Consider the following 56307-nt stretch of genomic DNA (forward strand, 5'->3'; position numbering starts at 1 on the left):
CGACCAGCAAGCGACCCAGGCGTGCCTGGGCACGCGGCGAGGTGTCGGCAGCCGCGCGGTAGGTGGCTTCGGCCCTTTTGACTTGCTCCGGATCGCGGGTGCCTACCTGGATATCGGCCAGGCCTACTTGGGCCTCGCTGTAACCCAGGTCTGCCAGTTGCTGGTAATTCTGCTGGGCGGTGACGGTGTCGCCACGCTTGAGGGCTTCGTTGGCCAAGCGCTGGTCGGGCAGACCGGCGCAACCGGTCAGGGCAATGGCCAGCGCCAATGGAACCGGCAGGGATCGAAGGGCGCTCATGATTAAAGACCCGAAGCCATGGCTTTATCGATCAGCCAGTTCAGGGATGGGCCACGGTCGCTGGTCACTTCCACCGGGCGACCGGCGTAGGTGCTGTCCAGCGGCGTATCCGGCTTGATCTGCACGCGGATATCGGAGGACAGGTCGGCGCTGTTCAGGCTGGTGCTGCTGACGATGGTGCCGGTGCGGATCTGCTCTTCGTCAGCCACCTGGAAGTTCACCGCAGTGCCTGGGCGAACATCAGCGAACTGGCGATAGGTGAAGCGCGCTTCAACATTGGCCAGGCTGGTGCGTGGCACCAGTTGGAAGATTACGTCGCCCTTGCTGGCGTACTGACCGTCGGCGACCAATTGCTGCGCCACGACGCAATCGCAAGGCGAGGTCAGGGTGCCGGTCATTTGCTTGCCGAACAGCTCTTCAACCTTGGCCGGTTGCAGTTGTTCTTCGTCCAGATGGCCCTTGAGCACATCGAGCATGCTGGTGCTGAACGTCGCCAGTGGTGCACCTTTGGCGGCAACCGCATCCCCTTTGATCAGGCTTTGCACAGTGCCGTCGCGCGGCATGGTGACGTTCATGCCGGGTACGCTGACCAGGCCGGCCTGGGCGTGACTGACGAAGTACATACCGTAGAGCGACTTGAAGATGAAACCGAAGGCGGTGAGGCCCACCAGGAAGATCGCCAGGCTGAAGGTCACGGCGCGCAGGCGACCGAATGCGCTCATGCCGCTGCCGCTGTCTTTGACCTTGCGCGCCTTGGTGAAGTTATCCCGTTGCAGGGTGGCGAGCACGTCGCCCATGGTCACGATGTCACCTGACAAGTGCGAAGTGATCAGGTGGCGCAGGGTGGAAATGTCCTGGGCGTCGAGGTTCTGGAACTGGCAACCGGTGCGGCCGCTCTGGCGGTCGTAGGAGCGAATCTGCAACTCCACGTCCATCGCCAGACCGAGGTTATCGATCACAAATTGCAGGCGGCCTTTGTGCACTTCACCGACGGTCAACGGCTGGGTGGCGGTGAACGCCAGGCCACCGGCGGACAGGTCGATCACCCGTGCTTCGGTCTGGGTGCGGTCGGTGTTGAAGAAGCGCAGCTTGGCCGGGATTTTGACTCGGGCGTGTTGGCGCTGGGCTTCGGATTCGTGGACAACATTGGCGTTTACTGGGCTGTTCATCAGGGCATTTCCTAGAGTTAATTCAGGCTTGGCAGGGTCAGACCATCATCAGCAGCACGGCGACGAAAATGCTGCCGGCGGAGAAGGTCATGGTCCGAGACGACCAGGTGTTGAACCAACGTTGAAAGCTGGCCAAATCGCGGGTCAGTTTGGTGTCCTGGCGGGTCCAGGACTGTTGATCAAGGCGGAAGAACACGTAGATCTTCACCAGCGCGCCCATGATCTGGTTGTAATAGAGAATCACCGGGTAAGCCGGGCCGATCCGGTGGCCGGAGCACGACAGCAACAGGGTCAGGATCAAGCGCGTGATGCCGATCCACAGCAAGTACGCGAGGATGAACGCGCCGCCGTATTTGAAGGTGGCGATGAAGGCCACGGTCAGGCCGAGCAGGGAGGTCCACATCGACACGCGTTGGTCGAACAGCACCACGCTGGTGAACAAACCGAGCCGGCTCACACCCAGACCGAGGGCACGGGAGTTCTGGCGCAGGTTGTTGCCGTACCAGCGGAACATCAGCTTGCGACTGGCCTTGATAAAGCTCTTTTCCGGAGGGTGTTCCACGGTGTTGATCGCGGCGTCCGGCACGTAGAAGGTGTCGTAACCGAGGCGCATCAGGCTGAACCAGCTGGACTTGTCGTCACCGGTGAGGAACTTGAAGCGGCCCAGGCGCCAGTGTTGCAGCGAGTCGCTTTCCACGTCGGCGATAAAGCCCGGGTCGGTGACCACGCTGGCACGGAATACCGACATGCGTCCGGTCATGGTCAGCACACGTTTGGACAGGGCCATGGAGCACATGTTGATGTGGCGTTGGGCGAAGCGCAGCTTGTGCCATTCGCTCATGATGTAGCCGCCGCGCACTTCGCAGAACTCGTTGGTGGTCAGGCCGCCGACATTGCCGAACAGCTGGAACCACGGCACGGTCTTGCGCACTACACCTTCGGCAAGCACGGTGTCGCCGTCGATCACTGCAACCACCGCGCGCTCATCCGGCAGGTGGCGGGAGATGGCGCGAAAACCGAAGGCTAGGCCGTCACGCTTGCCGGTGCCTGCAATGCGCACGAAGTCGAGCTTCACGTGCTCCGGCGGGTTCATGCGTTCCCACAGGCTTTTCACCAGCAGCTCATCGGACATTTCCACCAACGAGCAGACCACGGTCGTGGGGAAGCCGCATTCGATGGCTTCGCGAATCACCGAGCTGTAGACCTGCGCGGTGGTCAGCGCATCGATCCGAAAGCTTGTGACCATCAGGAATACATGGGACGGGTCCGCTGACTTACCCAGCTTGCGCACTTTGCGCCGCAGGTGGGGGTAGACCACGTACAGGAACAGCATGCCGCGAAAGAAATGCGTAGCCCCCATCGAGTAACGCCAGATACCGACGGCGCCAATCAGGAAAATAAAATTCTTCGACTCGGAGTCGAATGTACTCGCCGGTAACAGCAGGGCGAGTCCCATCAGCAGGCTCAAAAACAACAGCCAGCCGGCCGATTGTAGAAGTAGGTGTTTTAGCTTGGACATAAGTGTCATCCGAAGGTGAAAAAGGCTCCGGGCTGCAAGCGCTGGGGAAGTACGCCTGCAGCCGGAAACTTGCCGTTGCTGTTACCAGCAAATGCCTTCGGTACGGCCAGTGACGCTGGTGGCCTTGGACATGAAGCCCACCAGGTCGATCACTTGCTTGCCGTGCGGTGCGCTGTGCGCCAGGGCGCGGAACTTCTCATCACGGTTGCCGAGGATGATCACGTCGGAGTTGTTGATCACATCATCGAAGTCCGAGTTGAGCAGGGACGACACGTGGGGGATCTTGCCTTCGATGTAGTCCTTGTTCGCACCGTGGACGCGGGCGTACTCGACGTTGCTGTCGTAGATGCTCAGGTCGTAGCCCTTGCCGATCAGCATTTCCGCCAGCTCAACCAACGGGCTTTCGCGCAGGTCATCGGTACCGGCCTTGAAGCTCAGGCCCAACAGGGCGACTTTGCGTTTGTCGTGGCTTTCGACGATGTCGAAGGCGTTCTGCACCTGGGACTCGTTGCTGCGCATCAGCGAGTTGAGCAGCGGCGCTTCCACGTCCAGGGAGCTGGCGCGGTAGGTCAGGGCGCGCACGTCTTTTGGCAGGCAAGAGCCGCCGAATGCGAAGCCTGGGCGCATGTAGTACTGGGACAGGTTGAGGGTCTTGTCCTGGCACACGACTTCCATCACTTCACGGCCGTCGACACCGACGGCCTTGGCGATGTTGCCGATCTCGTTGGCGAAGGTGACTTTGGTGGCATGCCATACGTTGCAGGTGTACTTGATCATTTCGGCAACGGCGATGTCCTTGCGGATGATCGGTGCGTCGAGTTCTTCGTACAGCGATTGCAGGACATCGCCGGAAGCTTTGTCGAACTCGCCGATGACGGTCATCGGTGGCAGGTCATAGTCGGCGATGGCGGTGGACTCGCGCAGGAATTCCGGGTTGACCGCGACGCCGAAGTCGACGCCGGCTTTTTTGCCGGAGCAATCTTCGAGGATCGGGATCACCACGTTGGCCACGGTGCCCGGCAACACGGTACTGCGCACCACGATGGTGTGGCGGGTGGTTTTGTCACGCAGGACAAAACCGATCTCGCGGCATACCGATTCGATGTAGTTGAGTTCCAGGTCGCCGTTTTTCTTGCTCGGCGTGCCGACGCAAATCATCGACAGGTCGGTGTCACGGATGGCGTCGGCGAAGTTGGTGGTGCCGCGCAGTCGACCGGTTTCGATGCCCTGGCTCAACAGCTCGCCCAGGCCCGGTTCAACGATTGGCGATTTGCCTGCATTGATCAGGTCGATCTTATCCTTGGAGATGTCTACGCCGACCACTTCGTGGCCACGGGCAGACAGGCAACCGGCACAGACTGCGCCTACGTAACCCAAACCAAATATGCTGATGCGCATCGCAGTTACCTCTTTGTCATTGAAGACGATTTTAATCGCGCCATTAGATGGCTGGAGTTCATGTTTGCAAACGTCACTGATGCCGCGAAAGTTGTGCGAGTAGACGCAGACTTATCACGTGCTGGCATGTTGAATAACGAGTGACGAATGAGTGCACTCAAGTTGTGCGTAACGTGGCCTTGTTGTTGGGGCTTGCCCTTAAATGCAGCCTGGCTTCCTGAAAGGCGAGCCTGACGCCAGTGTCGAAGAGGCGTGATACAGGCGTTTAGCCTTTGAGTATCAATGCCTTGGGTGTTTTCGCTGACACATTTAGGTAAGCGTTGCCTTGGCCTTTAGGGGATAGCAACTAATCCTTATCGCCGCCCTCAACTCAATCAGTTGATGATGTAACCCAGCCTTATAAGTTTTTGTGGAAACTTAATTGCTAATTAGGTTTGCTATGTAAGCCATCTCCTACAGGAACATAGAATTTCGCTACCGGTGGTATGAGCGGTGCTTCAGGACGAAGTTCCTGCCCGCTCATCTTGTTTGCCGACATTTCTTGAAATATTAGAAAAGATGGCACTGGTACTATATTGATAGCACTTGCTATTTAGGCCAGTCGTTATAGGGAGTTGGCGCGCGGGGATAGTTTTATGCCACCACTGGTTGAAAAAAATGGTGCCACTACGAAAAAATTTCAGAAATGTCGAGTGAAATATTCGTTATGAATGCGTCAAGGTAATTTTACGACAAATAGATGACTGGTCCGTGATTGGAATACGGACAAAAATGTGGGAGCAGGCAAGCCCACTCCCACATTTGATTTTTAGCGTCCGGGCGTGCGGAGTACGGCCTTATTCCGGCGCGTGATCGCGCAAGAACACCAGGTTGTCCGGCTTGGACTGCTCCGCATTGAAGCGATAACCCTGCACGTCAAACTGCTTGAGCTTGGCTGGGTCGTTGATGCGTTCTTCGATCACAAAGCGGCTCATCATGCCTCGGGCTTTTTTCGCGTAGAAACTGATGATTTTGTATTGGCCGTTCTTCAGGTCTTTGAACTCGGTGTTGATGATTCGCGCGTTCAGCGCCGTGCGCTTGACCGCCGAGAAGTACTCGTTGGACGCCAGGTTGAGCAGCACGTCGTCGCCTTGTTCGGCCAGCGCTTCGTTTAGCCATTCACTGATGCGCGTGCCCCAGAACGCATAGAGGTCTTTGCCGCGGGCGTTGGCCAGTTTGGTGCCCATTTCCAGGCGATACGGCATCATCAGGTCCAGGGGGCGCAGCAGGCCGTAGAGACCAGAGAGCATGCGCAGGTGGTCCTGGGCGTAGCTGAAGTCGGCATCGCTGAAGGTTTCGGCGTTCAGGCCGGTGTAGACGTCGCCCTTGAAGGCCAGCAGCGCCTGTTTGGCGTTGGCCTGGGTGAAGGCTGGGGTCCAACTGCCGAAACGTGCGGCGTTGAGTCCGCCGATTTTGTCGGAGACGTGCATCAACTCGCTGATTTGCGCTGGGCTCAGTTCGCGCAATTGTTCGATCAGCTCTTGGGAGTGGTCGAGGTATTGCGGCTGGGTGAAGCGCGGGGTTGCCGGCTGGGTCTCGAAATCGAGGGTTTTGGCGGGGGAAATCACCATCAGCATGAAGTTGGCTCCTGTAATCGTGGGGGGATTCTAGGGGCTCAGGCGATTTGACTCCACCTATGATGGCGATAGGTACGATCCGCTATGATGGGCGGTGACTCTGGAGAGGGAGACCCTAGGTGCGAATTGCGCTTTTATTATCAGCTTGTCTGTTATGTCTGAACGCTAACGCAGCGCCAGTGGATGTAGCCAGCCTGGACCGTGGCACCTGGCCCGAAAAACTCAGCAGCCCCGCGCTGTTCGATGTCGCCTCGCGCGCAGAAATCCTGATGTTCGCCCACAGCCTGCTGAACAGCGAGGCCCAGGATGACACGGCGCTCAAACAGCGTCTGGGCCTGAAGATTATCAACCTGGCCTCCATCGACGACCTGCGCCGCCAGCTCTGGCAACGCTTGCTGGAAAACTACACTTTCGCCCAACAAAGCTGCGAGGAAGATGCCTCCTTCTGCTACCTGGTGGAAAACATGGACGACCTGCGCGAGCAAGCCGGCAAATTCCAGGTCGGCGACAACTCCTTCTATATAGGCTGGGCCGGCCCCAGCCATAACTTTCATGAGCGCTACCTGGACGAGCTGCTGCGCAAAGCCGCGCTGTTCCCACAGATCAGCAGCGAAATCGCGCGTTTTGGCGACCACGAGCGCAATGGCGATGAATTCAAAGACCGGATGTTCCTGCTGACCTTCGACGGTGGCCCGGCGCCGGTCAGCGGCAATACCGACTGGCTTACCGACTATTTGCGTAAGCAGAAGATGAACGCCACGTTCTTCGTCCTTGGCAGCAGCCTGAAAGCCCGCGTGGAGCGCAGTTCCGCTGCTGATGTGCAGGCGTTGTACCAAGGCCAGTGCGTGGGTATCCAGGGCTGGCAGTATCGCTCTCACAGTCATTGGGTCGACTGGCAAAGCTCCATCACCCGTACGGCATCGCTGGCACAGAACCTGATGCCGGAAAATTACGTGCCGCTGTTTCGCCCGCCGTACGGCCAGCGCCGTGCAGACAGCCAGGGCTTTTTCCAGTCCCAGGGCTTGCAGGTGGCGTTGTGGGACATCGATTCCCAGGACGAGCCGGGCAAACTCAAGGCCGATGAGTCGGCACAGCGGTTGTTGACGCTGATGTTGCTGTGGCGCAAAGGCGTGATTGTGTTTCACGACACCCAGGACAAAGCGCGGGTGGCATTGCCTCTGTTGATGCAGGCAACGGGGCAAAGCGGGCTGGGTTGGGAGGACTGTCGGGAGGCGTTTCGCTGAAAAGCGCAAATGCCCGGCCCTGTTGGGGATGAGGCGTTTTGGGGGTGATTTTGTGTGACATTTCGATGCAGGCGGACTTCCGACTTTAACGAGGTCCATGGCACTCGGCTAGTGCTATTCGTCATCCTGAAAAATAAACTTCAAAAAAACGTCAAAGTGCTTTTTCCTGTCATGGTTTTTGCGGTATTACGAAGTCAGATCGCCGAAACCTGCAACACAGGTGGCGTCTTCCAAGACTCCTCATGTGGGCATGCACTTGACGTCCCTCAGGTGCATTCGGTGGTCGAATCGAGGCGCAGCACCGCCCAGGTATTGCGTCGACTGGCTCCCACAAAGGTGACCGAGTATGGATGATCATGGACGTAACCCTTCTTCCAACCAGCCAATCCTTTATGTGCTTGATACCAACGTATTGATCCACGATCCAAACGCGCTGCTTAACTTTGAAGAACACCACGTCGCCATCCCGATGATCGTGCTTGAGGAGCTCGACAAACTCAAAAGCGGGCACCACAGCGTTGCCGCTGAATGTCGCCAGGCCATCCGCCTGATCGACAAAACCCTGGGCGAAGCCTCGCCTGAGGACGTTGAAGTCGGCGTGCCGATCCAGCGTGGCAAAAGCGGGCCCAAGGGCTTGCTGTCGATTCTGATGAGCAAGGGCGGTGAGCCCAACAGCCTGCTGCCGGAAAATCTGAACGACAACAAAATCATCAACCAATTGATCGACCTGCATGCGCGCGACAAGGATCTGCGCCTGGTGCTGGTGACCAAAGACATCAATATGCGCCTCAAGGCACGAGCGTGTGGGATCGCTGCCGAGGACTACAGCACGGATCAACTGGTCGACGACGTGTCGATGTTGTCCCGTGGGTATCACACTGTGACCGGTTCGTTCTGGGACCTCGTCAGCAAGGTCGAAACCCGTCAGGACCATGGCCGCACCTGGCACCAGGTGCAGCTGATCGACAACCTGCCGGCCGTGCACATCAATGAATTCATCATCGACGAACAGGGTTTTGTGGGCTGGATCAAAGAGATCCAGGTCGACAAGCTGCTGATCCTCGACCTGCATCAGGAACCCCTGTTGCACCAGGAAGCCTGGGGCCTGAAACCGCGTGATATCTACCAGAGCCTGGCGCTGTATGCGCTGCTCGATCCGGACATCCACCTGGTCAACCTGACCGGCGCCGCAGGCTCGGGGAAAACCATCCTCGCCCTGGCCGCCGCCATCGAGCAGACCATGGTGACCAAGCGCTATCGCCGCATCATCGCCACCCGCAGCGTGCAGGGCCTGGACCAGGAAATCGGTTTCCTGCCCGGCACCGAAGCGGAAAAAATGGAGCCGTGGCTGGGGGCGATCACCGACAACCTCGAAGCCTTGCACATGGATGACGAAAACACCCATGGCAGCGTCGACTACATCCTCAGCAAAGTGCCGTTGCAGTTCAAATCCCTCAACTACATCCGAGGTCGCAGCTTCCAGCAAAGCCTGATTTTGATCGATGAATGCCAGAACCTCACCCCGCACCAGATGAAAACCATCATCACCCGTGCCGGCGCCGGTTCCAAAGTGGTGTGCCTGGGCAACCTGGCACAGATCGACACCCCTTACCTGTCCGCGACCAGCTCCGGGCTGACTTACTTGACGGAACGCTTCAAGGACTTCCCGAACGGCGTGCATATTGCGCTGCAAGGGGTACCTCGTTCGATCTTGGCTGAATACGCCGAGTCCCATCTGTAATGCCACACCGGGCGACTACGGTCGCCCGGTTTTATTCCTTCGTGCGCAAATCTGACCCACAGGTTTACAATCCCTGCTCCTGATCAGGAGTATCCCTGTGCTGACTCATCTCGATTCCCAAGGTCGCGCCCATATGGTCGACGTCACCGACAAAGCCGTGACGTTCCGTGAGGCCGTGGCCGAAGCGCGGGTGCGCATGCTGCCCGAGACCCTGAAAATGATTGTCGACGGCGCCCATCCCAAAGGCGACGTGTTTGCCGTGGCCCGCATTGCCGGGATCCAGGCTGCGAAAAAAACCAGCGATTTGATCCCCTTGTGCCACCCGCTGATGCTCACCGGCGTCAAGGTCGAGCTGAGCGCCGAGGGTGTGGACGTCGTGCATATCCTGGCGCGCTGCAAACTCTCCGGCCAGACCGGCGTTGAGATGGAAGCACTGACCGCCGCCAGCGTCGCGGCGCTGACGATCTACGACATGTGCAAGGCGGTGGATCGCGGCATGACCATCGAAAGTATTCGCCTGCTGGAAAAGCTTGGCGGTAAAAGCGGGCATTTCAAGGCAGACCAGGCATGAGCATCAACGTATTGTTTTTTGCGCGTTACAGCGAAGCGGTGGGCTGGGATTCACTGGAGGTTGAAGGCGATTTCTCTACGGTCGAAGCCCTGCGCCAGACCCTGGCAGCCGACCAGGGCTTTGAGGTGCTTAACGAAACCAGCCTGATGTGCGCTCGCAACCAGGAACTGTGCAGCCTCGACGAACCGCTGCAAGCAGGTGATGAAGTCGCGTTTTTCCCACCTGTTACCGGAGGCTGACCATGGCTATCCGTGTGCAGGTCGATGCTTTTGACCCTGGCGCCGAAGTTAATGCGATGCACGCGGCCAATGTCGGCGTGGGCGCCGTGGTGAGTTTTGTCGGCTATGTGCGCGACTTCAATGATGGCCTCGAAGTGGCGGGGATGTTTCTTGAGCATTATCCCGGCATGACCGAGAAAGCCCTGGCCAAGATCGCCGTGGAAGCCGAGCAGCGCTGGCCGTTGCTCAAGTTGGAAGTGCTGCACCGTATCGGCGCGCTTGAACCGGGCGAGCCGATTGTGTTTGTTGCCGCCGCCAGTGCCCATCGCCAGGCTGCGTTTGATGCCTGTGCGTTTGTGATGGACTACTTGAAGACGCGGGCGCCGTTCTGGAAGAAAGAAAGTACCAGTGAGGGGCCGCGCTGGGTGGAAGGGCGCAGCAGCGATCACGCGGCGGCGGATCGCTGGAAGTAGCTGGCTAAACACAGAAGCAAATGTGGGAGCTGGCTTGCCTGCGATGCAGACACCTCGGTTCTTCAGATGCCCCGAGGTGATGCTATCGCAGGCAAGCCAGCTCCCACATTTTTTACCGCTTTGCAGCTTAAGGGCGTTTGCGCTCAACAGCCCGCAACAAGTGCGTCGCAGGTGTCTCGCAGCTGATCTTGCGACCCAGCAGCGCCTCGATCGACGGCAGCTGATACGAGTCATCTTCACCGGCAAAACTGATCGACACACCCGCAGCGCCGGCACGACCGGTACGGCCAATGCGGTGCACGTAGTCGTCCGGCACTTCCGGCAGGGTGAAGTTGATCACGTGGCTGATGCCGTCAATGTGAATCCCGCGCCCGGCCACGTCGGTGGCCACCAGCACGCGAATCTTGCCTTCGCGGAAACCTTCCAGGGTCTTGATGCGCTTGTGTTGCGGCACATCGCCCGACAGTTGCGCGGCGTTGACGCCATCGCGCACCAGGCGTTCTTCGATGCGGCGCACTTCGTCCTTGCGGTTGGCGAACACCATCACACGCTCCCAACCGTTGTCGTTGACCAGGTTGTAGAGCAGCTTGTACTTGTCGGCACCGGCCACAGCGTAGATGTGCTGTTCGACGTTTTCGCTGGCGACGTTTTCCGCTTCGATTTCGACGATGGACGGATCAGTGGTCCACTGCTTGGCGAGGTTCATCACGTCTTCGGTGAAGGTCGCGGAGAACAGCAGAGTCTGGCGCTCGTTTTTCGGCGGGGTCTGGCGAATGATCTGGCGTACTTGCGGGATGAAACCCATGTCGAGCATGCGGTCGGCTTCGTCCAGCACCATCACTTCGACCATATCCAGATGCACGTCACCACGCTGGTTGAAGTCGAGCAGGCGGCCGGGGGTGGCAACCAGGATGTCACAATGGCGGGCTTCGAGGTGCTTGAGCTGCTTGTCGAAATCCATGCCGCCCACGAACGTCATGACGTTAAGGCCGGTGTACTTGGTCAGGTCGGCGGCGTCTTTGGCGATCTGCACCACCAGCTCACGGGTGGGGGCGATGATCAGTGCGCGCGGCTCACCCATGTAGCGTTCTTTCGGCGGCGGCGTTTGCAGCAGTTGAGTGATGATCGAGATCAGGAACGCGGCGGTCTTGCCGGTACCGGTCTGGGCGCGGCCGATGGCGTCTTTGCCCGCCAGGGTGAAGCCCAACACCTGCGCCTGGATCGGCGTGCAGTACGGGAAGCCCAGGTCCTGGATGGCGTGCATCAGTTCCGGGGCCAGTTTGAAATCGTGGAAGCGGGTTTTGCCTTCCTGGGGTTCGACGACGAAGTCTTCGAGTTTCCACGGGATCACGGGCGGTTTGGGTGCACGTTCGCGACGTGGTGCTTTGGGCTGAGGCGCTGGGGCGGCCTCAGCAGGTTTTGCCTGTTCAGGCGGTGTCACCGGCGGCTTCTTCGGCTGGGCGTCAGGTGCGGTCCGGCCTGGCTGTTTACCGTCATTGCGGCTGCCGGGCGTTGGGACAGGAGCAGTGGGAACAGGCGCGAGCGGCTCAGCCTCGCTTTTGCCGAACATCTTCTTGAGTGCTTTGAGCACGGTGATCTCATTAATTGGTTAAGGAATGTACGCCGGCCAGTGTAATGCAAGAATCGGGCGCGGCGTAGTGCGTCTGTCATACGGCTACATAATGTGTGGCGTTCAGCTCAGGCGAGCGGTCAACCAGGCACCGATAGCGTGTATCTCCTCGGGTAACACTTCGTGGCCCATTGGGTATTCCTGCCATGTCACGGTGACACCACGGCTCTTCAAATGCTCATAGGCGCTACGGCCCATGGCGTTCTGTACCACGTCGTCGTATTGGCCGTGCAAGCAAAGGGCGGGAATACGCTGCTGGCTGGCAGATAGTTCCAGCTCGTCACCAAAGGTGGGTGCATACGTGGAGAGGGCAATCACGCCACCCAAGGGGCCTTCCCAATTAAGGAAGGCAGTGTGGAACACCACGGCGCCACCCTGGGAAAAACCCGCGAGGAAAATTCGCGAAGCGTCTATTCCGGTTCTCTTCTGTGCTTCGATCAGATCCGTGACCATTTTGGCCGACACTTCCAGCTCTTCCAGGCTGATCGAGCGGGCCGGGCTCATGGCCTTGATGTCGTACCAACTGGGCATTTCATAGCCGCCGTTGATCGTCACCGGGCGGGACGGTGCCTGGGGCAACACGAAGCGGGTGGTCAGCAAGCTTTCCTGCAGCGCTTCGGCCACCGGGAGGAAGTCGTAGCGATCGGCACCCAGGCCATGCAACCAGATTACGCAGGCGTCTGCGGGCTTGGCGGGCTGAAGAATCAAGGGTTCGGTCATGTCTGCTCCATATATGTGCGTGCGCTCCGATTGGGTGCGTCGGAACGGTGCGCGACGGGTTGATCTGTTAAGAGAATGTCGCAAGGTTGAATCTTTTTCTATTGACCAAGGGCTGAAACGACTCAGCCAGCACTCTGGTACGCGCCTTGCTATGTGTATGTCGATGTCAGAACTATCCCAGGACGGTAACACTATCAGTGACAGCCGCTCATGGGATAGCAGCTGGAATTACTGCGACAACTTCATGCCGCTTGACCTAAAAAAAGCCAACACAGGTCGATATCGCCTCATAAGGGTGCGCTGAGGTTTGAGCTCCGACACAACAAGAGCAACTGGAGGTTTGAATGAAGGTATTGAAATCCACCCTGGCCATCGTAACCGCGGCCGCTGTATTGGGTGTCAGTGGTTTTGCCCAAGCTGGCGCCACCCTGGACGCCGTGCAGAAGAAAGGCTTTGTGCAATGTGGCGTGAGTGACGGTCTGCCGGGTTTCTCGGTGCCGGATGCCAGCGGCAAGATCCTCGGGATCGACGCTGACGTTTGCCGCGCTGTGGCCGCCGCCGTGTTCGGTGACGCAACCAAAGTCAAATTCAGCCAGTTGAATGCCAAGGAGCGTTTCACCGCGCTTCAATCCGGCGAAGTCGACATTCTGTCCCGCAACACCACCATGACCAGCTCTCGCGATGCGGGCATGGGCCTGAAATTCCCGGGTTTCATCACCTACTACGACGGTGTTGGCTTCCTGGTAAACAACAAGCTGGGTGTGAAAAGTGCCAAGGAACTGGACGGTGCAACCATCTGCATCCAGGCCGGTACCACCACCGAGCTGAACGTTTCCGATTACTTCCGCGCCAACAACCTCAAATACACCCCGATCACCTTCGACACCTCGGACGAAAGCGCCAAGTCGCTGGAATCCGGTCGTTGCGACGTGCTGACCTCCGACAAGTCCCAACTGTTCGCCCAGCGCAGCAAGCTGGCCTCGCCGAAAGACTTCGTGGTTTTGCCGGAAACCATCTCCAAGGAGCCACTGGGCCCAGTCGTACGTAATGGCGACGACGAGTGGTTGGCCATCGTGCGCTGGGTTGGCTACGCCATGCTCAACGCTGAAGAAGCCGGCATCACCTCGAAGAACGTCGAAGCTGAAGCCAAGTCCACCAAGAACCCTGACGTAGCTCGTCTGCTGGGTGCTGATGGCGAATACGGCAAAGACCTGAAAGTGAAGAAAGATTGGGTCGTACAGATCGTCAAGCAAGTCGGTAACTACGGCGAAGTGTTCGAGCGCAACCTCGGCAAGAGCACCCCGCTGGAAATCGACCGTGGCCTGAACGCGCTGTGGAACAACGGCGGCATTCAATACGCACCACCTGTGCGCTGATCGCTGATGGTTCTGTCACCCGGTGGGCCAACCGCCGGGTGATGTTCTGTTCCATTATTTCCGGGGCACTTCATGCAAAATCAAATCGGCGCACCAAAGCAGAAGCTCAGCTTCAGCGATCCCAAAGTGCGTGCGTGGCTCTTCCAGATCATCACGATTGTGGCGGTGGTCTCGCTGGGCTGGTACCTCTTCAACAATACGCAAACCAACCTTCAGCACCGGGGCATTACCTCGGGTTTCGACTTTCTTGAGCGCAGTGCCGGCTTCGGCATCGCTCAGCACCTGATCGACTACACCGAATCGGACACCTACGCCCGCGTCTTTGTGATCGGTCTGCTCAACACCTTGCTGGTGACGGTGATCGGTGTGGTCCTGGCGACCCTGCTCGGTTTCATCATCGGCGTGGCACGCTTGTCGCCGAACTGGATGATCAACAAGCTGGCGACCGTGTATGTGGAAGTGTTCCGCAACATTCCGCCGCTGCTGCAAATCCTGTTCTGGTACTTCGCGGTGTTCCTGACCATGCCGGGGCCGCGCAACAGCCACAACTTTGGCGATACCTTCTTTGTCAGCAGCCGTGGCCTGAACATGCCGGCGGCACTTGCTGCTGACGGGTTCTGGCCATTTTTGGTCAGTGTGGTCGTGGCAATCATCGCGATTGTGCTGATGACGCGCTGGGCCAATAAACGCTTCGAAGCGACCGGTGTACCGTTCCACAAGTTCTGGGTGGGGCTTGCGCTGCTCGTGGTGATCCCGGCGTTGTGCGCCCTGATTTTCGGCGCGCCGTTGCACTGGGAAATGCCCAAGCTGCAAGGTTTCAACTTTGTCGGCGGCTGGGTTCTGATCCCTGAACTGTTGGCGTTGACCCTGGCGCTGACCGTTTACACGGCAGCGTTTATCGCCGAAATCGTGCGTTCGGGCATCAAGTCCGTCAGCCACGGCCAGACCGAAGCCGCGCGTTCCCTGGGCCTGCGCCCCGGGCCGACGCTGCGCAAGGTCATCATCCCGCAAGCCCTGCGGGTGATCATTCCGCCGCTGACCAGCCAATACCTGAACCTGGCGAAGAACTCCTCGCTGGCCGCCGGTATCGGTTACCCGGAAATGGTTTCGCTGTTTGCCGGCACGGTGCTCAACCAGACCGGCCAGGCCATCGAAGTCATTGCCATCACCATGAGCGTGTACCTGGCGATCAGCATCAGCATTTCCCTGCTGATGAACTGGTACAACAAGCGCATTGCGCTGATCGAGCGGTGAGGAAACACGCATGAGTACGCATACTTTTAAACCTGATATGCCGCCGCCGGGCAAAGTGTTCGGGCCGGTGGCATGGATGCGCGCCAACCTGTTTTCCAGCTGGCTCAATACCCTGCTGACCTTGCTGGCGATCTACCTGGTGTACCTGGTGGTACCGCCGATCCTGCATTGGGCCATTCTTGATGCCAATTGGGTCGGTACCACTCGCGCTGACTGCACTAAAGAGGGCGCCTGCTGGGTGTTTATCCAACAGCGCTTCGGGCAGTTCATGTACGGCTACTATCCCGCCGACCTGCGCTGGCGCGTGGACCTGACCGTGTGGCTGGCCATTGTTGGCGTGGCGCCGTTGTTCATCTCGCGTTTTCAACGCAAGGCGATCTACGGCCTGAGCTTTCTGGTGTTGTACCCGATCATTGCCTACTTCCTGCTGCATGGCGGCCTCTTTGGCCTGAGCAACGTGGCGACCAGCCAATGGGGCGGCCTGATGCTGACCCTGGTGATCGCCACCGTCGGCATCGCCGGTGCATTGCCGCTGGGCATTGTACTGGCACTCGGGCGGCGCTCGAACATGCCGGCAATTCGTGTGGTCTGTGTGACCTTCATCGAGTTCTGGCGCGGCGTGCCGTTGATCACGGTGTTGTTCATGTCCTCGGTGATGCTGCCGTTGTTCCTGCCCGAAGGCATGAACTTCGACAAACTGCTGCGGGCGCTGATCGGTGTGATCCTGTTCCAGTCGGCCTACGTGGCCGAAGTGGTGCGCGGTGGCCTGCAAGCGATCCCTAAAGGTCAGTACGAAGCGGCCGCAGCGATGGGCCTGGGTTACTGGCGCAGCATGGGCCTGGTGATTCTGCCGCAAGCCCTGAAGCTGGTGATCCCGGGCATCGTCAACACGTTTATTGCGCTGTTCAAGGACACCAGCCTGGTGATCATCATCGGCCTGTTCGACCTGCTTAACAGTGTCAAGCAAGCTGCCGCCGACCCGAAATGGCTGGGCATGGCCACCGAAGGCTATGTGTTCGCCGCCCTGGTGTTCTGGATTTTCTGTTTTGGTATGTCCCGCTACTCCATGCATTTGGAACGTAAGCTGGACACTGGCCACAAGCGTTAGGAGTTTTGTCATGAGTGAAGCGATCAAACAGCCTGTGAGCCCTGAAGGCATTATCCAGATGCAGGGCGTGAACAAGTGGTACGGCCAGTTCCATGTGTTGAAAGACATCAACCTCAACGTCAAGCAGGGCGAGCGTATCGTGCTGTGCGGCCCGTCGGGTTCGGGCAAGTCCACCACCATTCGCTGTCTCAACCGTCTGGAAGAGCACCAGCAGGGCCGCATCGTGGTCGATGGCGTGGAACTGACCAACGACCTCAAGCAGATCGAAGCGATCCGCCGTGAAGTCGGCATGGTGTTTCAGCACTTCAACCTGTTCCCACACCTGACCATCCTGCAGAACTGCACGCTGGCGCCGATGTGGGTGCGCAAGATGCCCAAGCGCAAGGCCGAGGAGATCGCCATGCATTATCTGGAGCGCGTACGCATTCCGGAGCAGGCTCACAAGTTTCCGGGGCAGCTGTCCGGTGGGCAGCAACAGCGTGTGGCGATTGCCCGTGCGCTGTGCATGAAGCCGAAAATCATGTTGTTCGATGAGCCGACTTCGGCACTCGATCCGGAAATGGTGAAGGAGGTACTCGATACCATGATCGGCCTGGCCGAAGACGGCATGACCATGTTGTGCGTGACCCACGAAATGGGCTTTGCGCGCACTGTGGCCAACCGCGTGATCTTCATGGACAAGGGCGAAATCGTGGAACAGGCTGCGCCGAATGACTTCTTCGACAATCCGCAGAATGATCGGACCAAGTTGTTCTTGAGCCAGATTTTGCATTGATCGAGGTTTGAATAAATAAACCCGGCCTGGTGCCGGGTTTATTTTTTGGTGCTAGGACGCTTTGAGTGCTTCAGTGTCGTTGTTCACGGTGTAGGTGAAGGCGCCACGCATGTCAGCGCCTTCGGCTAAGACTTCTGCATCCGCCAGCAAATGCGGGTGACGATCCAATAACCGCATCAGTAATACCAGCGGCTTGGGGGGAAGAAGCTCGCCACGTTCGTAGCGAGAGAAGGCGTTGTGGCCGCCACCGGACAGCAATTTCACCGCCTCTTTTTGGGTAAGGTGCAATTTGCGGCGGATACGTTTCATCTCCGCGCCAATCATCTTTTGGGCAGCTATGACGAGTTCATCGCCTGCTTCTCCATAACGATCCGCACTATCGGTTTCTGGGTCCCAAAAGCCGTCGCCGCATACGTGACATTCCCAGCCGGAAAGATTGTCTACCCGGCGCTCCATACCTTTGACCCTGATGGTTTCACTGCGGCCCTCAAAATAATGCAATGCTTCGGGGGCGCCACAGATGTAGCAATTTTTTACCTTCATAGGTTCTTCTCCTTGAAGGAGATCACCGGAGGGTCACCGTCCGGGGAGTAAGTGACCTTGATGTAAATCTCCCTATCTTTTGAGTGCGTGTGATACACGTCCTGCCAAATTCGATGGTCCCTATGAGTGGTCATCGACTTGTACAGCATCCAGTTTTGTAACTCATAGATGGCATGCTGCATCTCCTTGATACTGAAGTGGAGTTCCCTGCCGCACCGTTGTGCTGTCTGGGTAAACGCTCTCCTGCCAAGCCGCCTCACATCCGCCTTTATCACCGCCAAATCGTAATGAGGTGTGTACTTTTCCATAAGACACCTGAGTCCAATAATTACCCTCTAAGGGTAATTTTACCAATCGAAAATTCAGTTCCTTTTGTTGCTTAAAAACCCTAGTGCGTTGCTCTTGTAGGTAACTCCGAATAGGCTGTAGGAAAATTCATCCTATGATTGGACGAAAGCGCAAATCCCATGACAGACATCGCCCCATTGATCAAACGCTCTCTGGTCGATCAGGCCCTTGAGCAACTGCGCCTGCGCATCAGCCAAGGCGTGTGGGCCATCGGCGAGCGCCTGCCTACCGAGCCTGAGCTGTCCGCCGAGCTGGGCATCAGCCGCAATACGGTGCGTGAGGCCATGCGTGTATTAGCGTTTTCGGGTTTGATTGAAATCCGCCAGGGTGACGGCAGTTATTTGCGTTCGATGACCGACCCGCTGGGCGCAATGCGGGCGCTGTCTCATTGCACCTTGGAGCAGGCGCAGGAGACGCGGCAGATTCTGGAAGTGGAGGCCATCGGCCTCGCAGCGTTACGCCGTACCGAGCAAGACCTGATGACGTTGCGCGAGGCACTCAACGTCAGCGCCGAGTTGTATCACGGAGAGCTGGAGGCCTACATCAGTGCCGACTTGGTGTTCCACAAGCGACTGGTAGACGCCGCCCACAATCCGGCCTTGAGCGAGCTGTACCAGTATTTTTCCAGCATCGTTGGCGCCCAATTGCGCCAGACCCTGAACATTTCTCCGCGTCGTCAGGCAGTCTTTGACCTGCATACAGCCCTGCTCGAAGCCGTGGAACAGCAAGATCCCGAGCACGCCAAATCCCTCTGCCGGCAGTTGATCAATGAACCTTGAAGCCCAAAGCACACAACGTACGACCGAGTTGGAAGAACTGTTGATCGACGCCGAAGCCGATGACGATGTCGTCCAGCACAGCCACCCCGTGGTGAGCCGCCCGTGGCTATTGCTGCTGGGCCTGATCCTGGTGGCGCTGAACTTGCGCCCGGCGTTGTCGAGCATGTCGCCACTGCTCAGCGAGGTTTCCAACAGCTTGGGGTTGTCGGCGGCCAAGGCTGGTTTGCTGACCACCTTGCCGGTGTTGTGCCTGGGCTTGTTTGCCCCCACCGCTCCGATCCTTGCTCGACGTTTTGGCGCCGAGCGTGTGGTGCTGGGGATTCTGTTGGTCTTGGCGGCCGGGATCATCTTGCGCAGCTCGTTTGGCGAAGTCGGGCTGTTCGCCGGCAGCCTTGTCGCCGGTGCGAGCATCGGCATTATCGGTGTGTTGTTGCCGGGCATCGTCAAACGCGATTTCGCCAAACAGGCAGGCACTATGACCGGTGTCTACACCATGGCCCTGTGCCTGGGCGCGGCGCTGGCGGCAGGTTCAACGGTGCCGTTGAGTCAGTATTTTGGTGACAGTTGGAACATCGGCCTGGGCTTCTGGATTTTGCCGGCGCTGGTGGCGGCGCTGTTCTGGCTTCCGCAAGTGGGGCAAAAACATGGCGCGCATCAGGTCTCCTATCGGGTCAAAGGTTTGCTGCGCGATCCGCTGGCCTGGCAGGTGACCTTGTACATGGGCCTGCAGTCGTCGCTGGCGTACATCGTGTTTGGTTGGTTGCCCTCGATCCTGATCGGCCGCGGTCTCACCGCAACCCAGGCGGGGCTGGTGTTGTCCGGCTCGGTGATTGTGCAACTGGCCAGCTCCCTCGCAGCACCGTGGTTGGCCACGCGCGGCAAGGACCAGCGCTTGGCGATTGTGGTGGTGATGGTGCTGACCCTCGGGGGCCTGTTCGGTTGCTTGTATGCGCCGATTGACGGTTTGTGGGGTTGGGCGATTTTGCTCGGGCTGGGGCAGGGCGGTACGTTTAGCCTTGCTTTGACCTTGATCGTGTTGCGTTCGCGCGATTCCCATGTGGCGGCCAACCTGTCGAGCATGGCCCAGGGCATCGGTTACACCCTGGCGTCGATGGGGCCGTTGGCCGTGGGCCTGGTGCATGACTGGACCGGCGGTTGGGCCGCCGTCGGCTGGATCTTCGCGGTGCTTGGCCTCGGCGCCATCGTTGCCGGCCTGGGGGCAGGCCGGGCGATGTTCGTGGGCGTGCGCAGCGAGAAGGTTTGAGGGTTAGAGATAAACCACTTCCAGCGTAGCCGACCCATCCATGGGGGTGTCGGTGCTCAAGTCCAGGTTCTGTTTGGCGTTGATCACCGCCTCCAGCTTCAAGGTGCTGCTCAGGTTCTGGACGGCTGACGGGCCTGCGGTGCTGCCGACCACATCGGTAAAGCCCAGCAAACTGCGTGAGCCGATGTCGATGGGGTTGGTGTTGGAGGTGCGCCACGCCAAGCCGCCGGTGGTGGATTCGGTGCCGTAGATCTGCGGCAAATCATCGACGACGGTCTGCTTGGGATCGAAGCTCACTGAATACACGCCGAGCTTGTTGCCGCTGTGGTCCAGCCCCAACCCGTAGTAAATCTCGCTGTTGACGTGGGCCGTGCCGTCGCGGTTATCGCGCATGCGCAGGGCGTAGCGACCAGGGGCGTTACAGCTCACTGTCAGCGTCAGGTACTTGAGGGGCAGCCGGGTGCCGGTGGCCTGGTTGAGGTCTTTCTGGGAGATCTTTCCGAAGTCGACCAGCCCGCCGCTGGACAGCACCGGGGTGCAGGCCATCGGCGTAATCAGCCCGGTCACGGTCAGTTCCACGGTAGAAGCTGCGTTGGCCAGGGTGTAGGTGCCCAGCAAGGTCAAGGCAGCTACGGGCATCAGGTGAAGATTCATTGCGTTGCTCCTTTAGAGGTAGTTGATTTCGAGCGTGCCCGAGCCGTCGAGGCGAACTTCGCTGCCCAGATCCAGGGAGCCCAGCGGGGCAAGTACCGCTTCCAGGCTCAGTGTGGCGCTGAGGTTTTGAATGGCCATGGGGCCACTGATGCTGCCAGCGTTGGCGGTGAAGCCCAGATAGCGGTTAGCCGCGACCGCCTGCGGGTTGGCACTTGCGCTGCTCCAGGGCACGCCGCCGGTAGCGGAGTCGGTGCGGTAGAGTTGAGCGAAGTTGTCGGCAGTTATCCGCGACGGATCGAAGGTCAGCCGGTAGCGCCCGATCTTCTGTTGCTTGGCGTCCAGCCCCAGCCCGTAGATACTTTCATCGGCCGCCCCGGTGGCGGAGCCCTGGCGGTTGTCCTGCATGCGCACGGCAAAGGCGGTGGGTGCATCGCATGCCACGCTCAGCACCACCGGGCGTGGTGCAAGCGTTGTCTCCTGGTTCTGGTTCAGGTCAATAACCGACAGCTTGCCCAGGTCGACATTGCCGCCGTTGGACAGGCTCGGTGTACACGCAGCCGGTGCGAATCGGGCAAGCAGGTTTAACTCCCGCGAGCGCCCAGCACCGGTGGCGTCGAACAACCCGCTGGTTTCCCACGTGACCGCATCCCGTACCCGGGACGCCTCTTCACGGGCCCAGGCGCTGGCGTCAATCTGCACCGACAGGCTGCGCCCGGTGACGGGCAACCCGCCACGCATCGGCACTATGCCGTGCTCAGGGCGCCACGCCAGCGTGGTCGCGGTTACCACCGGGGCTTGGCCGGCACCTGCGATTAAACCCAGTTCGACCGCCTGGCCATCAAGCACGGCGTCACGTACTTTCAGGCCATAGCTGCCACGCTCGGTAAAGCGAAAACGCTCCGCACCCACCCCCAGGCCCCGGTAAAACACACTCATGTCTGTGGGTTGCGGGCAGTTCAGCGTGAGGCTCACGCGGCGCTCACCCAGCAGTCGCTCCGCACTGGGTATTAGCGCCACGGCACGGTTCATCAACCCGAAATCCAGCCGGGTCTCGCTCAGATTGAGCTGGCATTCATCCGCGCTCCACGCGTTGGTGCTCAGCAGCAAAATGCCTAATGGCAACAAGGCTGGCTTCATGATGATCTTCCTCATGGTTTCAGACACCGAGCGGGTGCGGTTTCGAAATACACGTCGAGGTCGCCGGTTTTCGGCAGTTCGAAATTCAACAAGCAGCGAGGCCGGTCAGGGGCTTTGATCCACAGCGGGCGCTCGTCGAGTACGTTGGGTAAAAACACCTGGCTGCCTTCCTGGACCAACGTCACGAACTCACCGCTTTCAGTGCTCACCGCTGCACCGCGAGGCAATGGCTGACCGTCGTCGGTGGTCACACTCAACAGTGCACGGCGAGTCACGGTGACGCCGAATTGCACCTTATCCACGCTGCCCCGCCCGGCGGTCAGTACCGCCATGCCGTTACTGATATCGGCGTTGCGCGGCAGCGAGCGGGTTTGCACTTCCACCGGACTACGGCCGTAGGCGGTCAGTTGTGGCGCCACCGCCTGACCTTGCCAGTCGGTCCATACCGGGCCGCTTGGGGTAGAGACTTTGATCCCGGCCATATCACCTACCGAAACCACGGCAAAGGTGTCGCGCACCGGGTACGGCGAGAAGGTCACGCCATCGCCGTGCACCACCACACCGCCACGCGCGCCGCCTTGGTAGCTGGAACGTTCGTCGTCGGAGCGGGTGTAGTTGAAGTCCAGCTGGCTGTAGTACGGCAGCGCCGACACGCCGAGGGACGACTCCACTTCACGGTCACGGCTGTCGCGCTCCACCCCCACGCGATACGCCAGCTGGTCGTTGAGCTGCTCGCTCATGCCCATGCCGACACGGTGCTCGCCCCCCGTGTTACGTGCCCAGGCGCGGCCTCGACGGCTCTCACCCAGGGGCAGGCTGATGTTCAGATAAATGCTGTCGTCGCTTTGTTGGCGACCGCCCACCTGCCATTCGGCGCTGGCGGAAACCGATACGCCTGCGAACGATGTCCCCCACGAGGCCAGCGCCCGACTACTGCTGAAGCCGGCATAAGACGCGGAGCGCGAAATCCCGGCACTAAACGCCCCGAGCCAGGGGCTGGCCCACGACGCGGTCAGACTTTGCTGGTCGCGATAACGCGAGCGTTCCTGTTCTTGGGTGTAGCGGGAGTAGGTCGATTCATCGAGGTCGCGATAGCCCAGTGATCGCCAGGATGCGGCGGTGGTGACCGCCCAGTTGTCGCTCACTCGCTGGGACCAGGACAAGTCGGTCTGTACCCCTTGATCGTTACCGACACGCGTGGCCTGGGCACCTTGCACGGTGAATTGCAACTGGCTATCCGGGCGCGGCAACCAACCCAGATTCAAGCCCGCCGCACGGTATTCGTCGGCGATCAATCCACCGCCGCCGAGGCTGACTTGGGAGAGCAACGCGCCGCTCCAACCGGCGCTGACCACCCAGGGTTCGGCGCCATCGCTGTCGCCAATCTTGCGCACGCGGCCGGCCGCCACCGAGTAACCCGGTGCAGGCAGGCCGAGCCCGAGCATCGCGGCGGGCACGGTAAAGCGGCGCTCTTCGCCGCTGGTTTCCTTGACCGTGACTTCCACGTCGGAACGACTGTTCAGGCGTCGCACATCGGTCAGGGAAAATGGCCCGGCGGGCACCACCGTGGAGTGAATCAACGCGCCGTTCTGACGCACTTCGACCTGCGCCGGGCTGTTGGCGATACCGGTGATCGTCGCGCTCTGGTTCTGGTCCTGCAGGGCCGTTTCGTTGAGCACCTGGGCGCCGGTGATCTGTGTACCAGCCAGCACCGGGTTGTAGAGGCTGATCTGCCCGGCCTGGAACACGGCCTGTTGTTCGGCGAAGGTGCGTTGGGCGTAAGCGTCGAGGTGCGTGGTGCGTGAAACCTTGTCTTGCCAGGTCTGCACTTGGCGGCTGCGCACGATCCAGTCACCGGCGTTGAAGCCGACTTCGGTGTTGGCCGAGCCGAAGCGGTTGGTGTTGTCGCCGTATTGGTTATACAAGCCGGTCAGGTCGTAGTTGAGCAAACCGGCAAAACCGCCGCTCTGGTAGCCGGACACGTCCTGCACCGCCGGGCGCAGGGCCTCGGTGGGCACGATCAGGGCGAGGTTAAGGGCGGCCGGGTCTTGCTCGATGACGGTCTGCGGATACGCTGCGAGGAAGTTCTGGCAGGGTGCATCCGTTCTCGGCACCACCAGGTTGCCGGTGTCCAGCAGGGGGCGGTCAAAACACAAGGTGCCCTCGCGGTCGAACGCCACGTCCACTCGGCCCCGGCGCTGGCCGTTGACGCTGAGGTTGACGGCGTGTCGGCCGGTGGTAAAGCGTGGTGCGTCCAGCAGCAGGTTGGCCAGCTCCGGGTCGATACCGCGCTGGGACAAGGTTTGTGGATCGAATGAACCGGCTTCATTGGCCAACGGCTCGCTGGAGGGCCAGAAGACGCCTAGGGTCAATGCCAGCCCTGCCAGAAGGGCGCGGCGCGGTGAAACGTCGGGCACGGCTTCGCCGTCGCGGTCAGTCATTACTGTGCTCACAAGGTCGTACTCAATAATGGAAACGTGCAGGCCGCTTCAGCGGGCCAGGCTTCCTGGCGGCCTTCAATGAGGCCACTTCTTTATTTGAGGGTTGGCGCGGTGTTACCGGCGCCTGTTTTTATAGGTTGAGCGGTGCAACGTAGGGCTCGACGGCAAAGCCGTACACGGTGGCGGGTTGCAGTTGCACGGTGTTTGCCGCCGTGGCGCTGGCGGTCACGCTGAGGGTTTCCCCCGGCAGTACGTAAGTGCGTGGCAACAGCGCCGAAACGTCCCCGGGCAGTAACCGAAGCTCTTGTGCCATCCGTACGACGTAAGGCGTCGGGTTATGCACCTTCAACTGGTTGCCTTTCAGGCTCCATATCAGGCCCTCCCATGGCGTGCGGTTTGGCGCAAGGCCCTTTGGGTGGATGATTACGGGCAGGTTCTGGCGCACCGTCACGCCCACCCGTGCATGCCCGGCTTGGGCTTCCGAACGCCCTTGGGGCATGCCTTCGAAGATCACCCGTTTCAGGCGTTGGGTGGTCAAGGGTTCGGGGGATTGCAGGATGAACCTCACGAGTTGGCTTTTGGAGGGCTCTACCCGGGAAAGGGGTGGGGTCACAAAAAGCAGCGACTTAGTGTCCTCGGGAATGTCTTCCAGGGTCACGTGCAGCAAAGCCAGTTTGGTATCGGTGTTGGTCACCGACACCGAGGCTTCGCCGTCAGCCTCGTTGACAATCACCACCGAGGTGTCCGGCACCATGCCGTCGGCCAGGGCTTGATGGCTGAGCAGCAAAACGAGGGCGCCGATATACAGGCGCAGGGTATGAAAAGGAAAACCAGGGAAGGTCAACATGGCTACATATACCTAAGGTCGAGCACGATGGAACCGTCCAGCGGCACTTCCTGGTTGAGGGTCAGGACCGCTGCGGCATTGATCGAGGTGTTGATTTGCAAGGTGGCGTTCAGCAAGCGATGGGGCTCCGGCACCAGGGTGCCGGGCTTGGCGAAGCCCATGAAGTTGTCGGGGTAGGCATTGACCTCGGGAAACCAGGTCAGGCCCTGGTTGCTGGAGGCCAGCACCAGCGCCTGTTGGCCGTCGGCCATGACGTTGCGAAAGGTCAGGGAGACAGTGCCCAGGCGTTCGCCCGGTGCGTGAATGTTGTTGCCCAACCCGTAGTAAAACCCTGGGCCCAGGGATGACGCTGCCCGGTTATCGATACCCACCAGCACAAACAGCACCGGCTCATTGCAACTCACGCTCAGGTCCAGCGGCCGCATGGGCAACGCGCTGAACTCGTACTGGTTGAGGCTGCGGGCCGGAACTCTGCCGTGGTCGACGATGCCATTGTCCGACAGCACAACCTCGCAGGCGCTGGGGGTGATCAATCCCGTGACGTTGAGTACTACGCTGGACGACGCCAGCGCCATGGGGCCGACGCCAAGCAGGTAGAGCAAGGCAAGCAGGTGTGCAGTCGCGTTCTTCATGGAAGTGGTTACCGGATACCAGGGTTATCGAGGTGGGAACTCATCGGCGGCAACGCCTTGGCGGGTTGCCGGAACGAGAGCGGCAGTACTTAACAGACTGCCGCGCCTTGGTTTACAGATAGACCACTTGCAAGGTCACCGAGCCGTCCATCGTCAACTCACTGCCCAGGGTCAGTTCGTTGGTGGGGGCGATGTAGGTTTCCAGTTCAATGTCGCCACTGAGCACAGTCAGGGGCATGGGTGCCACAGTGGTATTGTCGGCTACCGATGCCAGCGCTCCCGGTCGTAGTGTGGTTGAGGTCTGCCAGGTAGAGCCGTTGTTGTAGGAGGCGATAGAGCGAACGGCTACGCCATCGGCGGTGAGGCTGCTCCAACTGAGGCCGAAGTCGCCGAGTTTTTCCGTGCCGTTGACCATCCCCAGCCCGTACTGATTTCCGGTGCCGCCCCAATCCGTGCCTGCGCGATTGTCCTGGCCTTGCAGGGCAACCAATGTTGCTGCATCGCAGGTGATGGTGATCGCCTGGGTGCGTTTCTCGAGTAGGGTTGGTTGAGCAGGATCGGCGTTCAGATCCTTGGCGGAAATTTTGCCGAAGTCGACGGTTCCACCACTCGCCAGGGTGGGCGTGCAGGCGCTAGGTGTAATCAGGCCGGTGACGGTCAGGTCAACACTGGAGGCGGCCATTGCACTGCCAGCAGCGGCGAACAGCAGGGAGGTCAGCAGAAGGCGAGGTAGCGGTTTCATAGCGGATCAGGTCCTTATAGGAAAAAGGGTGTTGCGGTTTACAAGTAGCGAACGGTCACGGTCACGGAGCCGTCGATGGCCACTTCGTTGTTCAGGGTCAGTTGGCTGGTGGGCGCGATGCGTGGCTGGATGCTCAGTTGCGAGGTAAACAGCTGCACCGGCATCGGGGCCACGGTGGTGGCATCGGCCACCGAAATGATGTTGTTACGCATCAGGTAGCGATTGACGAACCAGGTCAAGCCGCCGTCATCGGAGCCGATGGTCCGGGCTGCCACGCCATCGGCAACGGGGGTGAGCAAGCGCAAGGTCATGGCGCCGAGTTTCTCTGTGCCGTTGATCAGCCCCAGGCCGAACTCCATCAAGTCATTGTTGAAGTCGGAGCCTTCGCGGTTGTCTTTACCCTCCAGTGCCATCAGGGTCGCCGCGTCGCAGGTAACGGTGATCTGCACGGTTTGCGCGTCAAGAAAAGTGGATTGCGTGGCGCTCAGGTCCTTGGCGGAAATCTTGCCGTAGTCCACCGACCCGCCGTTGGACAGGGTGGGCTCGCAGGCACTTGGGGTGATCAGACCTACGACGGTGAGGTCGACGCTGGAAGCGGCGAAGACACTCGCACTGCCAGTCAGCAACAGGCTGGCGATCAGGGGTTTGAGACTTTTATTCATGGTGAAACTCCGAGAGAGGGATGGGGTGACTTACCAGTACTTGAGTTGCAGCGTGACGTGGCCATCAATGGGCAATTCGTCTTGCAGGCTCAGGTCACCTGCCGGCGCGATGACCGTGGAGGCGTGCAGGCGTGCGGTCAGATCCTGTAGCGCAACAGGCGTTTGTGGGGCCGCGGTAGCGGCAAATGAGGTCAGTGCCGCATGGCCCAAGTAGCTCGAAGGGGCCCAGGTGGTGCCGCCATCACGGGATGTGATGGTTTGCACCGCCGTGTTGTCCGCCATCGGTTCGAGTACAGCGAGTGCCACACTGCCCAGTTTCTGGTCTTCATTAACCATTCCCAGTCCGTGGTGGTCCGGGTTTATGGCTGACGAACCTGCGCGGTTGTCCACGGTTGTCAGGGTGAAAAGCGTGCGACCTTCGCAGTGGACTTCAAGCGCCATTTCCGCGACCTGCAGCGGGGTGGGCAGCAATACGTCGAGGTCTTTGCCAGCCAATTTGCCGTGATCGACGATGCCGCCGCCCGACAGGCTGGGCGTGCAGGAACTTGGGGTGATGACGCCGGTGACACTCAGGTCCGTGCTGCTGGCGGCAAAGGCGCCGGGGGCGCAGGCCGCGAGAAGCAGGGCCATGGAGGCGGGGATATGTTTATTCATGGGCACAATTCCTTGTGGGGGTGGGGCAGGGGTTTAGAGGTACACCACGTCCAGCGTGGCGCTACCGTCCAAGGGAACTTCGTCGGTCAGGGTCAGGTTTCTGGCGGGAGCGATGCTGGTGGATATCCGCAGGTCGACGGTGACGTTTTGCAGCGCTTTGGGTGTGAGGGAGTCGCCAAATGCATTCCAATAGTCATGCCCCATGTAGCTGCCAAAGGAGTTCATCAACCAGGTTTGGCCATGGTCGAAGGAGAGCAGGGGAACCACGGGAACGTCCGAAACCGGGTTGAACACGCCTATCTCATAGCTGCCCAGTTTCTGGTTGCCGTTGACCAAGCCGAGGCCGTAGTAGAGAGGCTGGAAATAATGGGCCGATCCCTGCCGGTTATCCCTGCCGTTCAGGGCAAACAAGGTCCGGGCTTCGCAATTCACGCTCAGTTTGAGCGTGACGGGGGGTAGTTCGGTGGTCCGGTCGAGGGCCAGATCCTTCGCAGAAATCTTGCCAAAATCGACCCGTCCACCTTCACTCAAACTGGGGGCGCAGGCGCTCGGAGTGATCACCCCAGTGACGGACAGGTCAACACTGCTGGCGGCTTGGGCGGCCGACGTACAGGCCAGCAACCAGGCAGCCGAGCAGACAACAAAAGGGACTTTCATTGGATGTTCCTCGGGAAAATGTGCAAGTAGGCATCGCCCAGGCAGTGCGCTGACCGGTCAAGTTGTCATGGTGTTGGAACTGACCGGTCGCGCCTTCTATGTACCTGGAACGGTGGCGAATTTAGCGCCGGGCCAGCCGGCGGGGAATGCAACTATTACGACATTGCCGGAGGACTGTTCAGGCAGGGCGTTAGCCGAGGGAAAAGGGAGGATTGCGTGTAGGAAAAACCAAGTTGCAGTTGTCGTAGTTGTTGTATCGCCGCACAGTAACCATTCAGCTATTTTTTCGCGCTCTTCAATCACCCGAGCTCCGTGAGGAAGTGGTGCCGGTGATTGTTCCTGCGCGAAAAGTTCGACTATCGACGCCCTGTGGGGCGGCAATTTTCAGGCGACGCCTTGCTTCAGGGTGGGGGGCCTGGTGAGCTGATCGCTCTGCATGAGGTTGTTATGCTGGGCAACTCTTCAGATCGTGCACTGCAAGCGCATTCTCTCTTTGATGGGCACGAGGTCAGAGTATTGGTGGTTGACGACCACCGCATGTATCGGCTGTTGTTGGGCGCCATGTTGGAAACGCTCGGCGTGGCCCACTCCGAGTGTGGTAACGGCGAACAAGCATTACACGCCATGAGCGTGCAGCGCTTTGACCTGGTAATCAGCGACTGTCGAATGCCGGTGATGGATGGCTACGACCTGACTCGCGAAATCCGCCGGCGAGAACAGCAGGTCGGCAGCGTTGGTATCCCGATCATTGCGCTGAGCGGCAGCCTTACCCTGGACGATGTGCGGTTGTGTAGGGCATGTGGCATGGATGCCTGGTTAATCAAGCCCCTGGCCTTGGCGCCGTTACGCGAAGTGTTGCAGTACTGGTTGAGCGCGCCTGCATCCCGGGCCTGCATGGCTGTGCGTGATTATGTGCCGGTGTGCTGGCGAAAAAACCAGGCCAGCCGCACCAGCCTGATTGAAGCCTTCGGTTCGTGGGATGTGGTAGAGCCCTTGCTATTCAACTTGCTGCAGGAAGCCTACGAAGACCTGGCGGTGCTGACCCAGGCGCGGGCGCGTCTGGATGTGACGCTGACCACACAACGCTTGCACCGTCTGGTTGGGAGTGTGGCTTTCCTCGGTGCGACTGACCTGGAGCCCCGGGCGATAGAGTTGATTGCCCAAGTGAATTGCTCAGGTGTGGTGATGAATGCCTGGGTGCTGGAGCAGTTCCAGCAGGACATCGAGCAATACTTGCAACGCCTGGCAGATCTCTGAACTTACGTGTGAGTTGAGGGAATTTACCTGTTTGATATGTAGTACTTTTCCGTATGTGTTTTCTCTTTATTTTGTAGGTTGAATTTCGTGGCGCCTGAAACAAAGGGGAAGTTTGCAATAGGCTAATTATTGCCAGTTGTTGCTTAAGTATTCCCAAGGTATTTTGCGGGGCCTCAAATTGCCATCATGGAAATATCAATGTTTCGCGTAATTATTGCTGACGATCATCCTATTGTCCGTGTGGGGCAACGAGTGGTGATTGAGGCCAGTGGCACGTGCAAGGTTGTGGGCGAGGCGAACGGGCCGGATCAACTGCTGGCGTTGGTTGCGAGTACGCCGTGCGATGTGATCGTCACAGATTTTGCGATGCCGGGGGATCAACAGGCCGATGGCTATAGCTTGCTGGGTTTGCTGCACCGCCAGTACCCCATGTTGCCGGTCGTTCTGGTGACCATGTTCGCGAATGTGGCGACCCTGCGCGCAGCGTTTTCCCACGGTGCGCGGGCTATTGTTGCCAAAAGTGCTTCGGCCCGGGAGTTGCCCCAGGCGCTCAAGACCGTGATGCTTGGCAAGCCATTCGTCAGCGAATGCCTGCGACTGCAACTCGACATGGCTTCGGTCGCCCAACCTACCGAGACGCCACAACTCTCCGGTAAAGAGCGGGAGGTGGTGCGGATGTTGGCCAGTGGAATGACGGTTAGTCAGATTGCTGCTCGGGTAAACCGCAGTATTTCAACGATCAGTAAGCAAAAGAGCACGGCGATGAACCGTTTGTGTATATCCACCGATGTTGATCTTTTTGTATATGCTCGAGAGAACGGAATGGTGCCTTAGTTTGCGAAACTTATAGTTTTGTTGCGGTAAATTTTGTTGAAAGATTGATGCCTCCAGAAGTTATATTTTTTGAATATGCCGAGCAACTAGTGTTTCTGGCGGATAACCCTGGGAAGTATCACTGTGGATATTTTTCTGGTGAATGCCCATGGCCTTCCCCCGCTGCGCGGATTATCGTGCAGGCCTACTGACACTAATTGATTGCGGAGCCTGCCCATGAGTGATGCCCACGACGCCCTGATCACCCAGTTCTACCAAGCGTTCCAACGCTTGGACGCCGACGCCATGGCCGCTTGCTACACCGACGATGTGGTGTTCAGCGACCCGGCTTTCGGCGAGCTGCACGGCCGTGATGCCGGTGATATGTGGCGCATGCTCACGACTCGGGCCAAGGACTTTTCCCTGACCTTCGACAGCGTCCGCAGCGATGACCGCAGCGGCAGCGCGCATTGGGTGGCGACCTACCTGTTCAGCGCCACCGGCAACACGGTGGTCAACGATATCCAGGCGCGTTTTGTATTTCGCGATGGCAAGATCTGCGAGCACCACGATAGCTTCGATCTGTGGCGTTGGTCGCGCCAGGCATTGGGTACCAAGGGCCTGTTGCTGGGCTGGACGCCACTGGTGAGAAACGCCGTGCGTGCCCAGGCACTGCGAGGTTTGAAGGCATTTCAGGCCAGTCGTTGATAAGCTGGGCGCTCTTTTGCCTTGCCGAATCCATCCGTGAACAGTCCTGAACCCAAACCCTGGTTCGTCTACTTGGTGCGCGCCGCCAATGGCGCGTTGTATTGCGGCATCAGCAATGACCCAGTGCGTCGATTTGCCTCCCATCAAAGCGGCAAGGGCGCACGGTTTTTTCTGTCCAGCCCGGCGGTGGCGTTGGTCTACACCGAGATGTGTGCCAGTAAGGGCGAGGCGCTGCGCCAGGAACGCTTGATCAAGAAATTGAAGAAGAGCGCCAAGGAGTGTTTGGCGGCGAGTGGTTCATCACGCTGACTGATGCGTTTTCATCACCCCAGCACACGGTTTTGCGCGCTAAGCTAGCGGCTCACTTGTTAAGCGGAGCCTGGCATGTCTGAGTTGATCCTTCACCATTACCCGCAATCTCCATTTGCTGAGAAGGCTCGGCTGCTGCTGGGCTTCAAGGGGTTGTCCTGGCGCTCCGTAGACATTCCTCGAATGCTGCCAAAGCCCGACCTGACGGCGTTGACGGGCGGCTATCGCAAGACACCCGTCTTGCAGATAGGCGCTGATATTTACTGCGACACCGCACTGATCGCTCGGCGCCTGGAGCAGGAAAAGGCTGCGCCGGCACTGTTTCCCCTTGGGCAGGAAATGAATGCCCAAGTGTTTGCCGCCTGGGTCGACAGTGTGGTGTTTCACCATGCCATCAGCCTGGTATTCCAGCCGGCATCCGTGGCCGTGCGCTTCGCTAAATTACCACCTGAGGTGTTGAAGGCATTTGTCGCGGACCGGGCTGTACTGTTCACCGGCGGTACGGCGAGCAAAATACCGCTTGAACTGGCCCTGCATCAGTGGCCGGCAATCATGTTGCGCGTAGAGCAACAACTGCAGCACGAACCGGGTGACTTTTTGTTTGGCGAACCGTCGATTGCAGACTTTTCCTTGGCCCATGTGCTGTGGTTTCTCAAGGGCTCAGCGGTAACCGCGCCGTTGGTGGATGAGTACCCGGCCGTAGTGGCCTGGCTGGGTCGGGTATTGGGCTTTGGTCATGGCACCGCAAGCGAGATGAGCGCGGACCAAGCGTTGGAAATCGCCCACAATGCCACACCCGCTGCCTTGCCGGACGAAGTATTCGAAGACCCCAATGGCTTCAAGCTCGGTCAACAGGTGACCATCAACGCAACGGATTACGGCGTCGATCTGGTCGCGGGCGAATTGCTCTTTGCTGGCCGTGAGGAACTGATTTTGCGCCGCACCGATGAACGCGGCGGCACCGTGCATGTGCACTTCCCTCGCTTTGGTTATCGCCTTCAGGCGCAGTAAATAAAATTATTTTCAAAGAAAGGTGAGGTAAATCGTCAGCCCATCCGTGTAGTGTTTGAAATTGCGATTAATTCGCATTAACAGCGTTTTCTACACGGGTCTCACAGCATGAAGTCGACGGCGGGCGGTTTGGTTAAACAGTGGTTGGGTGCCTCGGTACTGGCGGTGTCGGGGCTGGCGTTGCTGCCCCTGAGCGTGGCGCAGGCGCAGGAGCAGCAAAGCACCCAGTTCAACTTTGCCCTGGCAGCCAAACCTCTGCCCCAGGCCCTGAGCGATTTCAGCCGGGTCACCGGGATCAGCGTGATCTACACCGACGAAGCGCCCTATGGCCTCAGTGCCCCGGCGGTCAGCGGGCAGATGAGCGCAACCCAGGCCCTGCAACGCCTGCTGGGTAACTCCCGCCTGACCTTCCGCCAGATTGACGCCCGCACCTTGGCCCTTGAACCGGTGCCCACCGACGGCGCAGTTAACCTTGGCGCCACCACCATCAGTGGTGCCAGCCAAACCCAGGACAGCACCAGCTATCAGCCGCCGCCCACCAGCTCGGTGATGCGCTCCCGAGCCCTGCTGCTAGAAACCCCGCAAACCGTCAACGTGGTGCCCGCCCAAGTGTTGCGCGATCAACAGCCACGCAATTTGGATGATGCCCTGGGTAATATCAGCGGCATCACCCAGGCCAACACCCTCGGTAGCACCCAGGACGCAGTGATGCTGCGCGGTTTTGGTGACAACCGTAACGGCTCGATCATGCAAGACGGCATGCCGGTGGTGCAGGGCCGTGCGTTGAACGCTACGGCCGAGCGCGTCGAAGTGCTCAAGGGCCCGTCGTCGTTGCTGTATGGCATTCAGGACCCGGGCGGTGTGGTCAATATCGTCAGCAAAAAGCCTGAGCTGGTGCAGTCCACCTCTTTGACCGTACGTGGCTCGACCTTTGGCGACGGCAAAAACGGCAGCGGTGGCAACCTCGACACCACCGGCCCGATTGGCGACAGCGGCCTGGCTTATCGGCTGATCGTCGACCATGAAGACGAAGACTACTGGCGTAACTACGGCACCCACCGCGAGACGCTGGTGGCGCCATCCCTGGCCTGGTATGGCGACACCACCAAGGTGGTGTTCGCCTATGAACACCGCGAATTCCTTTCGCCGTTCGACCGTGGCACCGCCATCGACCCCAAGACCAACCACCCACTGAACATCCCTGCAACCCGTCGCCTGGATGAGCCGTTCAACAACATGGAAGGCCGCTCCGACCTGTACCGCCTTGAAGTTGACCACGATTTGAACGATGACTGGAAAGCGCACTTCGGCTACAGCTGGAACCGAGAGACCTACGATGCCAGTCAGGTGCGCGTGGTCAAGGTCAATACCAACGGCACCCTGACCCGCAGCATGGATGGTACTCAAGGTGCACTGACTACCGACCGCTTTGCCACCACCAGCCTCGAAGGTAAGGTCAACGTTGCTGGCATGCAGCACGACTTGGTGTTTGGCCTGGACGATGAGTACCGCAAAATCTACCGAGCTGACCTGATTCGCCAGTCGCCACGTGGCACCTTCAACTACAACAACCCGGTGTACGGCAACGAAGTCGCGGGCAGCACCGTCAGCGCTCCGGACAGCAACCAGATGGACCAACTACGCAGCGACTCGCTGTTCTTCCAGGACGCGATTCACCTGAACGACCAGTGGATTCTGGTGGGCGGTGCGCGCTACCAGATGTATGACCAATACGCCGGCAAAGGCGTGCCGTTCACCGCCAACACCGATGGCAACGGCCAAAAATGGGTGCCGCGTGCCGGTCTGGTGTACCGCTACAACGACGAGTTGTCGTTCTATGGCAGCTACACCGAGTCGTTCAAACCCAACTCCACCATCGCGCCGTTGGCCAATAAAAGCGTGCTGGATGGTAGCTTGGAGCCAGAGCAGTCCAAGGCGTGGGAACTGGGCAGCAAGTTCGACATGCCGGGCCGCATCACCGCCAGTGCGGCGTTGTTCAATATCGAAAAACGCAACGTTCTGGTGCAGGTGGGCGACGGCCTGGCCTCGGTCTACAGCGTGGCCGGCAAGGTGCGCTCCCGTGGCCTGGAACTGGATGCCAGCGGCCAGTTGACCGACAACTGGAGCCTGATCGGCAGCTATGCCTACACCGACGCGGTGGTGGTTGAAGACAGTAAGTACAAAGGTAACGACTTACAAAACGTTGCGAAGAACACCGCCTCGTTGTCGGCGGTGTACGACTTCGGCAGCATCCTGGGCGGTGACCAACTGCGGGTCGGTGCCGGTGCGCGCTATGTCGGCGAGCGGGCAGGGGACGCGGCCAACAGCTTCGAGCTGCCGAGCTACACCGTCGCCGATGCCTTTGCCACCTATGACACCAAGATCGATGGACAGAAGGTCAAGTTCCAGCTCAACGTGAAGAACCTGTTCGACCGCACCTACTACACCTCTTCGGTGAACACGCAGTTCGTGTCCATCGGCGATGCGCGGCAGGTGTCGGTCTCCAGTACGTTGACCTTCTGATGAAAAAATACGCCTGGCTCCTGGCCCTTTTCATCACCACTACAGCGGCAGCAGATGATGCCGTTTACCACCGCGAACACCGGGTGACCTTGCCCGGTTCCGGCCACAGCTGGGGCTTTGTCGGCCTCGATCCGACGCGCCCCTACCTGTTCCTGGCCCGCCGCGAAAACGGCCTGACGGTGTTTGACGTGCAGCACCAGAAAGCCGTCAAGACCGTGGCCCAATCCGACGGCGCCAATGGTGTGGTGTTCGTGCCCGGATTGGACCGCGTGTTCGTGCTCAATACCGATGGCAGTTTGGGTGTGGTGCAGTTATCCACACTCAAACCGCTGAAGCGCATCGCGGTGGCGCAAAGCAACCTCAACAGCGCGGTGTACGAGCCTTCCACCGGTAAGGTGATTATCGTCAGCGGGCGCCGTGCGGACCGCTCGACGCTGTTTGAGTTTGACCCGAAAACCGAATGCATCACCGGCGCCCATGAACTGGCGGTAAAGAAAATCGACCCGCTGTTGCTCAAGGGTGACGGCAGTTTCTTCCTGCCGATGCGCGATGAAGGCAAGGTTGCGCGGTATGCGGCCAGCAACTTTGCCGTGCTCGATACCTGGCAGTTTGCCGACTGCCCCAAGCCCAGCGCATTGGCCCAGGATGTTGAGCGCCAGCGCTTGTTTGTGGCGTGTCGAGGTGATGCGCCGCTGTTGATCGTGGCGGATCGAGAAACGGGTGAGGTCAAGGCGAAGTTGCCGATCGGGCGTGACGTCAACGCCGTGGCGTATGACGCGCAGCATCGTCGTCTACTGATTCCCAGCGGCGTGGATGCAAACCTGATGGTAATCGACCAACGGGATGCCGATCATTACGCCGTCGCGGCGAGCGTCAGCACCTTGCCGATGGCCTACAACATGGCGTTCGACCCCCAGCGCCAACGGGTTTACCTGCCTGCCATGGACTTTGTGCAGTCCGCACCGAGCGCGACCGTGCCCAAGCCCGACCCGCAGTTTCAGGCCGGTACGTTCTCCATCACCACCTTGGCACTTGATTGAGCGCAGTGAATTACCCAAGCTGCGCACTTTCGTAGATTCAGGAACGCCAGGTTTATGCGGTTGGGACGATGGATTCACACCAGCGCTATGGTGCTGGGCTTTGGTTTGTTGCTCGGTGGTTGCGCCACACCGTCGAAGACGGCGACCGGGCACAGCCTGGACCAGTTGCTCGCCGAACCGGCGCTGCACGGCGCCACGGTTTCGCTGATGGTGCGCGATGCCCGCAGCGGTAATACGCTCTATCAACACAACCCACGCACGCGGCTGGTTCCCGCCTCCAATCTCAAGTTGCTGACCACCGCGGCGGCGATGGATGTGCTGGGCCCGCAATACCGCTTCGCCACGCAACTGTTGAGCAGCGGCACGCGGCAAGGCGAGCGCTTGACCGGCAATCTGTATGTGCGCGGCCTGGGTGATCCGACCATTCAGTTCGCCGACTACCAGGCGCTGGCTGCGCAATTGGCCAGCCAGGGCATTCGTCAAGTACAGGGCGATCTGGTGTTTGACGACACGTGGTTCGATGCCGAGCGGCTGGGTGTCGACTGGTCCCATGATGATGAAAGCACCTACTACGGCGCGCAGATCTCGGCGCTGACCGTGTCACCCAATACGGATTTTGATGCGGGCACCGTTCTAGTCACGGCCAAGGCGCCGGTGCGCGGCGGCCAGCCCGTCAGTGTCGAGATATTCCCGCCCACCGATTACCTGCAACTGAGCAACCGTGCCATCAGCGGGCCGGGCAACACCTACGGGATCAACCGCCGCCATGGCACCAACTTGTTGCAACTCAGCGGCGCCGTTGCGCCGGGCAGGCAGAGCCAGCAATTGGTCAGCGTCTGGGAGCCGACGCAGTTGGTGGCCAACCTGTTTGAGCAAGCGTTGGCGCAACAGGGGATCACGGTGCTGGGGCGTCGAGTCATCGGCGGTGCAAGTCCGGCTGCGGCGACGGTGTTGGCCGAGCATCAATCGGCGCCGTTGCAGGAACTGATCACGCCGTTGCTCAAGCTTTCGAACAACAACATGTCTGAAGCCTTGCTCAAGGCCATGGGTCGCAAGGCGTCTAACAGTGGCACGGCGGCGGCGGGTGCGGTGGCGGTTGCCGGGTTTCTCAAGCGCCAGGGGCTGGATACGACGGCGCTGAACCAAGTCGACGGTTCTGGTCTGTCGCGGCTTAACCTGGTGTCGTCGCAAGCCATCACCGATCTGTTGTTGGCCTCGAGTAAACAGCCATGGTTCAACGCCTGGTACAACGCGCTGCCGATTGCCGGCAACACCGACCGCATGACCGGCGGCAGCCTGCGCTATCGCTTGCGCGGAACGCCGGCGGAAAACAACCTGCATGCCAAGACCGGTTCCATGGGCGGCGTATCCTCATTGAGCGGCTACATCACCGACGCTCGCGGGCACCGGTTGGTGTTCTCCATGATCACCAACAATTATGTGGTGGCCGGCGCGCAGGTGAAGGCCTTGGAGAATCGCGTGGCGGTGGCCCTGTCAGGCTGGGACGATTGATTCAGGGCTGATAGCCCATCCGCCAACTCACGGCCCGGGTCGCCGCCAGCAAGTGCTGCGCCGCCGGGCCATCTTCGTCGGCGTGGAACAGTGAGGTGGGGCCGACCACGGTCATCACCGCCGCCACTTGCCCGACCGCGTTGAACACCGGCGCCGACAACGCATCCACGCCCGGCATCAGCAGGCCATGCACAAAGTGCAGACCACGCTTGCGAATCTCTTCGCACGCGGTGGCGTAGGCCTGATCGTCGGCCAGAGCATGGGCAATACCGGCCTGAATCTCCCGCTCACGCAATTCCACGGTTTCCCGCGACGGCAAATAAGCGCTGAACACCAGCCCGGTGGACGAGCTGAGCAGCGGCAAAACCGAACCCAATTGTGTCACCACCGTCACCGCACGCACCGCTGGTTCGATATGCACCACGGTTGCGCCCTGGTTGCCCCAGACCGCCAAGAAGCAGGTTTCATTCAATTCGTCGCGCAGTTCCGCCAGGGGCATAGCGCCGACTTTCAGCACATCCATACTGCCCAGTGCGGCCAGGCCCACGCGCAGGGCTTCGCGGCCTAGGCCATAGTGATTGGTGGCGGTGTTCTGCTCGGCAAAACCTGAGGCGATCAACGCCTGCAAATAGCGATGGACCTTGCTCGCAGGCATTTGCACATGTTCGGCCAGGCGTGACAGCGAGGTGGCCGGCGACAGTTCCGCCAGGGCCTTGAGGATATCGGTGCCCACTTCGGCCGAGCGGACTTTCTGTTTACCGGTGTCGCGGGGCTTTTCCATGGAGGGGCGAGAATCCGAGAGATGAATGGGCGTCTTTATAGCTTGACGGTCGATAGTGATCAAATTACGTTATGCGTAACTGGATTACGATAAAAACAACTTCCGCATTGAGGATGATCCATGAACCTCGAATACCTGTCGGGCTTCGGCAATGAATTCGCCAGCGAAGCCCTGCCCGGCGCGCTGCCCGTTGGTCAGAACTCGCCACAAAAAGCGCCCTACGGCCTCTACACCGAACTCTTCTCCGGCACCGCGTTCACCATGGTGCGCAGCGAAGCCCGTCGCACCTGGCTGTACCGCATTCAGCCTTCGGCCAATCACCCGGCGTTCGTCAAGCTGGAGCGTCAACTGGCCGGTGGTCCGCTGGGCGCGGTGACGCCGAATCGGTTGCGCTGGAACCCGTTGGATATTCCCAGCGAGTCGACAGATTTTGTCGATGGCCTAGTGGGCATGGTTGCCAATTCGGGGTCGGAAAAACCGGCTGGCATCAGCATCTACAACTACCGCGCCAATCGGTCGATGGAGCGGGTGTTCTTCAACGCCGATGGCGAACTGTTGATCGTTCCCGAGCAGGGCCGCCTGCGCATCGCCACCGAACTGGGTGTGTTGGACGTTGAACCGCTGGAAATCGTCGTGCTGCCACGCGGCCTTAAGTTTCGCGTGGAACTGCTGGATGCCCAGGCGCGCGGCTACGTCGCTGAAAACCACGGCGCCCCGCTGCGCCTGCCGGACCTGGGGCCCATCGGCAGCAACGGCCTGGCCAACCCGCGCGATTTCCTCACGCCGGTCGCCCACTATGAAGACCTCAAGCAACCGACAACGCTGGTGCAGAAATTCCTCGGCGAACTGTGGGCCTGCGAACTCGACCATTCGCCGCTGAACGTCGTCGCCTGGCACGGCAATAACGTGCCGTACAAATACGACTTGCGCCGTTTCAACACCATCGGCACGGTGAGTTTTGATCACCCGGACCCGTCGATCTTCACCGTATTGACCTCGCCCACCAGCGTGCACGGCTTGGCCAACCTCGACTTCGTGATCTTCCCGCCGCGTTGGATGGTGGCCGAGAACACTTTCCGACCGCCGTGGTTCCACCGCAACCTGATGAACGAATACATGGGGCTGATCCAGGGCGCCTACGATGCCAAGGCCGAAGGCTTCCTGCCCGGCGGCGCGTCGCTGCACAGCTGCATGAGCGCCCACGGCCCGGACGGCGAGACCTGCACCAAGGCGATCAACGTGGAGCTGGCGCCGCACAAGATCGATAACACCATGGCCTTTATGTTCGAGACCAGCCAAGTGCTGCGCCCGACCCAATTCGCCCTGGAATGCCCGCAGCTGCAAAACACTTACGACGCGTGCTGGGCCTCGCTGCCCGCCACCTTCAACCCGAACCGGAGATAACCCATGACTCAACCAACGCTTACCCGCAGCTGGGTGGCCTCCGCCAACGGTCACGCGGACTTCCCTCTGCAAAACCTGCCATTGGGCGTGTTCAGCATCAAGGGCTCGGCACCGCGCAGCGGCGTGGCGATTGGCGACTCGATCCTCGACCTGCACGCCGCACTGGACGCCTTTGAAGGCCAAGCCCGACGTGCCGTTGAAGCGACCGCTGGCGGCCAGTTGAATGCGTTTTTCGAACTGGGCCGTGGCCCGCGCGTTGCCCTGCGCGAGCGCCTGCTCGAATTGCTCGCTGAAGGCAGCCCGCTGCAAACGCGTGAGGCGCAGGTTCTGCACCTTGCCGCCGATTGCCAGATGCACTTGCCGGCAAAGATCAATGACTACACCGACTTCTACGTCGGCATCGAACACGCGCAAAACGTCGGCAAACTGTTCCGCCCGGATAACCCCTTGCTGCCGAACTACAAGTACGTGCCGATTGGTTATCACGGCCGCGCGTCGACCATTCGCCCGTCGGGCACCGATGTTCGTCGCCCTAAAGGCCAGACGCTGCCGGCCGGTCAAACCGAGCCGACCTTTGGCCCGTGTGCACGCCTGGACTATGAGTTGGAACTGGGCATCTGGATCGGCCAGGGCAATGTCATGGGCGACTCGATTGCCATTGGCGACGCAGCCGAACATATCGCCGGCTTCTGCCTGCTCAACGACTGGTCGGCGCGCGATATTCAGGCTTGGGAATACCAGCCGTTGGGGCCGTTTCTGTCCAAGAGCTTTATCACCAGCATCTCTCCATGGGTGGTGACGGCCGAAGCGCTGGAGCCTTTCCGCAAAGCGCAACCGGCACGGCCCGAGGGTGACCCGCAACCGCTGCCGTATCTGTTGGATAAACGTGATCAGGCCGCTGGCGGCTTTGATATCGAATTGGAAGTGCTGCTGACCACCGTTTCGATGCGCGAACAAAACCTGACGGCCCATCGCCTGACGCTGAGCAACACCCAGCACATGTACTGGACCGTGGCGCAAATGGTTGCGCACCACAGTGTCAACGGTTGCCAGTTACAGGCCGGTGACCTGTTTGGTTCGGGCACTTTGTCGGGGCCGCAAGCGGGGCAATTCGGCAGCCTGCTGGAAATCACCGAAGGCGGTAAAAAGCCGATTGAACTGGCCTCTGGCGAGGTACGCAAGTTCCTCGAAGACGGCGACGAAATCATCCTGCGCGCCCGTTGCAACCGTGAAGGGTTTGCTTCCATCGGCTTCGGCGAATGCCGTGGCACTGTGGTCGCGGCGCGCTAAGAGGGCAGGGCGATGGAACTCTATACCTATTACCGCTCCACCTCGTCATACCGGGTGCGTATCGCCCTGGCGCTCAAGGGTTTGGACTTCACGGCAGTGCCGGTCAACCTGCTGGTGCCGCCGGGCGGTGCCAATCGCCAGCCGGAATACCTGGCGATCAACCCACAAGGTCGGGTACCGGCGTTGCGTACGGATGAGGGTGAGTTGTTGATTCAGTCGCCCGCGATCATCGAGTACCTGGAAGAACGTTATCCACAGGTGCCGCTGCTTTCCAAGGACTTGGCGACCCGCGCCCATGAGCGTGCGGTGGCGTCGATCATCGGCTGCGATATTCATCCGTTGCACAATTCCAGCACCCAGAACCTGCTACGGCAATGGGGGCATGATGAGGCGCAATTGCTGGAGTGGATCGGCCACTGGATCAGCCAGGGATTAAGTGCGGTGGAGCAGTTGATTGGCGATAAAGGCTTCTGCTTTGGTGAGCAGCCGGGGATGGCCGATGCATTCTTGATTCCTCAGCTGTATGCGGCGGAGCGCTTCAAGGTGCCGTTGGCGGCCTATCCCCGCATTGCGCGAGTGGCGGCGCTGGCGGCGCAGCATCCGGCATTTATCAAGGCCCACCCCGCCAATCAGCCGGATACACCCTAAGCCAGCTCCCACATGTTGATCGGCGTCACCCTTATAAAAATAATAGGTACCTTGCGATGCACAATCAGATTGCCAGCTTTCGCGCGGCACTCGACGCCCGTCCGGTGTCGCGCTATCAGTGGTTGATTCTCCTGTTGCTGGCGCTGCTGCTGGTAACCGATGGCTACGATGCCCAGGTGCTGGGTTATGTAGTGCCGGCGCTGGCCAAGGATTGGGGCCTGGAAAAAGCCGCGTTCGGTCCAGTGTTCAGTGCCAACCTGCTGGGGCTGACGTTGGGCTCGCTGTTGGTAACGCCGCTGGCGGATCGGTTTGGTGTGCGACGTATCCTGTTGGGCTGCGTGCTGATCTACGCCAGTCTCACGGTGCTGATGGTGTTTGCTAATTCGCTGACCACGCTGATGGCCGCGCGGTTTATCTGCGGCATCGGCATGGGCGGCGCGATGCCGAGCGCCATGGCGTTGATGTCGGAATATTCCCCACCCCGAATGCGCACTTTGATGGTGACCTTGGCCGCATGCGGCTTCTCATTCGGCGGTGCAGCGGGTGGGTTTGTGGCGGCAGGGTTTATCGAAGGCTACGGTTGGCAGGCGGTATTCCTGGCGGGTGGTGTGACCCCGTTGTTGCTGTTCCCCTTTCTGTTTTGGCTGTTGCCGGAATCCTTGCCGCGTCTGCTGCGTGATGCGCCGCCGTATACACGGCTGCAAAAGGTCACAGCGCGCATGCTGCCGACCTGGCAACCGCCAGAGGCGAATGAGGCAGAGAACCTCCAGGAACAGGGCAGCAAACTGACGGTGGTAGAGCTGTTCCGTAACGGCTACGCGCGCCCGACCGTGCTGATTTGGGCGACCTTTTTTGTCAGCCTGATCCTGCTGTATTTCATGATCAGCTGGCTGCCGTCGCTGCTACTGGAAAGCGGGCTGGCGCTGAAGGAAGCCAATCTGGTGACCTCAATGTTCCTGTTCGCCGGCACTTTGGGCGCCATTGGCATGGCCTGGTTCGCCGACCGTCTGAAAAGCAAAGTGCGGTTGCTGTCCGGCGTGCTGGCGGCGGCTGCGGTGTGCACCATCCTGCTGGGCCTGAACCATGACAATCCGCGCTATCTGGTAGCCAGCGTGTTTGCCGCTGGGTTCTGCATCATCGGTGGTCAACTGACGCTCAACGCGTTCGCCAGCAACTTTTACCCTGCGCACGTACGAGCGACTGGCACCGGCTGGGCATTGGGCGTGGGGCGGTTTGGGTCAATCCTGGGGCCGTTGTTTGGCAGCATGCTGCTGGCAATGCATATTCCGGTGCAGCAGATTTTCTTCTTCTGCGCGATTCCGGCGGTGATTGCGGCGCTGTTGATCATTCAGGTGCGCTCGCCTGGGGCCATTGCACCGAAGGGGCCACTGCATGGCGATATTCTTAAGGCGCCACAGTCTTAGTGCACTACCGAGTTGGGCGGCAGATGCCCCAGCCGCTCGGTCAGGCGCAGGCGCTGGATCGGGTCCTCGCTGAGCAACAAGGCGTGTTCCAGGTCAAAGCGCTCAGCGCTCGGGCAATCCAGGCGTTGGTACAAACTGGCGCGTGCCAGGTAGTCGGCGGCGCTGGCATTGCCCAATTCCAGCACGCGTTCTGCGTCGATCAGGGCGTCCAGCGGGGCGTCGTTGGAGAGGTGCAGTTGGCGCAGGTTGCGTGACAGCCGTTGCAGAATCGAGCGGGGTTCGGCGGTGTGCAGGTGGTCGGCCTGCAACTTGAGATTCGGCCCGTACTGACGGTGCAATAGCTCGCGGCAGTCATTGGGGTACAGGCGTCGACCGCCGCAGGGGTCCAGCAGGTGGTCGGCACCGGGCACCCGTAGCAGGAAATGGCCCGGGAAGTTCACACCTACCATGGGAATATTCAACCGCCGCGCCATCTCAAGCGCGATCAGCCCCATGGCCAAGGGCTGCCCGCGTTTGCGCTGCAATACCTTGTCCAGCAGGGCCGCGGCGGGACGCAGCGGGGTGAAATCGTCCTGGGCAAACCCCAGGTCATTCATGCGCCGTAGCAAGGGTTGGCCAAGTTCATCCGCCGGCAGCATGGGCATGCCCACGCCGACCTGTTGTTGCAGCAATGCCAGGTCTTGCAGGATCACCAGCGGCTGTACGGTCGGGTCGTGCTCTGCGGCAATCCACAGCGCGGCTTCAAATAGCGCTGTGGGTGAGCGGTCCAGGCAGGCGAAAAAGGCTTTGCGGGGATTCATTGCGTTCTCCGGCGGATGCTCTCGTTTTATCCTTGCTGTAGATTTTCGTCCAGTGACTTGAGAAATATCCTGCCTGCTTATGTCGCAGGGTCCGGGAAATCGGGCGGCTTATTCCAGCGTGCTTCGGCATTTTTTTGCCGCAAGCCTATACTTGGGCCTCTACCAGAAGTGATTCGGGAGCTTGACGATGTTTGCTCTCATGCACAGCACCCGCCTTGAATCGCTGCACCTGAGCGTCGACCCGGTGACCGGGCTGAAGGCGATCATAGCCATTCACAACAGCCGCCTGGGCCCTGCCTTGGGCGGCTGTCGTTATCTCTCTTACCCCGACGATGAAAGTGCCGTGGCCGATGCCGCGCGCCTGGCCCAAGGCATGAGCTACAAAGCCGCCCTGGCCGGCCTGCCGGTGGGCGGCGGCACAGCGGTGATCATCCGCCCCGTGCATGTGGAAAGTCGTGCGGCGCTGTTTGAGGCGTTTGGCCGTTGCATCGAAAAACTCGACGGCCGCTTCATCACCGCGATCGACAGCGGCACCTCGGTCGCCGACATGGATTGCATCGCCCAACACACCCGCTTCGTCACCAGCACCACCGCCGCCGGCGACCCCTCGCCCCATGCCGCCATGGGCGTGTTCACCGGCATCCGTACCACAGCCATGGCCCGCTTGGGCAGCGACAACCTCGAAGGCCTGCGGGTAGCGGTCCAAGGCTTGGGCAATGTCGGTTACGCCCTGGCCGAACAACTGCATGCGGCGGGCGCCGAACTGTTGGTCAGCGATATCGACCATGGCAAGGTGCAACTGGCGATGGAGCAGCTCGGCGCCCATCCCATCGCCAACGACGCCCTGCTCAGCACCCCCTGCGACATCCTCGCACCCTGCGGTCTTGGGTCCGTATTCAACCGGGTCAGCGTCGGCCAACTGCGTTGCGCGGCGGTAGCCGGCTCCGCCAGCACACAACTGACCAATCTGGACATAGCCGACCAGTTGGAGGGACGCGGCATCCTCTACGCCCCGGACTACGTGATCAACTCTGGTGGCTTGATCTACGTTGCCCTCAAACACGGCGGCGCAGACCTTCCCGACATCACCGCTCACCTGTCGAACATCGGCACGCGCCTCACGGAAATCTTCGCCCACGCTCAAGCCGAAAAACGCTCACCCGCACGCGTTGCGGATGAGTTGGCCGAACGCCTGCTGTACCAATAAGCCAGGCATTAAAAAGGCCCTGAATCGATGATTCAGGGCCTGTTCAATTCGGGCTTTACTCCGCCGGAGCGTTCAGCAACTCGGACAACGCGTCCGGCTGGCTCTTGAACGCCTTGGCAAATACATCGCGGTTTTTCGCCATGTAGATCCCGGCTTCTTCCACCTGCTGCTCGCTCAAGGACGGCACGGCTTTTTGCAACACTTCTGCCAGCAACTCAGCGAGTTCAAGCATCTTGTCATGACGGTCAGCTTCGGCTTTATCCATGAACAAACGCTCCAGATCTCGGCTGCTGCGGTATACCACTTCGACGGCCATTCACCACCTCACATGCCTTCACGATAGTTGTCTTTTGCGACTACTGTATTTATATACAGCAAAAAGGATAAGCCAAACCGCAGGGTTTGGGTAGCAGCTTTTTAATGTAGCCCGTAAAAACAGGTTTGGAGTGCCTCATATCACGCCGCCATCATCTTATACCGGCCGCTGGCCTTTTTTCTGCATGCAGAGCAGCCGTCATGTCCATCCCGTATTATCCGGTCGAATCGACCTAAGGAAGCATCATCGTGAAAATCAACTGGGCTGAAAAGCTGCGCCAGAATGTACACGGGCTAGCCGAATCCCTGGGCAATCTGTTTGTCGAGACGTTCCACTACCTGGCGTTGTTCGCCATTGGTGCGGTGACCGCCTGGGCGGCGGTGATGGAATTTCTGGGGATGCTGGAGAATGGGCATATCAAGATCGATGACATCTTGCTGCTGTTCATCTACCTGGAGTTGGGTGCGATGGTCGGGATTTATTTCAAGACCAACCACATGCCGGTGCGTTTCCTGATCTACGTGGCGATCACTGCGTTGACGCGTCTGCTGATCTCCAACGTGTCGCACCACAACCCGCCGGACATCGGCATCATCTACCTGTGCGGCGGGATTCTGCTGTTGGCGTTCTCGATTCTGGTGGTGCGCTACGCCTCGTCGGCGTTCCCGTCGGTGAAGATCGAAGGCCCGCGTCGTAAGGGGCAGGCGAGCCAGGAAACCGAAAAGGGCGAGCTTTAAAGCCCGACGCTGAAGGGCAGGGGGTGGTTGGGTGGCCGTTGCAACAATTTGTGACTATCCCCGTCCGTCATCACCGCCAGGATCTCCATGGCGCTGTGGCCCTGCTCAATGGCGATGCCGAACTGAATACTTTGTACCAGGCGTTTAAGCCGTTGCGGGTCGTTGCGTTGCTCGGCGCTGATCATGCGCTTGGCCACCACGCCACCCTCGTTTGACAGGGTGAGCATGATGCTGCCGTCCAGCCGTTGGATACTCAAATTGACGCGGTATTTGGGCGTGAAGGTGTCGGTGATGATCTGAAAAGGATTGTCCATGGTGCGTTACCGCCTGATAAGAACATGCAGTCATTGACGACCGGCGTCGGGATTAGTTCGCGTTTCCTGACCACCGGCCATTCACTCGCTGAGGTTTTCACAAGGTCCGTTTCCCTCAAGAGCTGTACAGCAAAGGGCGTGCCGTAGACGGCGCCAGCTCGATATTGCAGGCGAAAAAAAGGCGAACCGAGGTTCGCCTTTTTGTTGGGTGACCTGTTTCAGGGCAGCACGGAAAAAACGATCGCAGACAGCGCAATCAGCCCGATCACCACCACAAACACGTTGGACACCTGCCCCGAATACTGGCGCAGAGATGGCACGCGGCGGATGGCGTACATCGGCATCAGGAACAGCAGGCACGCGATGATCGGCCCGCCCATGGTTTCGATCATGCCCAGGATGCTTGGGTTGAAGGTAGCCACGGCCCAGCAGGTCAACACCATGAATAGCGCGGTGCTACGTTCCAGCCACTTGGACGACATCGAGCGGTTGCGACCGCGCAGGGATTTGACGATCAGCCCTTGGAAGCCTTCGCTGGCGCCGATGTAGTGGCCAAGGAAGGATTTGGTAATGGCCACCAGCGCGATCAACGGCGCGGCGTAGGCGATCACCGGGGTCTGGAAGTGGTTGGCCAGGTACGACAGGATTGAAATGTTCTGCGCCTTGGCAGCCGCCAAATCAGCCGGCGACAGGGCCAGCACGCAGCTGAAGCAGAAGAACATCACGGTCAGCACCATCATGCCGTGGGCCGTGGCCAGGATGCCGCTGCTTTTGCGCTCGGCTTGGGCGCCGTACACGCGTTTCTGGTCGACGGCGAACGCAGAGATGATTGGCGAGTGGTTGAAGGAAAACACCATCACCGGGATCGCCAGCCACAGGGTCTTGAAGAACAGTGGCAGGGGCATGCCATCAGCGGCGGAGGCAAAGAACGCACCGTTCCAGTTCGGGACCAGACTCACGGCCAGCAACAGCAGGGCGGCGACGAACGGGTACACCAGCACGCTCATGGCCTTGACGATTACGCCCTGGCCGCAACGCACAATAGCCATCAGGCCAAGAATGAGCAGCAAGGACAGGATCGCCCGAGGCGGCGGTGCCATGTGCAGTTGGTGTTCCATGAAACTGCTCAGGGTGTTGGTCAGCGCCACGCTGTACACCAGCAGGATCGGGAAGATTGCAAAAAAATACAGCAGGGTGATCAGCTTGCCCGCGCCGACGCCGAAGTGCTCTTCGACCACTTCGGTGATGTCGCCGGATTTGCCTGACAGCACGAAGCGCGTCAGCCCACGGTGGGCGAAGAAGGTCATCGGGAAAGCCAGCAGCGCCAGCACGATCAGCGGCCAGAAACCGCCGACACCGGCGTTGATCGGCAGGAACAAAGTACCCGCGCCGATCGCTGTGCCGTAGAGGCCGAGCATCCAGGTGGTGTCGTGTTTGGTCCAGCCGGTTGTAACGGTGTTTGTTACGGCAGAATTTTCGGCAGCAGGTGTACGTACATCGGTCATCGTTATTGCCTCGTTATTATTTTTGCGCGGGCTCACGTATGGGGCGGGTAGAAGTGCTCCGATCAGCACTCCACCCAGCTGACCGCCAGGCCGCCCCGTGAAGTTTCTTTGTATTTGTCATGCATGTCGGCGCCTGTATCGCGCATGGTGCGGATCACCCGGTCGAGGGAAATGAAGTGCTTACCGTCACCGCGCAAGGCCATTTGCGTGGCGTTGATCGCCTTGACGGCGGCGATGGCGTTGCGCTCGATGCACGGCACTTGCACCAAACCGCCGACTGGATCGCAGGTCAGGCCCAAGTTGTGTTCCAGGCCAATTTCGGCGGCGTTTTCCAATTGCTCAGGCGTTGCGCCGAGGATATCGGCCAAGCCGGCGGCAGCCATGGCGCAGGCCGAGCCGACTTCGCCCTGACAGCCGACTTCGGCGCCGGAGATTGAGGCGTTTTTCTTGCACAGGATGCCGACAGCGGCAGCGGCAAGGAAGAAATTGACCACGTCGTCGTCGGACGCATCGGCGTTGAATTTCATGTAGTAGTGCAGCACTGCGGGGATGATCCCTGCCGCGCCATTGGTCGGCGCGGTGACCATGCGTCCACCGGCGGCGTTTTCTTCGTTGACGGCGAGGGCGAACAGGTTGACCCATTCCATCGCCGACAAGGTCGACGTAATCACATTCGGCTTGCCGATTTCCAACAGGCTACGGTGCAATTTAGCGGCGCGGCGCGGCACATCCAAACCACCTGGCAAGATGCCTTCATCGCGCAGGCCTTGCTCCACGCACTCGCGCATCACCGACCAGATATGCAGCAAGCCGTTGCGGATTTCTTCGTCGCTGCGCCAGGCGCGTTCGTTGGCCATCATCAGTTCGGAAACCCGCAGGCCGTGCTTGTTGCACAGGGCCAGCAGCTCGACGGCGCTGGAAAAGTCGTAGGGCAATTCCACGTCGCTGGTCGGCGCGATACCCGACTCAGCCTCAGCGGCTTCGATGATGAAACCACCGCCCACCGAGTAATAGGTTTGTTCGCTCAGCAGGCCGTTTTCGCCATAGGCGTGCAGGGACATGGCGTTGGGGTGGTAGGGCAGGCTTTCGTCCAGCAGCAGGAGGTCTGTGTGCCAGTTGAAGGAAACTTTCTGCTTGCCTGCGAGCAACAGCTGACCGGACTCGCGCAATTGTTGGATACGCGCGTTGATCGACGTGGGGTCGACTTGGTCCGGCCATTCGCCCATCAGGCCCATTACGCAGGCGCGGTCGGTGGCATGACCGACGCCGGTGGCGGACAGCGAGCCGTATAGACGCACTTCAACGCGGCGGGTGTCGCTCAGCAAATGCTGGTCGATCAGTGCTTGAGCAAAGGTCGCTGCCGCCCGCATCGGGCCGACGGTGTGGGAGCTGGACGGACCAATGCCCACCTTGAATAGATCGAAAACACTGATAGCCATGCTAAAGCCTTACAAGCAATGGAGTAGAAATCGCTGCCATGTTTTGTAGGACGAGCGGAATTGGCGCGATACTGATCCTCTGGATCGGCACTGACCAACGAATTATCCTAAGACACCCTTTAGCAGGACTAAACTCTATGAGCCGCCATCTTCATGGCCAGACCTACGTCTGGTTGCACGTTTTTTCCTGCGCCGCGCGGCATCTGTCATTCACCCGCTGCGCCGAAGAACTGCACATCACGCCGGGGGCGGTGAGCCAGCAGATTCGCCAATTGGAAGAGCGTCTAGGGTTTCGACTGTTTCATCGGCGCGCACGTGGGGTAGAACTCAGTGCCGAGGGGCAGCGGTTGGCGGCGACGGTGGGGGAGGCTTATGGCAGCATCGATGCGGAATTGCAGCGGTTGGACGCGGGCATGATCAGCGGCACCTTGCGCCTGCGCTCGATCCCGTCGTTTCTCGGCAAGTGGCTGACCCCGCGCTTGCCGCGTTTGCAGCAGCGCTTTCCGGATATCCAACTGCGCATGGTGGCTGAAGACAGCAGCATCGCCTTGCACGAAGGCGACTTCGACCTGGCTATCGATTTGAATGACGGCAGCTACCCCGGCCTGTTATCCACAGCCTTGTTGGACGAGCAGATATTTCCGGTCTGCGCCCCCAGCCTGCTGCGCGGTCGACCGCCGTTGCATGGCCCGGCAGATCTGATGCATTTCCCCCTGCTGCACGACATCACCGCTTGGCGTGGAAGTTATGAATACGCCGAGTGGGAGTTTTACCTGAATGCCATCGGCTACCACGATGCCGACGTGCGGCGTGGCCACACCTTCAACCGCAACCACCTGACCATCGAAGCCGCCATCGCCGGCATGGGCGTGGCCATCGCCCGGCGTACGCTGCTCAACGATGAGCTGGAACGCGGCACCTTGATCGTACCGTTCGGCCTCGCCGTGCCCAACCACAAACGCTACGTGTTGCTGTATGCGCCGGGCGCGCTGAGCCATCCGGGTGTGCGGGCGGTGCATGACTGGCTGGTGGAGGAAGCAGGGATTTTTCGCGGATTGCACCCGTTGGGAGAGGGGCAATTATGAGGATCGCGGGGGGGGTAAGAAGATGTAACTAACTCCCCACCCTAACAGCGTTTTTGCTCGTAGTCAGACTTAATTTGTAATGTGGGATTTATCTTTGCAAAGGGCTTGAATTGTTTCTCTGACTGCTCAATTGTGTCATCAAGAGGTCATGGTTTCACCGCATCGGTGTTGCAGTTGTGACCTCTCGCGAGCTAGCTGAAATAAGGGAAAAACTATGCAAATCCAAGTCAATAGCGATAACCATATTGAAAGCAGCATCCGACTGGAGGAGTGGGTACGTACCACCATTGAGAGCACGCTTGAACGTTATGAAGAGGACCTGACACGCGTCGAGGTCTATCTGAAAGATGAGAACGGCGACAAGCCGGGCCCACATGATTTGAGTTGCCGCCTGGAAGCGCGGCCAAAGGGCCATCAACCGCTCTCGGTGCTGCATAAGGCCGATACCCTGGAACAGGCGATCGACGGGGCCGCCACCAAGCTGGATCATGCGTTGGAACATTTGTTTGGCCGACTGCAAGGCAAGCCACGCGCTGCCGGGAAAAACCTGCCGGCCAACAAAGTGGATGAACACGCGCTTGAAGAGGAATTCCTGGAAAACGAAAACGCTGTCATTAACGGCTAACCGTTTTTTCACTTTCCACCTTAAAACGGGCCTGCAGATGCAGGCCCGTTTTCGTTTACTGGCCGCGCCGGAAGAAATACCCGCTCAACATCGCCAACCCACAAGCGCCCAAACCCGCAAACAGCATGGCCCAACCGGCGCCGTGACGCAGTGCTGCCTGGGTGTCGGTGAGGGTCATTCCCGCTACGTCCAGTTTGCCCACTGCAATGTTCTGGCTGATGGCCGGCCAATCCAATGCCGTGGTTTCGGGCAGCAGGCTTGCGAGGTGGTGGCTGATCCCGAGCAACAGCACCAGGCCCATCAGCGCGATGTTGAGCGCCAGGGTGATCAGCCGCGCGCTGAGGTCGATGCCCGAGGCCATGCCCGCGCGGTCAGCCGAGACTGAGCCGGTGGTGGTGTTGGTGGTCGGCGAGTTGGTCAGCGCCAATCCCACACCGGCGATCGCACAACTGATAAGTACCCAAATGATGCTCGGATACTGGGCAGCATTGGCTACGGCCATCGCCATAAAGCCCGCGCCCATCAAGCCCAGGCCCACAGGAATGATGCGTTCGGCGCCATAGCGCAGAGCCAGACGCTCGGCCAGCGGCGGGACCAGCAAGGTGGGTAGGGTGTAGGCGAGCAACGCGCCGCCGGTGGTCATCGTGTCGTAGCCCAGGCCCGCCTGGAAGTAGAGCGGCAGATAGATCATGAATGGCCAGAAGCTGAAGTTCATGCCGATCGAGCCCATCAGCGCGCCATTGAAACGCTGGATGAGGAACACCGAGAAATCGAACATCGGGTGTGCGCTGCGTCGCTCAATAAAGATGAACAGCAGCAGCCCTGCCAGCGACAAACCTGCCCAACCCAGCATGGCCGGTGTGCTAAAGCCGTTCTCGGTGCCTTGGGTGATGAAGTACACCAGCGCGAACACCGACAGGGTCAAGGTGAGCATGCCCGCGATGTCGAGACGATGGCCGGCCGGGTCGCGGGATTCCTGCACGCTGATGCGCAGCAACACCAAGGTGAGCAGGGTGAGTGGCACATGTACCAGGAACACCCAGCGCCAGTCTGCTACTGCCAGAATCAACGCCCCCACCATCGGCCCGAAACCCAGGCCCACACCCGCGATCACGCCCCATACGGCGAAGGCACGCGCACGGGCGGCCGGTTCACGGAACTGGTGCGAAAGAATCGCGAACTGGCAGATCATCATCGCCCCGGCGCCCACGCCCTGGACGAAACGTGCGGCGATCAGTGTAGAGGCATCGTTTGCCAACCCACACGCCAACGAGGCCAGTCCGAACAGCCACAAACACAACACCAGCATGCGCCGACGGCCGAAGCGATCGGCCAGTGTGCCTGCCGCCATCAACACGCTGGTGCAGGCCAGGGTGTAGGCATTCATGATCCATTGGGCATCCTGGAAGCCGGTGCCCAGTTGCAGCTCGAGGGTGGGCAGGATGACGGGCACGCTGGAAATTTCCAGGCCGAACATCAGCGCCACCAGGCACACGGCGGTGAGGGCGAGGCCATTCCTGGCGGTACGCGGGGGGCTGACGGCCGATAACGTGGCGACGGGTGGCATGGGATTCTCCTGTTGATGGGGACCGAGCTATTCTCAGGGGAATCTGGTTCTTTATTTGTGATAAGTTTTCCGCTGATAAGGGAATCAAGGGCGACAATCCAATCATGGCCACTCCGCGTTTTGATGGCGTTGAACTCTTTCTGCAAATCGTAGAGAGCGGCAATCTGACTGAAGCCGCCGAGCGTCTGAACCTTACGCGCTCCGCCGTGGGCAAAGGGTTGGCGCGACTGGAGGCCCGCCTGGGGACGTGCCTGTTGCAGCGCTCCACCCGCCGTCAGCGTTTGACCGAAGACGGGCAGGCTTACTACGAGCATTGTTTGCGTGCGCTGGCGGAGCTTGAAGCCGCCGAATCGGTGCTGGAGAGTGGCCGGCAACAGCCGCGCGGACGGTTAAGAGCCAGCTTGCCGTTGGCCTTTGGTCACCACTATGCGGCGCCTGCGCTATGGGGGCTGATGGACCGTTATCCGGAATTGGAGATCGAGATTTCTTTTTCTGACCGGCTGGTGGACCTGGTGCAGGAAGGCTTCGACGTCGCGGTGCGCATTGGCCCGCTACCCGACACAGACCGCCTGAGCGCACGCCGCTTGGGTGAGCAATCCGTGGGGCTGGCCGCTTCGCCGGGGTACTTGCAACGTGTCGGACGGATTGAATGCATCGATGACTTGGTCGGTCACCGAGGCATAGCCTACCGCTGCAATACCTCGCATCGCTCGGGTGTGAAATCACTCCTGATGCTGGACGACCTCCAGGCCGTGGCCGATGCCGCCATCGCGGGCGTGGGCCTGGCCTGGTTGCCGAGTTGGCTGATTGCGCACTACGTGTTGCGTGGACAACTGGAAGTGGTACTGCCGAGCTACCGCGACCAGCCTTCGCCGATCCATGTCATTTGGCCAACCGCCTCGCATATGCCCGCCAAGACACGCTGCGCAATCGACGCGTTGGTCGCGGCCACCCCCAGTTGCCTGGCAGGCAGTTAGAACGCGATGGAGGTCTGCACGTACAGGGTGCGCGGCTCGCCGACGTATTTGCCCTTGTTGTTATCGTCGAATGAGCGCGTGTAGTACTGCTTGTTGAAGATGTTCTTCACGCCGACCGCCACGTTCAAATCCGACAGTTGCGGGCCGAAGTCATAGGCCGCGCGGCTGCTGAACAGCATGTAGCCTGGGATGCGCCCGTTGCTGCCGTCGGCACTTTCCGCCTGGGTATTGGCGTTGTCGGCGAACTGGCTGCTTTGGTAGCTGCTGTCTAGGTTGAGTTTCCAGCGGCCTTCGGTGTAGCCGACGCCAAGGGTACCTTTGTGCTTGGACGAGAAGGGCACGCGGTTGCCTTTGTTCGGGCCGTCTTCGCGGATGGTTGCATCGACGTAGGCGTAGGTGGCGTACACATCAAAACCTGCCAGTGCCGGGCTCAAACCATCGAGCGCGTAGTTGATGCTCGACTCGATGCCCTGGTGGCGCGTTTCGCCGCGGGCAATCACCGAGTCGTTGGTCTGGTTGCTGTCGTACTGGTTGTCGAAGTTGATCAGGAACGCACCGATTTCCGCACGCAGGCTGCCGTTGTCATAGCGCGTGCCGAGTTCCCAGGTGCGGGCTTTTTCCGGTTTCACTTCGCCGCTGGTCACGCGGTTCGGCATCTGGCTGTACTGCACGCTGCCGAACGAGCCTTCGGTGTTGGCGTAGAGGTTCCAGTCTTCGGTCAGGTGGTAGAGCACGTTCAACGCCGGCAGCGCGGTGTTGTAGTCGCCTTTGTATTTGACGCCTGTCAGGTTGTTGGTCTGCTGGGACTCGATCATCTCGTAGCGTACGCCCGGGGTGATGGTCCACTTGCCGATATCGATGCGGTCATCGACGAAAAACGCATTGGCTTCGGTGGCGCCTCGGGTGTCGCGGTCGTTGCGGCTGTTGGTGGTGGGCAGTTGCTGATTGGCGGCGATCGGCGTGCGGTAGCGCAACTCATGCCCGGCTTCATTGATATAGCGGTAGCCGACGCCCACTTCATGGCTGGTCGGGCCGAGGTCGAAGCCTTGGGCGAAGCGGGTTTCGAGGCCGCGCACCCAGTACTCGCGAGGCGACAGCGAAAGGAAGCTGCCCTGGTCCAGGTAACCATTGCGCAACGTGGTGGTGAAGAAGGTGTTGGCGGTGAATTCGCGGCGGTCTTCCTGGTAGCGGTAACCGGCGTTGAACATCGTACGGCGGCCCCAGAATTTGTCGTAGGGGCGGGTGGACTGGTACGGGTCGGCCTTGTAGTCCTTGACGTTCAAGCCGCCCGGCATATCAGCCTGGCCCTCGTAGTACTGCGCCATGGCGTTGAAGCTGTTGGCGTCGTCGAGCTGATATTTGCCTTTCAGGATCAGGTCGTCGATGTGTGTGTTGCTGTTTTCACGCCAGTCGCCACCACGGGTGCCGGAGTACAGGATCGCGCCGCCCAAGCCGTTGTCGGCAGTGCCGCCGGCCAGCAGGTTGCCGGTGGTTTTGAAACCGTCGTGGCTGGAAGACGGGCTGGTCTCGGTCTGCAAGCCACCTTTGACCGTCGGCGCGTCCGGGATCGCGCGGGTCACGAAGTTGACGATGCCGCCGACGTTTTGCGGGCCATAACGTACCGCGCCGCCGCCGCGTACCACGTCCACCGCGTCCATGTTGCCCATGCTGATTGGCGCGAACGACAGCTGCGGTTGGCCATAAGGCGCGAAAGGTACCGGGATACCGTCCATCAGTACCGTGGAACGCGATGCCAGGCGCGGGTTGAGGCCACGAATGCCGAAGTTCAGCGCCATGTCGTGGCTGCCGGTGCCGTTGTTGTCCGGGGCGTTGACGCCGGGAATGCGGTTGAGCACGTCGCGAGCTTGGGTCGCGCCCTGGCGTTCGAATTCTTCGCGGCGGATGACGTCACGTGCACCGGGGTGTTCGAATACGTTGGTTTGCGCCGCATCGCCGAGCCAGTCGCCGACCACGTTGGAGGTCTGCAGTTCGAGGGTGGCGGGGGCGTTGGCCGGTTGCAGGCTGTAGGCGTTGTCACCCTCGGCGCGGGCTTGCAGGCCGGTGCCTTCCAGGAGTTTTTGCAGGCCCTCGGCGGCGCTGTAATTGCCCGACAAACCACGGCTCTGCATGCCCGCCGTTACTTCGGATCCGAAGGAAATCAGCACGCCGGATTCGCGGCCAAATTGATTCAGGGCTGCTTCCAGTGACGCGGGGGCGATGTGATAGGGCTTGGCATCAGCGGCCATCACCTGCGGGAGCACGGTAAAGCTGAGGCTGGCGCCGAGAAGGAGTTGGCGCATAGTGCGGGCGAGAAGTGTCGGTTGCTGGGGCATGAAGGGCGGTCCTGAGAAGGTAGGATCAAGGTGGCTTTCCTTCTCTGTCACGCGAGGTGTGGAAAACGGCTCATGGTTTTCTAAAAATAATTCAGGCGCGTGCCTGAACGGTCACCCAGTAGCGGGTAAAACGCCGCACTTTGACTGGCAGGCTGACTTCCAGCAGGTCGAGAATGCGTTCGCTGTCGTCCAGCGGGTAACTGCCGGACAGC

55 protein-coding genes (2 of these 55 only partly in view) are annotated in these 56307 nt (G+C 59.9%); 28 read left to right on the forward strand and 27 right to left on the reverse strand.

The window, feature by feature from the left end; all coding sequences use genetic code 11:
- The 5 genes from algK to yaaA all read right to left on the reverse strand — a co-directional run.
- Nucleotides 1-298 carry the 5' end (the start) of an alginate biosynthesis TPR repeat lipoprotein AlgK gene (gene algK / locus BFL40_RS22955; RefSeq protein WP_071486067.1) on the reverse strand. It extends 1094 nt beyond the left edge of the window, so the window shows 298 of its 1392 coding nt (coding positions 1-298); the start codon lies at nucleotides 296-298; its stop codon lies beyond the left edge, outside the window.
- Between the two features lie 2 nt (nucleotides 299-300).
- Nucleotides 301-1467, reverse strand: coding sequence for an alginate biosynthesis protein Alg44 (locus BFL40_RS22960; RefSeq protein WP_071486068.1), 1167 nt, complete (start codon nucleotides 1465-1467; stop codon nucleotides 301-303).
- A gap of 37 nt (nucleotides 1468-1504) precedes the next feature.
- Nucleotides 1505-2986: a mannuronan synthase gene (gene alg8 / locus BFL40_RS22965; protein ID WP_162493880.1), complete on the reverse strand. Its 1482-nt coding sequence runs from the start codon at nucleotides 2984-2986 to the stop codon at nucleotides 1505-1507.
- An 81-nt stretch (nucleotides 2987-3067) separates the two neighbouring features.
- On the reverse strand, nucleotides 3068-4384 hold the full coding sequence (locus tag BFL40_RS22970) for a nucleotide sugar dehydrogenase (RefSeq protein WP_071486070.1): 1317 nt from the start codon (nucleotides 4382-4384) through the stop codon (nucleotides 3068-3070).
- Nucleotides 4385-5220: 836 nt separating this feature from the next.
- On the reverse strand, nucleotides 5221-6000 hold the full coding sequence (yaaA, locus tag BFL40_RS22975) for a peroxide stress protein YaaA (protein WP_071486071.1): 780 nt from the start codon (nucleotides 5998-6000) through the stop codon (nucleotides 5221-5223).
- Nucleotides 6001-6119: 119 nt separating this feature from the next.
- Here yaaA and BFL40_RS22980 point away from each other — a divergent pair, with 119 nt between their 5' ends.
- The 5 genes from BFL40_RS22980 to moaE all read left to right on the forward strand — a co-directional run bounded on the left by BFL40_RS22980 (nucleotide 6120) and on the right by moaE (nucleotide 10247).
- A complete protein-coding gene (locus BFL40_RS22980) occupies nucleotides 6120-7244 on the forward strand; it encodes a polysaccharide deacetylase family protein (protein WP_071486072.1) in 1125 nt (374 codons plus the stop codon).
- Between the two features lie 346 nt (nucleotides 7245-7590).
- Nucleotides 7591-8985, forward strand: coding sequence for a PhoH family protein (locus BFL40_RS22985; RefSeq protein ID WP_071486073.1), 1395 nt, complete (start codon nucleotides 7591-7593; stop codon nucleotides 8983-8985).
- Between the two features lie 97 nt (nucleotides 8986-9082).
- Nucleotides 9083-9556, forward strand: coding sequence for a cyclic pyranopterin monophosphate synthase MoaC (gene moaC / locus BFL40_RS22990; RefSeq protein ID WP_065907039.1), 474 nt, complete (start codon nucleotides 9083-9085; stop codon nucleotides 9554-9556).
- Nucleotides 9553-9795 (forward strand): molybdopterin converting factor subunit 1, encoded by a 243-nt coding sequence (moaD, locus tag BFL40_RS22995; protein WP_071486074.1) that lies wholly within the window; start codon nucleotides 9553-9555, stop codon nucleotides 9793-9795. The genes moaC and moaD overlap by 4 nt, the downstream gene beginning before the upstream one ends.
- A 2-nt stretch (nucleotides 9796-9797) precedes the next feature.
- Entirely contained in the window at nucleotides 9798-10247 is a 450-nt protein-coding gene (gene moaE / locus BFL40_RS23000) for a molybdopterin synthase catalytic subunit MoaE (RefSeq protein ID WP_071486075.1), read from the forward strand.
- 127 nt (nucleotides 10248-10374) lie between these two features.
- On the opposite strand, the gene rhlB is transcribed toward moaE, so the two are convergent.
- Together rhlB and BFL40_RS23010 are read right to left on the reverse strand one after the other, a co-directional pair.
- Entirely contained in the window at nucleotides 10375-11844 is a 1470-nt protein-coding gene (gene rhlB / locus BFL40_RS23005) for an ATP-dependent RNA helicase RhlB (protein WP_071486076.1), read from the reverse strand.
- 96 nt (nucleotides 11845-11940) lie between these two features.
- A complete protein-coding gene (locus BFL40_RS23010) occupies nucleotides 11941-12597 on the reverse strand; it encodes an alpha/beta hydrolase (RefSeq protein ID WP_071486077.1) in 657 nt (218 codons plus the stop codon).
- Nucleotides 12598-12941: 344 nt separating this feature from the next.
- On the opposite strand from BFL40_RS23010, the gene BFL40_RS23015 reads away from it, so the two are divergent.
- The 4 genes from BFL40_RS23015 to BFL40_RS23030 all read left to right on the forward strand — a co-directional run bounded on the left by BFL40_RS23015 (nucleotide 12942) and on the right by BFL40_RS23030 (nucleotide 17110).
- On the forward strand, nucleotides 12942-13973 hold the full coding sequence (locus BFL40_RS23015) for an amino acid ABC transporter substrate-binding protein (protein WP_071486078.1): 1032 nt from the start codon (nucleotides 12942-12944) through the stop codon (nucleotides 13971-13973).
- 72 nt (nucleotides 13974-14045) lie between these two features.
- Nucleotides 14046-15227, forward strand: coding sequence for an amino acid ABC transporter permease (locus BFL40_RS23020; RefSeq protein WP_071486079.1), 1182 nt, complete (start codon nucleotides 14046-14048; stop codon nucleotides 15225-15227).
- A 10-nt stretch (nucleotides 15228-15237) separates the two neighbouring features.
- Nucleotides 15238-16335: an amino acid ABC transporter permease gene (locus BFL40_RS23025; protein ID WP_071486080.1), complete on the forward strand. Its 1098-nt coding sequence runs from the start codon at nucleotides 15238-15240 to the stop codon at nucleotides 16333-16335.
- A 10-nt stretch (nucleotides 16336-16345) separates the two neighbouring features.
- On the forward strand, nucleotides 16346-17110 hold the full coding sequence (locus BFL40_RS23030) for an amino acid ABC transporter ATP-binding protein (RefSeq protein WP_003171943.1): 765 nt from the start codon (nucleotides 16346-16348) through the stop codon (nucleotides 17108-17110).
- A gap of 51 nt (nucleotides 17111-17161) precedes the next feature.
- Here BFL40_RS23030 and BFL40_RS23035 read toward each other — a convergent pair whose 3' ends face one another.
- Both BFL40_RS23035 and BFL40_RS23040 read right to left on the reverse strand, forming a co-directional pair.
- Nucleotides 17162-17653 carry a type II toxin-antitoxin system MqsA family antitoxin gene (locus BFL40_RS23035; RefSeq protein ID WP_071486081.1) on the reverse strand — a complete coding sequence of 164 codons (492 nt, stop codon included), beginning with the start codon at nucleotides 17651-17653 and terminating at the stop codon, nucleotides 17162-17164.
- The gene (locus BFL40_RS23040) at nucleotides 17650-17961 is read right to left on the reverse strand and encodes a type II toxin-antitoxin system MqsR family toxin (protein WP_038849978.1); all 312 of its coding nucleotides are present in this window, start codon (nucleotides 17959-17961) and stop codon (nucleotides 17650-17652) included. The genes BFL40_RS23035 and BFL40_RS23040 overlap by 4 nt, the downstream gene beginning before the upstream one ends.
- A gap of 159 nt (nucleotides 17962-18120) precedes the next feature.
- Here BFL40_RS23040 and BFL40_RS23045 point away from each other — a divergent pair, with 159 nt between their 5' ends.
- Both BFL40_RS23045 and BFL40_RS23050 read left to right on the forward strand, forming a co-directional pair.
- Nucleotides 18121-18780, forward strand: coding sequence for a FadR/GntR family transcriptional regulator (locus BFL40_RS23045; protein WP_071486082.1), 660 nt, complete (start codon nucleotides 18121-18123; stop codon nucleotides 18778-18780).
- Nucleotides 18770-20044: a CynX/NimT family MFS transporter gene (locus BFL40_RS23050; RefSeq protein WP_071486083.1), complete on the forward strand. Its 1275-nt coding sequence runs from the start codon at nucleotides 18770-18772 to the stop codon at nucleotides 20042-20044. The genes BFL40_RS23045 and BFL40_RS23050 overlap by 11 nt, the downstream gene beginning before the upstream one ends.
- Before the next feature lie 3 nt (nucleotides 20045-20047).
- Here the strand turns inward: BFL40_RS23050 and BFL40_RS23055 are convergent, their stop codons facing one another.
- The 9 genes from BFL40_RS23055 to BFL40_RS23095 all read right to left on the reverse strand — a co-directional run bounded on the left by BFL40_RS23055 (nucleotide 20048) and on the right by BFL40_RS23095 (nucleotide 28470).
- Entirely contained in the window at nucleotides 20048-20698 is a 651-nt protein-coding gene (locus BFL40_RS23055; RefSeq protein WP_139213524.1) for a DUF1120 domain-containing protein, read from the reverse strand.
- Between the two features lie 12 nt (nucleotides 20699-20710).
- The gene (locus BFL40_RS23060) at nucleotides 20711-21841 is read right to left on the reverse strand and encodes a DUF1120 domain-containing protein (RefSeq protein WP_083374616.1); all 1131 of its coding nucleotides are present in this window, start codon (nucleotides 21839-21841) and stop codon (nucleotides 20711-20713) included.
- Between the two features lie 5 nt (nucleotides 21842-21846).
- Nucleotides 21847-24276 carry a fimbria/pilus outer membrane usher protein gene (locus tag BFL40_RS23065; protein ID WP_071486085.1) on the reverse strand — a complete coding sequence of 810 codons (2430 nt, stop codon included), beginning with the start codon at nucleotides 24274-24276 and terminating at the stop codon, nucleotides 21847-21849.
- Between the two features lie 130 nt (nucleotides 24277-24406).
- A complete protein-coding gene (locus BFL40_RS23070) occupies nucleotides 24407-25123 on the reverse strand; it encodes a fimbria/pilus chaperone family protein (RefSeq protein WP_071486086.1) in 717 nt (238 codons plus the stop codon).
- Between the two features lie 2 nt (nucleotides 25124-25125).
- The gene (locus BFL40_RS23075; RefSeq protein ID WP_071486087.1) at nucleotides 25126-25755 is read right to left on the reverse strand and encodes a DUF1120 domain-containing protein; all 630 of its coding nucleotides are present in this window, start codon (nucleotides 25753-25755) and stop codon (nucleotides 25126-25128) included.
- A gap of 112 nt (nucleotides 25756-25867) precedes the next feature.
- Nucleotides 25868-26497, reverse strand: coding sequence for a DUF1120 domain-containing protein (locus BFL40_RS23080; protein ID WP_071486088.1), 630 nt, complete (start codon nucleotides 26495-26497; stop codon nucleotides 25868-25870).
- A 38-nt stretch (nucleotides 26498-26535) separates the two neighbouring features.
- A complete protein-coding gene (locus tag BFL40_RS23085; RefSeq protein ID WP_071486089.1) occupies nucleotides 26536-27159 on the reverse strand; it encodes a DUF1120 domain-containing protein in 624 nt (207 codons plus the stop codon).
- Nucleotides 27160-27189: 30 nt separating this feature from the next.
- Nucleotides 27190-27813, reverse strand: a complete 624-nt coding sequence (locus BFL40_RS23090; protein ID WP_071486090.1) for a DUF1120 domain-containing protein — start codon at nucleotides 27811-27813, stop codon at nucleotides 27190-27192.
- 33 nt (nucleotides 27814-27846) lie between these two features.
- Complete coding sequence (locus BFL40_RS23095) at nucleotides 27847-28470, reverse strand: DUF1120 domain-containing protein (protein ID WP_071486091.1); 624 nt, start codon at nucleotides 28468-28470, stop codon at nucleotides 27847-27849.
- Nucleotides 28471-28989: 519 nt separating this feature from the next.
- Here BFL40_RS23095 and BFL40_RS23100 point away from each other — a divergent pair.
- From BFL40_RS23100 to dacB, 8 genes are all read left to right on the forward strand, one after another.
- Nucleotides 28990-29727, forward strand: a complete 738-nt coding sequence (locus BFL40_RS23100) for a response regulator (RefSeq protein ID WP_235864718.1) — start codon at nucleotides 28990-28992, stop codon at nucleotides 29725-29727.
- A gap of 198 nt (nucleotides 29728-29925) precedes the next feature.
- Complete coding sequence (locus tag BFL40_RS23105) at nucleotides 29926-30561, forward strand: response regulator (protein WP_071486093.1); 636 nt, start codon at nucleotides 29926-29928, stop codon at nucleotides 30559-30561.
- A gap of 216 nt (nucleotides 30562-30777) precedes the next feature.
- Nucleotides 30778-31248, forward strand: coding sequence for a nuclear transport factor 2 family protein (locus tag BFL40_RS23110; RefSeq protein WP_071486094.1), 471 nt, complete (start codon nucleotides 30778-30780; stop codon nucleotides 31246-31248).
- A 36-nt stretch (nucleotides 31249-31284) separates the two neighbouring features.
- On the forward strand, nucleotides 31285-31557 hold the full coding sequence (locus tag BFL40_RS23115; protein ID WP_071486095.1) for a GIY-YIG nuclease family protein: 273 nt from the start codon (nucleotides 31285-31287) through the stop codon (nucleotides 31555-31557).
- A 75-nt stretch (nucleotides 31558-31632) separates the two neighbouring features.
- Nucleotides 31633-32568, forward strand: coding sequence for a glutathione S-transferase family protein (locus tag BFL40_RS23120; RefSeq protein WP_071486096.1), 936 nt, complete (start codon nucleotides 31633-31635; stop codon nucleotides 32566-32568).
- 108 nt (nucleotides 32569-32676) lie between these two features.
- Entirely contained in the window at nucleotides 32677-35091 is a 2415-nt protein-coding gene (locus BFL40_RS23125) for a TonB-dependent siderophore receptor (protein ID WP_071486097.1), read from the forward strand.
- Nucleotides 35091-36131 carry a YncE family protein gene (locus BFL40_RS23130; protein WP_071486098.1) on the forward strand — a complete coding sequence of 347 codons (1041 nt, stop codon included), beginning with the start codon at nucleotides 35091-35093 and terminating at the stop codon, nucleotides 36129-36131. Before BFL40_RS23125 ends, BFL40_RS23130 begins: the two co-directional genes overlap by 1 nt.
- A 54-nt stretch (nucleotides 36132-36185) precedes the next feature.
- Complete coding sequence (dacB, locus tag BFL40_RS23135; protein WP_071486099.1) at nucleotides 36186-37643, forward strand: D-alanyl-D-alanine carboxypeptidase/D-alanyl-D-alanine endopeptidase; 1458 nt, start codon at nucleotides 36186-36188, stop codon at nucleotides 37641-37643.
- 1 nt (nucleotide 37644) lies between these two features.
- Here dacB and BFL40_RS23140 read toward each other — a convergent pair whose 3' ends face one another.
- Entirely contained in the window at nucleotides 37645-38424 is a 780-nt protein-coding gene (locus BFL40_RS23140; RefSeq protein WP_071486100.1) for an IclR family transcriptional regulator, read from the reverse strand.
- A 120-nt stretch (nucleotides 38425-38544) separates the two neighbouring features.
- Between BFL40_RS23140 and hmgA the strand changes: the two genes are divergently transcribed.
- From hmgA to BFL40_RS23160, 4 genes are read left to right on the forward strand one after another with little or no spacing between them, the layout of a single operon-like run.
- Complete coding sequence (hmgA, locus tag BFL40_RS23145) at nucleotides 38545-39828, forward strand: homogentisate 1,2-dioxygenase (RefSeq protein WP_071486101.1); 1284 nt, start codon at nucleotides 38545-38547, stop codon at nucleotides 39826-39828.
- A gap of 3 nt (nucleotides 39829-39831) precedes the next feature.
- On the forward strand, nucleotides 39832-41118 hold the full coding sequence (gene fahA, locus BFL40_RS23150; protein ID WP_071486102.1) for a fumarylacetoacetase: 1287 nt from the start codon (nucleotides 39832-39834) through the stop codon (nucleotides 41116-41118).
- A gap of 12 nt (nucleotides 41119-41130) precedes the next feature.
- Entirely contained in the window at nucleotides 41131-41766 is a 636-nt protein-coding gene (maiA, locus tag BFL40_RS23155; protein WP_071486103.1) for a maleylacetoacetate isomerase, read from the forward strand.
- A gap of 56 nt (nucleotides 41767-41822) precedes the next feature.
- The gene (locus BFL40_RS23160; protein ID WP_071486104.1) at nucleotides 41823-43190 is read left to right on the forward strand and encodes an MFS transporter; all 1368 of its coding nucleotides are present in this window, start codon (nucleotides 41823-41825) and stop codon (nucleotides 43188-43190) included.
- On the opposite strand, the gene BFL40_RS23165 is transcribed toward BFL40_RS23160, so the two are convergent.
- Complete coding sequence (locus tag BFL40_RS23165; RefSeq protein WP_071486105.1) at nucleotides 43187-43990, reverse strand: SirB1 family protein; 804 nt, start codon at nucleotides 43988-43990, stop codon at nucleotides 43187-43189. The two genes, BFL40_RS23160 and BFL40_RS23165, sit on opposite strands and share 4 nt — an antisense overlap.
- 187 nt (nucleotides 43991-44177) lie before the next feature.
- On the opposite strand from BFL40_RS23165, the gene BFL40_RS23170 reads away from it, so the two are divergent.
- Complete coding sequence (locus tag BFL40_RS23170; protein ID WP_071486106.1) at nucleotides 44178-45197, forward strand: Leu/Phe/Val dehydrogenase; 1020 nt, start codon at nucleotides 44178-44180, stop codon at nucleotides 45195-45197.
- Between the two features lie 55 nt (nucleotides 45198-45252).
- Here the strand turns inward: BFL40_RS23170 and BFL40_RS23175 are convergent, their stop codons facing one another.
- A complete protein-coding gene (locus tag BFL40_RS23175) occupies nucleotides 45253-45513 on the reverse strand; it encodes a YebG family protein (RefSeq protein ID WP_012722374.1) in 261 nt (86 codons plus the stop codon).
- 248 nt (nucleotides 45514-45761) lie between these two features.
- Between BFL40_RS23175 and BFL40_RS23180 the strand changes: the two genes are divergently transcribed.
- Nucleotides 45762-46250, forward strand: coding sequence for a phosphate-starvation-inducible protein PsiE (locus tag BFL40_RS23180; protein WP_071486107.1), 489 nt, complete (start codon nucleotides 45762-45764; stop codon nucleotides 46248-46250).
- Here BFL40_RS23180 and BFL40_RS23185 read toward each other — a convergent pair.
- The 3 genes from BFL40_RS23185 to BFL40_RS23195 form a co-directional block, all read right to left on the reverse strand.
- Nucleotides 46247-46564, reverse strand: coding sequence for a DUF3509 domain-containing protein (locus BFL40_RS23185; protein WP_071486108.1), 318 nt, complete (start codon nucleotides 46562-46564; stop codon nucleotides 46247-46249). The genes BFL40_RS23180 and BFL40_RS23185 overlap by 4 nt on opposite strands.
- Nucleotides 46565-46782: 218 nt before the next feature.
- On the reverse strand, nucleotides 46783-48069 hold the full coding sequence (locus tag BFL40_RS23190) for a serine/threonine transporter (RefSeq protein WP_071486109.1): 1287 nt from the start codon (nucleotides 48067-48069) through the stop codon (nucleotides 46783-46785).
- Nucleotides 48070-48131: 62 nt separating this feature from the next.
- Nucleotides 48132-49508 (reverse strand): L-serine ammonia-lyase, encoded by a 1377-nt coding sequence (locus BFL40_RS23195; protein WP_071486110.1) that lies wholly within the window; start codon nucleotides 49506-49508, stop codon nucleotides 48132-48134.
- A 137-nt stretch (nucleotides 49509-49645) separates the two neighbouring features.
- Between BFL40_RS23195 and BFL40_RS23200 the strand changes: the two genes are divergently transcribed.
- Both BFL40_RS23200 and BFL40_RS23205 read left to right on the forward strand, forming a co-directional pair.
- Nucleotides 49646-50593 carry a LysR substrate-binding domain-containing protein gene (locus BFL40_RS23200; protein ID WP_071486111.1) on the forward strand — a complete coding sequence of 316 codons (948 nt, stop codon included), beginning with the start codon at nucleotides 49646-49648 and terminating at the stop codon, nucleotides 50591-50593.
- Between the two features lie 214 nt (nucleotides 50594-50807).
- Nucleotides 50808-51218: an HPF/RaiA family ribosome-associated protein gene (locus tag BFL40_RS23205; RefSeq protein ID WP_071486112.1), complete on the forward strand. Its 411-nt coding sequence runs from the start codon at nucleotides 50808-50810 to the stop codon at nucleotides 51216-51218.
- 55 nt (nucleotides 51219-51273) lie between these two features.
- Here BFL40_RS23205 and BFL40_RS23210 read toward each other — a convergent pair whose 3' ends face one another.
- Nucleotides 51274-52785 (reverse strand): MFS transporter, encoded by a 1512-nt coding sequence (locus BFL40_RS23210; RefSeq protein ID WP_071486113.1) that lies wholly within the window; start codon nucleotides 52783-52785, stop codon nucleotides 51274-51276.
- A 104-nt stretch (nucleotides 52786-52889) separates the two neighbouring features.
- Here BFL40_RS23210 and BFL40_RS23215 point away from each other — a divergent pair, with 104 nt between their 5' ends.
- Nucleotides 52890-53762 (forward strand): LysR family transcriptional regulator, encoded by an 873-nt coding sequence (locus BFL40_RS23215; RefSeq protein ID WP_071486114.1) that lies wholly within the window; start codon nucleotides 52890-52892, stop codon nucleotides 53760-53762.
- On the opposite strand, the gene fecA is transcribed toward BFL40_RS23215, so the two are convergent.
- Nucleotides 53759-56095, reverse strand: coding sequence for a TonB-dependent Fe(3+) dicitrate receptor FecA (gene fecA / locus BFL40_RS23220; protein ID WP_071486115.1), 2337 nt, complete (start codon nucleotides 56093-56095; stop codon nucleotides 53759-53761). The two genes, BFL40_RS23215 and fecA, sit on opposite strands and share 4 nt — an antisense overlap.
- A gap of 91 nt (nucleotides 56096-56186) precedes the next feature.
- A protein-coding gene (locus BFL40_RS23225; protein ID WP_071486116.1) for a FecR domain-containing protein crosses the window boundary here: on the reverse strand, nucleotides 56187-56307 show its 3' portion. Its footprint extends 821 nt past the window's final position; 121 of the gene's 942 nt are visible here — the last part of the coding sequence; its start codon lies off the right edge, out of view; the stop codon is at nucleotides 56187-56189.

Source organism: Pseudomonas costantinii (genome assembly GCF_001870435.1).
GTDB lineage: Bacteria > Pseudomonadota > Gammaproteobacteria > Pseudomonadales > Pseudomonadaceae > Aquipseudomonas > Aquipseudomonas costantinii.

Excerpts from the sequence above, each read along its gene's own strand:
- BFL40_RS23160 (WP_071486104.1), top strand. The coding sequence starts at position 41,823 with ATGCACAATCAGATTGCCAGCTTTCGCGCGGCACTCGACGCCCGTCCG.
- moaE (WP_071486075.1), top strand. The coding sequence starts at position 9,798 with ATGGCTATCCGTGTGCAGGTCGATGCTTTTGACCCTGGCGCCGAAGTT.
- alg8 (WP_162493880.1), bottom strand. The coding sequence starts at position 2,986 with ATGTCCAAGCTAAAACACCTACTTCTACAATCGGCCGGCTGGCTGTTG.
- fahA (WP_071486102.1), top strand. The coding sequence starts at position 39,832 with ATGACTCAACCAACGCTTACCCGCAGCTGGGTGGCCTCCGCCAACGGT.
- BFL40_RS23040 (WP_038849978.1), bottom strand. The coding sequence starts at position 17,961 with ATGGAAAAGTACACACCTCATTACGATTTGGCGGTGATAAAGGCGGAT.
- BFL40_RS22970 (WP_071486070.1), bottom strand. The coding sequence starts at position 4,384 with ATGCGCATCAGCATATTTGGTTTGGGTTACGTAGGCGCAGTCTGTGCC.
- BFL40_RS23175 (WP_012722374.1), bottom strand. The coding sequence starts at position 45,513 with ATGGCCGTCGAAGTGGTATACCGCAGCAGCCGAGATCTGGAGCGTTTG.
- BFL40_RS23170 (WP_071486106.1), top strand. The coding sequence starts at position 44,178 with ATGTTTGCTCTCATGCACAGCACCCGCCTTGAATCGCTGCACCTGAGC.
- BFL40_RS23080 (WP_071486088.1), bottom strand. The coding sequence starts at position 26,497 with ATGAAACCGCTACCTCGCCTTCTGCTGACCTCCCTGCTGTTCGCCGCT.
- BFL40_RS23085 (WP_071486089.1), bottom strand. The coding sequence starts at position 27,159 with ATGAATAAAAGTCTCAAACCCCTGATCGCCAGCCTGTTGCTGACTGGC.
- BFL40_RS22960 (WP_071486068.1), bottom strand. The coding sequence starts at position 1,467 with ATGAACAGCCCAGTAAACGCCAATGTTGTCCACGAATCCGAAGCCCAG.
- BFL40_RS23190 (WP_071486109.1), bottom strand. The coding sequence starts at position 48,069 with ATGACCGATGTACGTACACCTGCTGCCGAAAATTCTGCCGTAACAAAC.
- BFL40_RS23050 (WP_071486083.1), top strand. The coding sequence starts at position 18,770 with ATGAACCTTGAAGCCCAAAGCACACAACGTACGACCGAGTTGGAAGAA.
- BFL40_RS23195 (WP_071486110.1), bottom strand. The coding sequence starts at position 49,508 with ATGGCTATCAGTGTTTTCGATCTATTCAAGGTGGGCATTGGTCCGTCC.
- hmgA (WP_071486101.1), top strand. The coding sequence starts at position 38,545 with ATGAACCTCGAATACCTGTCGGGCTTCGGCAATGAATTCGCCAGCGAA.
- BFL40_RS23015 (WP_071486078.1), top strand. The coding sequence starts at position 12,942 with ATGAAGGTATTGAAATCCACCCTGGCCATCGTAACCGCGGCCGCTGTA.
- BFL40_RS23205 (WP_071486112.1), top strand. The coding sequence starts at position 50,808 with ATGCAAATCCAAGTCAATAGCGATAACCATATTGAAAGCAGCATCCGA.
- BFL40_RS23165 (WP_071486105.1), bottom strand. The coding sequence starts at position 43,990 with ATGAATCCCCGCAAAGCCTTTTTCGCCTGCCTGGACCGCTCACCCACA.
- BFL40_RS23200 (WP_071486111.1), top strand. The coding sequence starts at position 49,646 with ATGAGCCGCCATCTTCATGGCCAGACCTACGTCTGGTTGCACGTTTTT.
- BFL40_RS23035 (WP_071486081.1), bottom strand. The coding sequence starts at position 17,653 with ATGAAGGTAAAAAATTGCTACATCTGTGGCGCCCCCGAAGCATTGCAT.
- BFL40_RS23140 (WP_071486100.1), bottom strand. The coding sequence starts at position 38,424 with ATGGAAAAGCCCCGCGACACCGGTAAACAGAAAGTCCGCTCGGCCGAA.
- BFL40_RS23020 (WP_071486079.1), top strand. The coding sequence starts at position 14,046 with ATGCAAAATCAAATCGGCGCACCAAAGCAGAAGCTCAGCTTCAGCGAT.
- BFL40_RS23070 (WP_071486086.1), bottom strand. The coding sequence starts at position 25,123 with ATGTTGACCTTCCCTGGTTTTCCTTTTCATACCCTGCGCCTGTATATC.
- dacB (WP_071486099.1), top strand. The coding sequence starts at position 36,186 with ATGCGGTTGGGACGATGGATTCACACCAGCGCTATGGTGCTGGGCTTT.
- BFL40_RS23010 (WP_071486077.1), bottom strand. The coding sequence starts at position 12,597 with ATGACCGAACCCTTGATTCTTCAGCCCGCCAAGCCCGCAGACGCCTGC.
- BFL40_RS23030 (WP_003171943.1), top strand. The coding sequence starts at position 16,346 with ATGAGTGAAGCGATCAAACAGCCTGTGAGCCCTGAAGGCATTATCCAG.
- moaD (WP_071486074.1), top strand. The coding sequence starts at position 9,553 with ATGAGCATCAACGTATTGTTTTTTGCGCGTTACAGCGAAGCGGTGGGC.
- BFL40_RS23075 (WP_071486087.1), bottom strand. The coding sequence starts at position 25,755 with ATGAAGAACGCGACTGCACACCTGCTTGCCTTGCTCTACCTGCTTGGC.
- BFL40_RS23105 (WP_071486093.1), top strand. The coding sequence starts at position 29,926 with ATGTTTCGCGTAATTATTGCTGACGATCATCCTATTGTCCGTGTGGGG.
- BFL40_RS23130 (WP_071486098.1), top strand. The coding sequence starts at position 35,091 with ATGAAAAAATACGCCTGGCTCCTGGCCCTTTTCATCACCACTACAGCG.
- fecA (WP_071486115.1), bottom strand. The coding sequence starts at position 56,095 with ATGCCCCAGCAACCGACACTTCTCGCCCGCACTATGCGCCAACTCCTT.
- BFL40_RS23120 (WP_071486096.1), top strand. The coding sequence starts at position 31,633 with ATGTCTGAGTTGATCCTTCACCATTACCCGCAATCTCCATTTGCTGAG.
- maiA (WP_071486103.1), top strand. The coding sequence starts at position 41,131 with ATGGAACTCTATACCTATTACCGCTCCACCTCGTCATACCGGGTGCGT.
- BFL40_RS23045 (WP_071486082.1), top strand. The coding sequence starts at position 18,121 with ATGACAGACATCGCCCCATTGATCAAACGCTCTCTGGTCGATCAGGCC.
- BFL40_RS23110 (WP_071486094.1), top strand. The coding sequence starts at position 30,778 with ATGAGTGATGCCCACGACGCCCTGATCACCCAGTTCTACCAAGCGTTC.
- BFL40_RS23090 (WP_071486090.1), bottom strand. The coding sequence starts at position 27,813 with ATGAATAAACATATCCCCGCCTCCATGGCCCTGCTTCTCGCGGCCTGC.
- BFL40_RS23025 (WP_071486080.1), top strand. The coding sequence starts at position 15,238 with ATGAGTACGCATACTTTTAAACCTGATATGCCGCCGCCGGGCAAAGTG.
- BFL40_RS23065 (WP_071486085.1), bottom strand. The coding sequence starts at position 24,276 with ATGACTGACCGCGACGGCGAAGCCGTGCCCGACGTTTCACCGCGCCGC.
- BFL40_RS23210 (WP_071486113.1), bottom strand. The coding sequence starts at position 52,785 with ATGCCACCCGTCGCCACGTTATCGGCCGTCAGCCCCCCGCGTACCGCC.
- BFL40_RS23055 (WP_139213524.1), bottom strand. The coding sequence starts at position 20,698 with ATGAATCTTCACCTGATGCCCGTAGCTGCCTTGACCTTGCTGGGCACC.
- BFL40_RS22985 (WP_071486073.1), top strand. The coding sequence starts at position 7,591 with ATGGATGATCATGGACGTAACCCTTCTTCCAACCAGCCAATCCTTTAT.
- yaaA (WP_071486071.1), bottom strand. The coding sequence starts at position 6,000 with ATGCTGATGGTGATTTCCCCCGCCAAAACCCTCGATTTCGAGACCCAG.
- BFL40_RS23095 (WP_071486091.1), bottom strand. The coding sequence starts at position 28,470 with ATGAAAGTCCCTTTTGTTGTCTGCTCGGCTGCCTGGTTGCTGGCCTGT.
- BFL40_RS23215 (WP_071486114.1), top strand. The coding sequence starts at position 52,890 with ATGGCCACTCCGCGTTTTGATGGCGTTGAACTCTTTCTGCAAATCGTA.
- BFL40_RS23125 (WP_071486097.1), top strand. The coding sequence starts at position 32,677 with ATGAAGTCGACGGCGGGCGGTTTGGTTAAACAGTGGTTGGGTGCCTCG.
- BFL40_RS23185 (WP_071486108.1), bottom strand. The coding sequence starts at position 46,564 with ATGGACAATCCTTTTCAGATCATCACCGACACCTTCACGCCCAAATAC.